Source organism: Acinetobacter sp. CY05 (assembly GCF_059515805.1).
Genome location: NZ_JCAKMW010000005.1, coordinates 1 through 56005, shown reverse-complemented (window position 1 = coordinate 56005; position 56005 = coordinate 1). Strand labels below are relative to the sequence as shown.

The 56005-nt window shown below is 41.4% G+C and carries 60 protein-coding genes and 1 rRNA gene (1 of these 61 cut by a window edge); 29 read left to right on the top strand and 32 right to left on the bottom strand.

What is annotated here, in order from left to right:
* On the top strand, positions 1-679 hold the 3' portion of the coding sequence (locus AC5YCD_RS06585; RefSeq protein ID WP_496129276.1) for a biotin--[acetyl-CoA-carboxylase] ligase. Its footprint begins 80 nt before the window's first position; the window shows 679 of its 759 coding nt (coding positions 81-759); its start codon lies off the left edge, out of view; its stop codon occupies positions 677-679.
* Positions 676-1419, top strand: coding sequence for a type III pantothenate kinase (locus AC5YCD_RS06580; RefSeq protein WP_496129275.1), 744 nt, complete (start codon positions 676-678; stop codon positions 1417-1419). Before AC5YCD_RS06585 ends, AC5YCD_RS06580 begins: the two co-directional genes overlap by 4 nt.
* A 46-nt stretch (positions 1420-1465) precedes the next feature.
* Here AC5YCD_RS06580 and ffh read toward each other — a convergent pair whose 3' ends face one another.
* Positions 1466-2869 carry a signal recognition particle protein gene (gene ffh, locus AC5YCD_RS06575; RefSeq protein ID WP_496129274.1) on the bottom strand — a complete coding sequence of 468 codons (1404 nt, stop codon included), beginning with the start codon at positions 2867-2869 and terminating at the stop codon, positions 1466-1468.
* Between the two features lie 138 nt (positions 2870-3007).
* Here ffh and AC5YCD_RS06570 point away from each other — a divergent pair, with 138 nt between their 5' ends.
* The 3 genes from AC5YCD_RS06570 to AC5YCD_RS06560 all read left to right on the top strand — a co-directional run bounded on the left by AC5YCD_RS06570 (position 3008) and on the right by AC5YCD_RS06560 (position 5661).
* Entirely contained in the window at positions 3008-3817 is an 810-nt protein-coding gene (locus tag AC5YCD_RS06570; RefSeq protein ID WP_496129273.1) for a cytochrome C assembly family protein, read from the top strand.
* A gap of 104 nt (positions 3818-3921) precedes the next feature.
* A complete protein-coding gene (locus tag AC5YCD_RS06565) occupies positions 3922-4398 on the top strand; it encodes a hypothetical protein (protein ID WP_496129272.1) in 477 nt (158 codons plus the stop codon).
* Between the two features lie 330 nt (positions 4399-4728).
* On the top strand, positions 4729-5661 hold the full coding sequence (locus tag AC5YCD_RS06560; RefSeq protein WP_496129271.1) for a tRNA dihydrouridine synthase: 933 nt from the start codon (positions 4729-4731) through the stop codon (positions 5659-5661).
* Between the two features lie 30 nt (positions 5662-5691).
* Here AC5YCD_RS06560 and AC5YCD_RS06555 read toward each other — a convergent pair whose 3' ends face one another.
* The 6 genes from AC5YCD_RS06555 to AC5YCD_RS06530 all read right to left on the bottom strand — a co-directional run bounded on the left by AC5YCD_RS06555 (position 5692) and on the right by AC5YCD_RS06530 (position 9735).
* Complete coding sequence (locus AC5YCD_RS06555; RefSeq protein ID WP_496129270.1) at positions 5692-6681, bottom strand: DUF1176 domain-containing protein; 990 nt, start codon at positions 6679-6681, stop codon at positions 5692-5694.
* A gap of 203 nt (positions 6682-6884) precedes the next feature.
* On the bottom strand, positions 6885-7298 hold the full coding sequence (locus tag AC5YCD_RS06550; RefSeq protein ID WP_496129269.1) for a YybH family protein: 414 nt from the start codon (positions 7296-7298) through the stop codon (positions 6885-6887).
* A gap of 378 nt (positions 7299-7676) precedes the next feature.
* Positions 7677-8039, bottom strand: a complete 363-nt coding sequence (locus AC5YCD_RS06545; RefSeq protein WP_496129268.1) for a 5-carboxymethyl-2-hydroxymuconate Delta-isomerase — start codon at positions 8037-8039, stop codon at positions 7677-7679.
* A 70-nt stretch (positions 8040-8109) separates the two neighbouring features.
* Positions 8110-8451: a zinc ribbon domain-containing protein YjdM gene (locus tag AC5YCD_RS06540; RefSeq protein WP_496129267.1), complete on the bottom strand. Its 342-nt coding sequence runs from the start codon at positions 8449-8451 to the stop codon at positions 8110-8112.
* Between the two features lie 118 nt (positions 8452-8569).
* Positions 8570-8941, bottom strand: coding sequence for a ribonuclease E inhibitor RraB (locus tag AC5YCD_RS06535; RefSeq protein ID WP_496129266.1), 372 nt, complete (start codon positions 8939-8941; stop codon positions 8570-8572).
* Between the two features lie 128 nt (positions 8942-9069).
* Entirely contained in the window at positions 9070-9735 is a 666-nt protein-coding gene (locus AC5YCD_RS06530; RefSeq protein WP_496129265.1) for an RluA family pseudouridine synthase, read from the bottom strand.
* 182 nt (positions 9736-9917) lie between these two features.
* Between AC5YCD_RS06530 and ygfZ the strand changes: the two genes are divergently transcribed.
* Positions 9918-10646 (top strand): CAF17-like 4Fe-4S cluster assembly/insertion protein YgfZ, encoded by a 729-nt coding sequence (ygfZ, locus tag AC5YCD_RS06525; RefSeq protein WP_496129264.1) that lies wholly within the window; start codon positions 9918-9920, stop codon positions 10644-10646.
* Between the two features lie 39 nt (positions 10647-10685).
* On the opposite strand, the gene AC5YCD_RS06520 is transcribed toward ygfZ, so the two are convergent.
* Together AC5YCD_RS06520 and AC5YCD_RS06515 are read right to left on the bottom strand one after the other, a co-directional pair.
* Positions 10686-10931 (bottom strand): hypothetical protein, encoded by a 246-nt coding sequence (locus AC5YCD_RS06520; protein WP_496129263.1) that lies wholly within the window; start codon positions 10929-10931, stop codon positions 10686-10688.
* A 38-nt stretch (positions 10932-10969) separates the two neighbouring features.
* Entirely contained in the window at positions 10970-11668 is a 699-nt protein-coding gene (locus AC5YCD_RS06515) for an aspartate/glutamate racemase family protein (RefSeq protein ID WP_496129262.1), read from the bottom strand.
* Between the two features lie 167 nt (positions 11669-11835).
* Between AC5YCD_RS06515 and AC5YCD_RS06510 the strand changes: the two genes are divergently transcribed.
* Both AC5YCD_RS06510 and AC5YCD_RS06505 read left to right on the top strand, forming a co-directional pair.
* Positions 11836-13278, top strand: coding sequence for an NCS1 family nucleobase:cation symporter-1 (locus AC5YCD_RS06510; protein WP_496129261.1), 1443 nt, complete (start codon positions 11836-11838; stop codon positions 13276-13278).
* A 99-nt stretch (positions 13279-13377) separates the two neighbouring features.
* Complete coding sequence (locus AC5YCD_RS06505) at positions 13378-14205, top strand: tetratricopeptide repeat protein (protein ID WP_496129260.1); 828 nt, start codon at positions 13378-13380, stop codon at positions 14203-14205.
* A gap of 28 nt (positions 14206-14233) precedes the next feature.
* Here the strand turns inward: AC5YCD_RS06505 and AC5YCD_RS06500 are convergent, their stop codons facing one another.
* The 3 genes from AC5YCD_RS06500 to AC5YCD_RS06490 all read right to left on the bottom strand — a co-directional run bounded on the left by AC5YCD_RS06500 (position 14234) and on the right by AC5YCD_RS06490 (position 17665).
* Positions 14234-15157, bottom strand: coding sequence for an AEC family transporter (locus tag AC5YCD_RS06500; RefSeq protein WP_496129259.1), 924 nt, complete (start codon positions 15155-15157; stop codon positions 14234-14236).
* Positions 15158-15173: 16 nt separating this feature from the next.
* Positions 15174-16277 (bottom strand): NADH:flavin oxidoreductase/NADH oxidase, encoded by a 1104-nt coding sequence (locus tag AC5YCD_RS06495; RefSeq protein WP_496129258.1) that lies wholly within the window; start codon positions 16275-16277, stop codon positions 15174-15176.
* 137 nt (positions 16278-16414) lie between these two features.
* Positions 16415-17665, bottom strand: coding sequence for a carbohydrate porin (locus AC5YCD_RS06490; protein ID WP_496129257.1), 1251 nt, complete (start codon positions 17663-17665; stop codon positions 16415-16417).
* A 354-nt stretch (positions 17666-18019) separates the two neighbouring features.
* On the opposite strand from AC5YCD_RS06490, the gene mutM reads away from it, so the two are divergent.
* Both mutM and AC5YCD_RS06480 read left to right on the top strand, forming a co-directional pair.
* Positions 18020-18847 carry a bifunctional DNA-formamidopyrimidine glycosylase/DNA-(apurinic or apyrimidinic site) lyase gene (gene mutM / locus AC5YCD_RS06485; RefSeq protein ID WP_496129256.1) on the top strand — a complete coding sequence of 276 codons (828 nt, stop codon included), beginning with the start codon at positions 18020-18022 and terminating at the stop codon, positions 18845-18847.
* The gene (locus AC5YCD_RS06480) at positions 18844-19128 is read left to right on the top strand and encodes a peptidylprolyl isomerase (RefSeq protein ID WP_496129255.1); all 285 of its coding nucleotides are present in this window, start codon (positions 18844-18846) and stop codon (positions 19126-19128) included. Before mutM ends, AC5YCD_RS06480 begins: the two co-directional genes overlap by 4 nt.
* A 106-nt stretch (positions 19129-19234) precedes the next feature.
* Here AC5YCD_RS06480 and AC5YCD_RS06475 read toward each other — a convergent pair whose 3' ends face one another.
* The 3 genes from AC5YCD_RS06475 to typA form a co-directional block, all read right to left on the bottom strand.
* A complete protein-coding gene (locus AC5YCD_RS06475; protein ID WP_496129254.1) occupies positions 19235-21163 on the bottom strand; it encodes an acid phosphatase in 1929 nt (642 codons plus the stop codon).
* A 210-nt stretch (positions 21164-21373) separates the two neighbouring features.
* Positions 21374-21805, bottom strand: coding sequence for a large conductance mechanosensitive channel protein MscL (mscL, locus tag AC5YCD_RS06470; protein ID WP_496129253.1), 432 nt, complete (start codon positions 21803-21805; stop codon positions 21374-21376).
* Positions 21806-21955: 150 nt separating this feature from the next.
* A complete protein-coding gene (gene typA / locus AC5YCD_RS06465) occupies positions 21956-23788 on the bottom strand; it encodes a translational GTPase TypA (protein WP_496129252.1) in 1833 nt (610 codons plus the stop codon).
* Between the two features lie 174 nt (positions 23789-23962).
* Between typA and AC5YCD_RS06460 the strand changes: the two genes are divergently transcribed.
* The 3 genes from AC5YCD_RS06460 (at position 23963) to AC5YCD_RS06450 (ending at position 27890) form a co-directional block, all read left to right on the top strand.
* Positions 23963-25333 (top strand): uracil-xanthine permease family protein, encoded by a 1371-nt coding sequence (locus AC5YCD_RS06460; RefSeq protein WP_496129251.1) that lies wholly within the window; start codon positions 23963-23965, stop codon positions 25331-25333.
* A gap of 61 nt (positions 25334-25394) precedes the next feature.
* Entirely contained in the window at positions 25395-26426 is a 1032-nt protein-coding gene (locus AC5YCD_RS06455; protein ID WP_496129250.1) for a methyltransferase, read from the top strand.
* Between the two features lie 3 nt (positions 26427-26429).
* Entirely contained in the window at positions 26430-27890 is a 1461-nt protein-coding gene (locus AC5YCD_RS06450) for an amino acid permease (protein WP_496129249.1), read from the top strand.
* A 42-nt stretch (positions 27891-27932) separates the two neighbouring features.
* On the opposite strand, the gene AC5YCD_RS06445 is transcribed toward AC5YCD_RS06450, so the two are convergent.
* The 3 genes from AC5YCD_RS06445 to omp38 all read right to left on the bottom strand — a co-directional run bounded on the left by AC5YCD_RS06445 (position 27933) and on the right by omp38 (position 30567).
* Entirely contained in the window at positions 27933-28757 is an 825-nt protein-coding gene (locus tag AC5YCD_RS06445) for an alpha/beta fold hydrolase (protein ID WP_496129248.1), read from the bottom strand.
* Positions 28758-28887: 130 nt separating this feature from the next.
* Positions 28888-29418, bottom strand: coding sequence for a peptidase C39 (locus tag AC5YCD_RS06440; protein WP_496129247.1), 531 nt, complete (start codon positions 29416-29418; stop codon positions 28888-28890).
* 105 nt (positions 29419-29523) lie between these two features.
* A complete protein-coding gene (gene omp38 / locus AC5YCD_RS06435) occupies positions 29524-30567 on the bottom strand; it encodes an outer membrane protein Omp38 (protein WP_496129246.1) in 1044 nt (347 codons plus the stop codon).
* A 354-nt stretch (positions 30568-30921) separates the two neighbouring features.
* On the opposite strand from omp38, the gene AC5YCD_RS06430 reads away from it, so the two are divergent.
* A complete protein-coding gene (locus tag AC5YCD_RS06430) occupies positions 30922-31446 on the top strand; it encodes a GspH/FimT family pseudopilin (RefSeq protein WP_496129245.1) in 525 nt (174 codons plus the stop codon).
* Here the strand turns inward: AC5YCD_RS06430 and AC5YCD_RS06425 are convergent.
* The 4 genes from AC5YCD_RS06425 to AC5YCD_RS06410 form a co-directional block, all read right to left on the bottom strand.
* On the bottom strand, positions 31443-31793 hold the full coding sequence (locus tag AC5YCD_RS06425; RefSeq protein ID WP_496129244.1) for a DMT family transporter: 351 nt from the start codon (positions 31791-31793) through the stop codon (positions 31443-31445). The two genes, AC5YCD_RS06430 and AC5YCD_RS06425, sit on opposite strands and share 4 nt — an antisense overlap.
* Positions 31794-31846: 53 nt before the next feature.
* Positions 31847-32332, bottom strand: a complete 486-nt coding sequence (locus AC5YCD_RS06420; RefSeq protein WP_496129243.1) for a DUF934 domain-containing protein — start codon at positions 32330-32332, stop codon at positions 31847-31849.
* Positions 32325-33968 (bottom strand): nitrite/sulfite reductase, encoded by a 1644-nt coding sequence (locus AC5YCD_RS06415; protein WP_496129242.1) that lies wholly within the window; start codon positions 33966-33968, stop codon positions 32325-32327. The genes AC5YCD_RS06420 and AC5YCD_RS06415 overlap by 8 nt, the downstream gene beginning before the upstream one ends.
* Positions 33969-34168: 200 nt before the next feature.
* Complete coding sequence (locus AC5YCD_RS06410) at positions 34169-35320, bottom strand: CaiB/BaiF CoA transferase family protein (protein WP_496129241.1); 1152 nt, start codon at positions 35318-35320, stop codon at positions 34169-34171.
* Between the two features lie 180 nt (positions 35321-35500).
* Between AC5YCD_RS06410 and AC5YCD_RS06405 the strand changes: the two genes are divergently transcribed.
* Positions 35501-36511 carry an AraC family transcriptional regulator gene (locus AC5YCD_RS06405; RefSeq protein ID WP_496129240.1) on the top strand — a complete coding sequence of 337 codons (1011 nt, stop codon included), beginning with the start codon at positions 35501-35503 and terminating at the stop codon, positions 36509-36511.
* A 119-nt stretch (positions 36512-36630) separates the two neighbouring features.
* Positions 36631-36945: a hypothetical protein gene (locus AC5YCD_RS06400; RefSeq protein WP_496129239.1), complete on the top strand. Its 315-nt coding sequence runs from the start codon at positions 36631-36633 to the stop codon at positions 36943-36945.
* Between the two features lie 49 nt (positions 36946-36994).
* Here AC5YCD_RS06400 and AC5YCD_RS06395 read toward each other — a convergent pair whose 3' ends face one another.
* Together AC5YCD_RS06395 and AC5YCD_RS06390 are read right to left on the bottom strand one after the other, a co-directional pair.
* Positions 36995-37417: a GNAT family N-acetyltransferase gene (locus AC5YCD_RS06395; protein WP_496129238.1), complete on the bottom strand. Its 423-nt coding sequence runs from the start codon at positions 37415-37417 to the stop codon at positions 36995-36997.
* Between the two features lie 9 nt (positions 37418-37426).
* The gene (locus AC5YCD_RS06390; protein WP_496129237.1) at positions 37427-38626 is read right to left on the bottom strand and encodes a class I SAM-dependent methyltransferase; all 1200 of its coding nucleotides are present in this window, start codon (positions 38624-38626) and stop codon (positions 37427-37429) included.
* 100 nt (positions 38627-38726) lie between these two features.
* Between AC5YCD_RS06390 and trhA the strand changes: the two genes are divergently transcribed.
* The 3 genes from trhA (at position 38727) to AC5YCD_RS06375 (ending at position 41289) form a co-directional block, all read left to right on the top strand.
* The gene (trhA, locus tag AC5YCD_RS06385) at positions 38727-39368 is read left to right on the top strand and encodes a PAQR family membrane homeostasis protein TrhA (protein ID WP_496129236.1); all 642 of its coding nucleotides are present in this window, start codon (positions 38727-38729) and stop codon (positions 39366-39368) included.
* Positions 39369-39510: 142 nt separating this feature from the next.
* Positions 39511-40824, top strand: a complete 1314-nt coding sequence (locus AC5YCD_RS06380) for an MFS transporter (RefSeq protein WP_496129235.1) — start codon at positions 39511-39513, stop codon at positions 40822-40824.
* Between the two features lie 111 nt (positions 40825-40935).
* Positions 40936-41289, top strand: coding sequence for a hypothetical protein (locus tag AC5YCD_RS06375; RefSeq protein ID WP_496129234.1), 354 nt, complete (start codon positions 40936-40938; stop codon positions 41287-41289).
* Here the strand turns inward: AC5YCD_RS06375 and AC5YCD_RS06370 are convergent.
* Complete coding sequence (locus AC5YCD_RS06370; RefSeq protein ID WP_496129233.1) at positions 41286-42293, bottom strand: metallophosphoesterase; 1008 nt, start codon at positions 42291-42293, stop codon at positions 41286-41288. The two genes, AC5YCD_RS06375 and AC5YCD_RS06370, sit on opposite strands and share 4 nt — an antisense overlap.
* 72 nt (positions 42294-42365) lie before the next feature.
* Here AC5YCD_RS06370 and AC5YCD_RS06365 point away from each other — a divergent pair, with 72 nt between their 5' ends.
* The gene (locus tag AC5YCD_RS06365; protein WP_496129232.1) at positions 42366-43970 is read left to right on the top strand and encodes a phospholipase D family protein; all 1605 of its coding nucleotides are present in this window, start codon (positions 42366-42368) and stop codon (positions 43968-43970) included.
* Here AC5YCD_RS06365 and AC5YCD_RS06360 read toward each other — a convergent pair.
* Entirely contained in the window at positions 43962-44759 is a 798-nt protein-coding gene (locus AC5YCD_RS06360) for a lysophospholipid acyltransferase family protein (RefSeq protein ID WP_496129231.1), read from the bottom strand. The genes AC5YCD_RS06365 and AC5YCD_RS06360 overlap by 9 nt on opposite strands.
* A gap of 147 nt (positions 44760-44906) precedes the next feature.
* Here AC5YCD_RS06360 and AC5YCD_RS06355 point away from each other — a divergent pair, with 147 nt between their 5' ends.
* From AC5YCD_RS06355 to AC5YCD_RS06340, 4 genes are all read left to right on the top strand, one after another.
* Positions 44907-45047, top strand: a complete 141-nt coding sequence (locus AC5YCD_RS06355; RefSeq protein ID WP_496129230.1) for a hypothetical protein — start codon at positions 44907-44909, stop codon at positions 45045-45047.
* A gap of 63 nt (positions 45048-45110) precedes the next feature.
* Positions 45111-46439 carry a ribosome rescue GTPase HflX gene (hflX, locus tag AC5YCD_RS06350; RefSeq protein ID WP_496129229.1) on the top strand — a complete coding sequence of 443 codons (1329 nt, stop codon included), beginning with the start codon at positions 45111-45113 and terminating at the stop codon, positions 46437-46439.
* A 49-nt stretch (positions 46440-46488) separates the two neighbouring features.
* Positions 46489-46860: a hypothetical protein gene (locus tag AC5YCD_RS06345; protein WP_496129228.1), complete on the top strand. Its 372-nt coding sequence runs from the start codon at positions 46489-46491 to the stop codon at positions 46858-46860.
* Between the two features lie 9 nt (positions 46861-46869).
* Complete coding sequence (locus AC5YCD_RS06340) at positions 46870-47538, top strand: LrgB family protein (protein WP_496129227.1); 669 nt, start codon at positions 46870-46872, stop codon at positions 47536-47538.
* Positions 47539-47568: 30 nt separating this feature from the next.
* Here the strand turns inward: AC5YCD_RS06340 and AC5YCD_RS06335 are convergent, their stop codons facing one another.
* Genes AC5YCD_RS06335 through pdxA form a run of 3 tightly spaced genes read right to left on the bottom strand, consistent with a single transcriptional unit; the run spans position 47569 to position 50206 of the window.
* Complete coding sequence (locus AC5YCD_RS06335; protein WP_496129226.1) at positions 47569-48405, bottom strand: symmetrical bis(5'-nucleosyl)-tetraphosphatase; 837 nt, start codon at positions 48403-48405, stop codon at positions 47569-47571.
* Positions 48406-49218, bottom strand: a complete 813-nt coding sequence (gene rsmA / locus AC5YCD_RS06330) for a 16S rRNA (adenine(1518)-N(6)/adenine(1519)-N(6))-dimethyltransferase RsmA (protein ID WP_496129225.1) — start codon at positions 49216-49218, stop codon at positions 48406-48408.
* Between the two features lie 19 nt (positions 49219-49237).
* A complete protein-coding gene (pdxA, locus tag AC5YCD_RS06325) occupies positions 49238-50206 on the bottom strand; it encodes a 4-hydroxythreonine-4-phosphate dehydrogenase PdxA (protein WP_496129224.1) in 969 nt (322 codons plus the stop codon).
* 255 nt (positions 50207-50461) lie between these two features.
* Here pdxA and rplM point away from each other — a divergent pair, with 255 nt between their 5' ends.
* The 5 genes from rplM (at position 50462) to AC5YCD_RS06300 (ending at position 53299) form a co-directional block, all read left to right on the top strand.
* Entirely contained in the window at positions 50462-50890 is a 429-nt protein-coding gene (gene rplM, locus AC5YCD_RS06320; protein ID WP_004695096.1) for a 50S ribosomal protein L13, read from the top strand.
* 12 nt (positions 50891-50902) lie between these two features.
* Positions 50903-51289, top strand: a complete 387-nt coding sequence (gene rpsI, locus AC5YCD_RS06315) for a 30S ribosomal protein S9 (RefSeq protein ID WP_067763381.1) — start codon at positions 50903-50905, stop codon at positions 51287-51289.
* Between the two features lie 253 nt (positions 51290-51542).
* Positions 51543-52190: a glutathione S-transferase N-terminal domain-containing protein gene (locus AC5YCD_RS06310; RefSeq protein ID WP_496129223.1), complete on the top strand. Its 648-nt coding sequence runs from the start codon at positions 51543-51545 to the stop codon at positions 52188-52190.
* A 15-nt stretch (positions 52191-52205) separates the two neighbouring features.
* Positions 52206-52631, top strand: coding sequence for a ClpXP protease specificity-enhancing factor (locus AC5YCD_RS06305; protein ID WP_496129222.1), 426 nt, complete (start codon positions 52206-52208; stop codon positions 52629-52631).
* Positions 52632-52645: 14 nt separating this feature from the next.
* Positions 52646-53299, top strand: coding sequence for a hypothetical protein (locus tag AC5YCD_RS06300; protein WP_496129221.1), 654 nt, complete (start codon positions 52646-52648; stop codon positions 53297-53299).
* A gap of 238 nt (positions 53300-53537) precedes the next feature.
* Here AC5YCD_RS06300 and AC5YCD_RS06295 read toward each other — a convergent pair whose 3' ends face one another.
* The 3 genes from AC5YCD_RS06295 to rrf form a co-directional block, all read right to left on the bottom strand.
* Positions 53538-53849, bottom strand: coding sequence for an ankyrin repeat domain-containing protein (locus tag AC5YCD_RS06295; protein WP_496129220.1), 312 nt, complete (start codon positions 53847-53849; stop codon positions 53538-53540).
* 24 nt (positions 53850-53873) lie between these two features.
* Complete coding sequence (locus tag AC5YCD_RS06290) at positions 53874-55640, bottom strand: GGDEF domain-containing protein (RefSeq protein WP_496129219.1); 1767 nt, start codon at positions 55638-55640, stop codon at positions 53874-53876.
* Positions 55641-55764: 124 nt separating this feature from the next.
* Positions 55765-55879, bottom strand: a 5S ribosomal RNA gene (gene rrf / locus AC5YCD_RS06285).
* Between the last annotated feature and the right edge of the window lie 126 nt (positions 55880-56005).

Sequence of the window (56005 nt, the reverse complement as noted above, 5' to 3'; positions counted from 1 at the left end):
TACTGAGTCAACCAACGATGATGTACGTGAAATTGCCAAAAAAGGCATTCATAGTGTCTTGGTGTGTAGTCACCAGCAGACTGCCGGACGCGGCCAGCGCCAACGCCAGTGGGTTTCACCTGTAGGTAATATTTATTTAAGCACGTTGCTCAATTTAAACACAGCCATTGATGGGCGTTTAGCCTTAGAAATTGCGTTAAATATCCTACAAATGCCAAGTCTAAAAGATTTAGCGTTACAAATTAAATGGCCCAACGACTTATATAGTTTACATGGCAAATGGGGTGGCATTTTAGTGGAGCCAATTTCTGCAAACCAAGTGGTGGTGGGTGTGGGGATCAATATTGATCCAGTACAATCAAACCATATTAACCAAGCAGCAACAGCCTTAAGCACCCTAGGTTTAGCCCCTACTTCGCGGGTGGACTTGGTTGCCGAGCTTTATCTAGCCATTCAACAAGCAGGACAATGGTTTGATCATCGCTGCCAAAATTTAGCTGCCCGTTTTAACCATCATGCTGCTTTTAAAGAACAACCCGTTACATTTGAACATGTAGGAGGCACTGTGCAAGGCACTTTCATCGGCATTGACAATGATGGTGCTGTCATGATTACAACTGAACACGGCACACAGCATTTTTATCAAGGCCGTTTGCGCTTAGATGAGGCCCAAGCATGAAAAAATTGTGGCTCGATATTGGCAATACACGGCTAAAATATTGGATTACTCAAGACGACAACGTGATCGAACACGGCGCCGAAATGCATTTACAATCGCCTGCGGATTTACTTCTAGGCTTAATGCAACACTTTAAAAAGCTCAATATTCAAAGTGTAGGCGTGTCTTCAGTATTGGATTTAGACTCCAATCAACGTATTCGCCAGCTACTCAATCGCTTAAAAGTTCCAGTAATTTGCGCCCAAGTGCAAGCTGAATATGCCGGCTTAAGCTGCGGCTACGATGTGCCGCAACAACTGGGCATTGACCGCTGGTTGCAAGTTTTAGCCGTAGCACAAGATCCAAGCAAAAAATATTGTGTGATCAGCTGTGGTACCGCACTAACCATTGATTTAGCCGATGGTTTACAGCATTTGGGTGGCTATATTTTACCAAATCTTTATTTGCAGCGAGATGCATTAATTCAAAATACCAAAGGCATTAAGATCCCTGAAGCTGCTTTTGATAATTTAAATCCAGGACGTAATACCATTGATGCCGTTCATCATGGCATTTTATTGGGTTTGGTCAGTAGCATTGAAAAAGTTTTAGACAGTTCACCACGCGAGTTAATTTTAACTGGGGGTGATGCACCACTGTTTGCAGAGTATTTAAAGCCCTATCAGCCTCGTGTTGAGCATGACTTATTACTCAAAGGTTTACAGTACTTTTTTAGCCAGCATCCTGACAGCACAGTTTAAAATGCTAAACATAAAGTATAAAAAAGGCGCATTTAGCGCCTTTTTCTTATTTTGGATCTTTACTGCCAAATAGTGGCCCCATGCCACCGCCGCCAAATTGCTTTTGCAGACCTGATAATGATTTCATCATTTTTGCCATACCCGTTGGATTGGCAAATTTCTTCATCATTTTTGCCATCTGTGCATGCTGTTTGATGAGTTTATTCACCTCAGCCACTTCCATACCACAACCTGCCGCAATACGTTTTTTACGGCTTGGATTCATGAGGTCTGGATTACGACGTTCTTTAATGGTCATCGAATGAATAATGGCTTGCATTTTTTTGACTTGCTTTTCAGGATTGGCTTGCGCGATTGCGTCTTGAATACCTGAATTGCTCATGCCTGGCAACTTATCTAAGAAGCCCATCATGCCGCCCATTTTATTCATTTGTTCAAATTGCATCAGCATATCTTCAAAGTTGAAGCTACCGCCTTTTTGCAATTTTTGCGCCATTTTCTCGGCTTTTTCTTTGTCGATTTTACGTTCAACTTCTTCGACTAAAGAAAGCACATCACCCATACCCAAAATACGCTGTGCCACACGCTCAGGATGGAATGGTTCTAAGGCATCGAGTTTTTCACCCATCCCTAAGAATTTAATTGGCTTACCAGTAATGGCACGTACAGACAGTGCCGCACCACCACGCGCATCACCATCGGTTTTGGTTAAAATCACACCCGTTAATGGTAACGCATCATTAAAGGCTTTGGCTGTATTGGCCGCATCTTGACCTGTCATGGCATCAACCACAAACAGCGTTTCAGTTGGGCTAATTGCTGCGTGTAAGTCTTTAATTTCGTCCATCATGTCGTCATCAATATGCAGACGACCTGCAGTATCGACGATTAACACATCAGCGAACTGAATTTTGGCTTGTTCAATGGCACGATTGGCAATGGTAATTGGATTTTCGTCTGCGCTTGATTCAAAGAAAATCGCGCCCACTTCGCCGGCTACGGTTTGTAGCTGTTTAATTGCCGCTGGACGGTAAACGTCGGCAGAGACCATCGCCACTTTTTTCTTTTGACGTTCTTGTAAGAAGCGTGCCAATTTTGCCGCCGTGGTGGTTTTACCCGCACCTTGTAAACCTGCAAGTAAAATCACCACTGGTGGTTTTGCTTGTAAGTCTAAAGTTTCGTTGGCAGCACCCATCATTTTAGTCAATTCGTCATAAACGATCTTGACGAAGGCTTGGCCCGGTGACAACTGAGTCATTACTTCTTGACCCAATGCTTCTTCCTTAACTTTCGCGATAAACTCACGAGTTACAGGTAACGCCACATCGGCTTCAAGAAGTGCCATACGCACTTCACGTAGCGTATCTTTAATATTGTCTTCGGTTAGCTGCCCTGAGCCAGTAACATTTCTTAAACTCTGCGTGAGTCGTTCTGTTAAGGTATCAAACATTGCAAAATCCGCTTAAAATGGTTGTTGCAGAAAAATCTTTCTTAAAAATAGAAAATTTATGCATAGAATGTTATAGGATACTGTAGTTCGCGTCGAATTTACATCTATGAATATTCATCATCCTGAAAAAGGTTTGACATGATTAGCCTACCCTTGGTTTATACGATTCTCGCCTTAATTGCTTATAGCACATCGTTTTGTTATGTGAGCGCGCATTTGTTGGCTAAATCAGAACCTAATCGTTGGTTGGTCACTTTAACCTTAAGTTTGGGACTGGCTTTGCATGGCTTCGTGTTGTATCACGATATGCTCACTCCGCTGGGTATTCATTATGATCTGTTTAATTTATTGTCATTTACCTCAGGCTTAATGTTGCTGTTAAGTACTTTATTTAGCACCTATCGTCCGGTATTGGCCTTAAATTTAATTGCTATTCCTGTAGCAGCAATGGGGTTGATTTTAGGCTTTGCCTTTAGCCCAGCTAAGCTTGAGGCTACACCCTCGTCATTGGGTTTAGACGTTCATATTATTTTATCGCTGTCTGCCTATGCCGTGTTATTTATGGCGGCTATTCATGCCGTACTGCTTTGGTTTCAAAACCGCGAATTAAAGAAGAAAAATAAAAAACGGGTCTGGGTCAATTTACTGCCGCCCTTACAGGCCATGGAATCTCTGTTATTTGATTTACTCATCACTGGTTTTATTATGTTAACGCTGGCGTTGGGTTTTGGTTTCTTTACCATTGATCATTTCTTTGCCCAACATTTAGCGCATAAAACCGTGTTTAGTTTAATGTCTTGGCTGGTGTACGCAGTACTACTGACAGGACATTATGCCTTTGGTTGGCGAGGTCAAAAAGCCATTCGTTTTACCTTAATAGGGTTTGCCTTATTGGCGCTGGGTTTTATTGGTTCTAAGTTTGTTTTAGAGCTGATTCTAGCGCGTTAACTGATCGCCTCGGCATCCTCTTCATACGCTCACACGTTGGTCATCTTTTCTTCATATTCTTGTCATATATTTTGAATGCAAAATAATAAATCTAGGACAAATCTATGCAAAAAATAATGATTACACTCGCCTTACTGAGCTGCTCTAGCATCGCGCTGGCCGATTTTTATTGTAATGGTAGCATCAGTCAACGTCATATTGATGACAACGTTGCCATCAGCAAAAATTGTCAGCTCGACCAAGTCACCATTAAAGGTAATGTCATGCTGTATAGTGGTGCACAAGCCCAAATCACCAACTCAAATATTGATGGCAATTTAGAATCTAAAGATCAATTTAGTCGTGTGATTGCCCAAAATAACCGTATTGATGGCAATATTCAATTAGAAAAAGGCCAAAAAATTCAGTTACTCAACAATGAAGTGAACGGTGATATTCAACTCAAAGAAAACCGTTCAAATATTGTGGTGCGTGAAAATACTGTCGATGGCAATCTACAGTGTGAAAAAAATAGCATTCAACCTATTGGTGGCGCCAACCGAGTTGAAGGCAATAAAGAAGGCCAATGTCGCCGTCTTTAAGTTGGTATCAACGTGTTTCTAAGGTTTAGAAACACGTTGCATCTGGATTGATTCGCCCTAGTATGCCAACGAGTACTAAAACTGGCTTTTCGTTGAATTTGCGCTAAAATGAATCAAATCCTGTATGCATGGAGTTTAACATGTTGAATTCTCTAAAAAAGAAAAACAAAGCTTGGTTTACCTTCTTTATTATTACGTTGTATTCCATCTTAGGCTTTGTTTTAGGTCATTTAATTACTGACTATATTCTTAAGTAATCTCGCTGTTGCTTGACTAGACAGCGTGCAGCAATTTGCGTATAACACCGTTTTTATTTAAAGGTAGTACGCTTTGAAACTTGTGCTTGCACCCATGGAAGGCTTAACTGATCCGATTATGCGTGATGTGCTGACATCCGTAGGTAGCTTTGACTGGTGTGTCACTGAGTTTATTCGTGTTACCAACTCTGTCCTTCCCGATCATGTGTATCATGCCTATTGCCCTGAATTATTAACTGACGGTAAAACGGCTGCAGGCACGCCCGTGCATGTGCAATTTTTAGGCAATGATCCTGATATGCTGGCTGCCAATGCAGTTCGTGCTGTAGAACTGGGCGCTCCTGCTATTGATATGAACTTTGGCTGTCCTGCCAAAACCGTAAACCGACACCGTGGTGGTTCAGTTTTACTCGATGAACCAGAAGTTGTGCATCAATTGGTGAAAGCGGTACGTGATGCTGTACCGAGCCATATTCCTGTTTCAGCTAAAATGCGCTTGGGTTATTTAGATCGTAATTTTACCTTAGAAAATGCACATGCCATTGAAGATGCAGGTGCAGCGTGGGTCACTGTACATGCCCGCACCAAAGCCGATGGTTATACTCCGCCAGCTTTTTGGGACTTATTACAGCCGATTCGTGAAGCACTCAACATTAATGTGATTGCCAATGGTGAAATTTGGAACAATCAGGATGCTAAACAGTGCCAACTTGAATCTGGCTGTGAAGATTTAATGATTGGTCGTGGTGCAGTCACAACCCCTGATTTAACCCAATGTATCCGCCAAAATAGCGATACGCCTTTACTCACTTGGCAAGATTTAGTCGGCTTACAAATTCGCTTTTTAAGTGGTGGCTATAAAAAAGAAATGAACATGGTGGGGCGTTATAAACAGTGGCTAGGCATGATGAGTAAGCATTATCCTGAAGCGAAATTGCTGTGGGATGAAGTCAAACGCATTAAAGCACTGGATGAAATCACTGCCAAATTGCAGCAACATCTTTAAAAAATAGCCTCGCTAACCCGGGGCTTGTTATTAATCTGAGACTTGAGTAATCAAAATAGGGAGTTGCCATGCACCGCCCTGAAAGCCTTTGCACTGCAAACTCACTGCACTATAGCTAGGGCGGAAACGGTATCCGACCAATGCCCATTCATCGATGCTTAAGCAATCACCTAGGCCACGTCCTTTTTGAGCAGAAAAAATCTGTCCTTCACTAAAGCTGGTTGCAGAGGTACTAACCAATTGCTGTACTTGGTTAAGTTGCTTATTCATCAACCACATTCCTGCACCAAAATTATACGCTGCTTGCCAACATGGGCGCTCGACTAGCACTTGCTTGGCATTTAGCGGATAGATGGTCAGCTTGCTGTGTAATTGTTCATGCTCTTGCCATAACTGAGGACAATCCTCTCTGGTTGTGGCTTTTTTGAGTAAAGGTACGAGTGCTTTAGCCAGTGTGGAGTCAAAGGCATAATGCTGGGCTTGGCCACGGGTATAGTGGGTCAAATGATAAATCGGTAGAGGCACGGCTTGGCGGACTTGATAGGAACTTTGCTGCCCTTTGGCCACTAAAGCTGAGCTGGTGCCTAGGCGTTTTTGATATTCATCGGCTTTGAGTAGAACTGCACTGAAGCCACGATCGGAAATCCGCCACGTGTTTTTGCCTTGACGCAGCTCAATCCGGCTATTTTGGCGTGCGGTAGCCAATACTGCTTGAATCTGTTCTTGGCTTAAACTTGCTTGATGATTTTTAAAATCAACTAGACCCTGATGTTGAGCATTGATCCATAAGCTGGCTTTAGCAGGTGCCGCTAAAATTTGCACTTTGGCTGTCAATTTAGCATGTGCACCAGCGGGATAAGTCAACAGTATTGAGGCTGGCGCGGCACCATCGGCTTGATAACCTGCCATACGACAGGTATGGGTATTATCGCAAGCAATTTCCCAATCTAAATGACTAAAGCTCATCGCATACAGCGGTGATGTGATGAGGCTAAAACCAAGTAACAGTGCTTTTTGCATGCTGCTCTCCTTGAGCAAACACGTGTAGCCAGTCAATTGCACACAGCACTTTTCCTCTATACAGATATAACCCTTTCACGCTCATTATATCCTACTTGTTTAGATGAAGTTATAGCGTTAAGCATCGTGTCTGAGGCTAGCTCAGCATGCAGCACAAAATACTCTTAGTTAAAAATACCGCTCACATGGCGGCGTGAATATGCTTAGATCATCGCACAGGGCATAGAAATATGTTGATGCACCATTTTCCATTTGCCTTGGGTCTTTTGAAAACACAACGTGGTGCGACACCACGGCAAATTTAAACTATTTTTTTGCTCACAACGATCGACCTTTGAATAACAATGCACAAAGGCCAAATCATTTTCAGCGTAGATCTTCACATCTTGCCGATATACACAAACATCCTCAGCAAAATAAGGGCTGTATTGCTCCCATAATTCCTTATAGGCCACCGCGCCTTCGAGTTGCGAACTCACATCAAATACACTGACATCTTTTTGACACAAGTCTGTTAACGCCTGAATATCCATTTTTGCGACAGCGTTGTCCCATTGCTTAATTTTAAACAAAATTTCTTGCGCAGTATGCACATCACCAACAAACTGAACGGACATTAATGTTTCTCCAATTGTTTAACTGAAACAAGCTCGGCATTAAAGAAAAATTGACCTGTAATCGGTCGGATATTGCTTACATCATGAGGAGAATCAAATCTGTGAAACAGAGCAAATCATTTACTCATCACACAAATCGATCATCGTTTATACACAAGTTAAAACCGATAAGACAGCCTTTTTAGCATAGCAATATATAAATGCTACAATCTACCAACATAGAATCTGTCTGTATAATTTAGGCGTTATTATTCAAGCAAAGCTTGCCTTTAGACAGAGGCTTGTTGATTTTTTTGTTATATTTCAGTAATTTATTTTTGTGACCTGTGTTAGATATACACCAAAGAATAGGTTTTACTTATCCTTTGGTGTTGAATGTTAGATGGATATCACATTTTTACTATAGGTGGTTTTGTTCATTTCTAAAATTTCTACACAAAGTTGGATATTGATTTTTTGTGTAGGTACATGTGCCTTTAAGACTGCTAACAATTTACGTGAAATTTCTGCTTGTAACTCAAGTGAGCGTCCGGTGAGTAATGAGACTTTGATATGTACATAACCTTGATCTTGAGCCTCCAAACCAATGACAAAATCATCCTGACACACGGCGCGACTCTTTACATCTAGTGCCGAAGATACATAAGCACCTTCAAGCATAGTTTGGTTTAAAGCAAGCAATAACGGTTTAACGGCTAAATCTTCAACATTAGCGGAATATTCAACATGAATGTGGGGCATAACTTAGGCTCATGGATTAACAGGTATTTAGCATAAAATAAAAATGGAGCCCGTGGCTCCATTTTTAGTCTTAAGCTTTTTTCACAAACTCAGATTTAAGCTTAATTTGCCCAATGCCATCAATTTTACAATCAATGTCATGTCCATCGCTCGCCTCAGGCACTAAACGAATACTTTTGACCTTAGTCCCCACTTTGACAACAGATGAAGAGCCTTTAATTTTTAGGTCTTTAATCACGGTTACGCTGTCACCGTCACTTAAGACATTGCCATTGGCATCTTTAATGATATTTAAGCTTTCCGTTTCAGCAGCAGCTTCTTGCCATTCATGGGCACACTCAGGGCATACCAATAATACACCATCTTCATAGGTATATGCCGATTGGCATTTTGGACAATTAGGCAACGACATATTGACCTCAAATTAACATAGAATTAACACTCAAGGCACATATTAACAGAGATCAGTGCTTTTGCCTTGTGTATTTAATGCCAAGCCAATTGATTCCAAGTGTCTTTGCTCATACAAATTAAGACGTTCCATCAATTTCGTCGTCAAATACATAGGCCATACACCCCCAGCCGTCATACTCGCCTTCGAAATCATGTGCGATTTGTGCCAACCATGTCTCTAGGTCAACGATCTCCTCATAATTAGGTGACATTTCGGTAAATAAGGTTAAACGCCATTCAGCAGGTTGCAATTGTTGGTCTAAAAATAAACTGATTTTTTGTTCTTCACGTAAGAGGTGTAAAGCCGCGCGCTCGGCTTTGGCTTGATCATTAAAAGTTAATGAAAATTCAATTTCATGTACTTCGCTTAAATCATCGCCATCTTCATACATCTGCCATAAAAGATTGCCGTTTTCATCATCGGGAAATTTTTGATAATCGCGATACATTTTTTATCCTTATTCTGTGCTGATTAAAATGTGATACACAAAAACAGCTTAGCTGATTTTTTAAGCAATTGTTAGTCAATTTGTTGCTGTGTAGCTGTATTAACTACACAGCACAGCAAAGCTGTTATTTAAAATGTTGGATGAGATTGAATCTCAAGTACTTGACCTGTTAAAGGCTGAGTAAAGCCTAAATAAGCGGCATGTAAAGCCATACGTTTTAAAGGGCTGTGTTTACCGTGCGGATGATAAATTTGGTCGCCAATAATAGGATGACCCAAATGCAACATATGCACACGCAACTGGTGCGAACGTCCGGTAATCGGGGTCAGTTTAACCCGAGTCATTTCTTGCTTGGCATCGTAATGCAGGGCTTCATATAAGGTTAAGGCTTTTTTACCCAACTCATAGTGCACCATCTGGCGTGGTCGATGATCCCAATCGGTAATTAAAGGCACATCCACCTGCCCTGTCCCTTGTAAATGTCCCTGTACCAAAGCGCTGTAATGCTTGGTGACAGTGCGTGCTTGAAACATTTTACTCACCGCCACTTCTGCATCACGGTGTTTAGCAAACATTAAAATGCCTGAGGTGGCCATATCTAAACGATGGGTGATTTTGGCTTCAGGATACTGCGCTAATACACGTAAATAGGCACTATCATGATGCTCAGGTAAACGCCCAGGTACAGACAGCAGTTCAGCAGGTTTGTCGATTATTACTAAATCTTGATCCTCATACAGCACTACTAAAGGATCTTGCGGCGGTTGATAGACAAAATCATCATCTAAAGGCATATCAATGTTCAAGCAAGAAGAAAGTCGGGCAAATTAACAAGCATCTTTTAGCCTGTCAAGCTAACCGAAGCTTAGGCCTATTGGGCATTGCATCACGCGCAATAGATACGTTTTAAGTTTGCCTGAAACAGCAGCTTGATGCACAATAACTTGATATTGAAATAATTTGATTCGAGGCAATTATGAGCACAGCGCCAGCATTTGTTGCACTGAGTTTAGTGGGTGTAGATGCACAAAAATTTCTACAAGGCCAAGTGACACTACATGTAGAGCGTTTAGCGGAAAATGTCACCCGTTATACGGGAATTTGTAACTTAAAGGGTCGTTTACAGTTTGGTTTGTGGCTCACTAAACTCAACCCAGAAAGTTTTGTCATTGTGACTACAGCAGACCAAGCCGAAGAATTAGCCAAGCACATTAAAAAGTTTGGTGCTTTTTCTAAAATGAAGCTTGAAGAACTGGGTCCAGTGTATCCAAGCTTAAGTGGAGATAGCACCACGTTTTCTACAGCAGAAACCGATATCACAGCATGGCAGTTGGCTGCCATTGAGGCCGGCCAAGCTTGGCTGGTTGCTGCAAGTTTAGGCGAATTCCAACCGCAAGAATTACGTTTACATCAACGTGATGGCGTGCATTACGACAAAGGCTGTTATTTGGGTCAAGAAATTGTGGCGCGTTTATGGTTTAAAGCCAAACCAAAACATTGGTTACACTTAGTGGCTGGTCAAGGTGAGGCACCAGCGCCAACAAGCAAATTGCATAATGATGTGGAAGTGGTCAATGCCATTGCTACAGCGCAAGGTTATAAAGCTTTGGTGGTGGCTAAACCTCAGGCTTTAACAGAATTAGGCTTAGAGGTGCTTGATTTACCTGAGTACTTAAATGGCGACGTGGCACGTCCACAAGCTTAAAACAGCGACAAAAAAACCTCCTATTCAGGAGGTTTTTTATTAAAAGCCATGAAAGAGTTTGTTCATGTCTTTCACAACATAATCTTTAAAATGATAAGCACGCGCATGTTTGGCATCAAACTGAACCGTTAAATCACCTTTTTGAAAAACATAGACACGGTTGTCTTGGCTGATTAAATAGTCTTTACCCAAAGCTAACAGCAAGGCATCAATTTTGTCTGTATCTGCAATACTGTCATCGGCATTAATTTTGTCATAATTGCGTTTAATACCTTTAATAAACATGGCAATATCCTCTAGATCACATGACGCCTGATTCTAGCTTATTTTTGCTGTGGATAGGCATAATCGCCCCATTTACTGGTTTTTATTCCTAAGCCATGCAAACTTTCAATGAGTTTAATCGCAGCACGTACTCCATCAATAATGGGAATATTCAGCTCTACACTAACCCGATCAGCCATTTCAGCCATACCACCACAGCCCAATACAATTGCCCCAATGCCATCCTGCTGTTTTGCTGCCAAACACTGTGCTAATAGGGCTTGATAGGCCTGTTCAGGGTGTTGTTCTAGTGCCATTACTGGCAAATCAATACACCGAATCTTGGCACAATGACCACTAAAACCATATTGCTGTAATAAATGTTCGGCAATGATTTTAGTGCGTGACAAGGTGGTCACAATGCTAAATTTAGTCGCCACTAAGGTCGCCATATGAAAAGCAGCTTCAGCAATGCCAATGACAGGTGCAGTGGCCACTTCACGCGCTGCATATAAAGCAGGATCACCAAAGCAGGCAATAATATGACCATCTACATCTGGAGCAGCTTGGATCAGCTCTAAAACGCCCAGTGCAGCAATCGCTTCATCATAGTGCCCTTCAATTGAGATAACGCCTTGTTTTGGGGATACCGCCATAATTGTGCTCTTCGTTGCAGCGACTTGCTCTGCTGCAAAGCGCATTTTTTCAGTCATTTCCACACAAGTATTGGGATTAATCAGTTGAATGGTACATGACATATTGTTACATCCTATTGTTTTTTAAAATAAAGTTAAAATCATCTGTTTACTATGCAAAGAATAAACCAAAAAATTAACATTATAATTTTCAACCATTTACAAATATTATTTTAACGCTTGGCATAAAAACTGCTCATCAGTGATAAAAATTGCAGTTGAGTTGCACAATGTCAGAACAACAATATAGTCCTAAGCTGAGCAATGTTGATTTGGTACCCGCCAAGCAAAATTGGTCGTGGTATAACATTTTTTCCTTTTGGATGTCTGATGTCCATAGTATGGGTGGCTACATTGTTGCAGCCAGTTTATTTGCTTTAGGGTTGGCCAGTTGGCAAGTGTTTATTGCCCTGATTGTCGGAATTTTAATTGTACAAGTCAGTGCCAATTTGGTGGCTAAGCCCAGTCAAATTGCAGGCGTTCCCTATGCGGTCATTGCACGCCAAGCCTTTGGCGTGTATGGCGCCAATATCCCCGCCTTAATTCGTGGTTTTATTGCAGTATCTTGGTACGGCATTCAGACATGGCTGGCATCTAATGCGTTAATGTTGGTGTTACTTAAATTTTATCCAAGTTTAGCGCCCCTCACTGAGATGAGTTTTGTGGGCTTATCCGCCTTAGGTTGGATCTGTTTTGCGATCATGTGGGTACTTCAAGCTTTAGTGTTTTGGAAAGGCATGCAAGCCATCCGTGTCTTTATTGATTGGGCTGGTCCTTTGGTCTACGTGGTGATGTTTGCTTTAGCCGCATGGTTAGTCAGCCAAGTGGGTTGGAGTAATATTTCCTTTAATTTAAGTAGCAAAAATCTAACCACCAGCGAACAAATCATGCAAACTTTGGTGGCAATTGCTTTGGTGGTGTCTTATTTTTCGGGCCCATTGCTGAATTTTGGTGACTTCTCTCGCTATGGACAATCCATGCAGCAAGTGCGTAAAGGTAATTTCTGGGGCTTACCGTTTAACTTTATCTTCTTCTCCTTGTTAACTGTGGTGACGGTCTCAGCCACCTATAGTTTATTTGGTAAGATGGTACATGATCCATTAGAAACTGTGGCCATGATTGACAACACCACAGCGGTGATTATTGGTTTATTAACCCTATTGACTGCCACAATTGGGATTAATATTGTGGCTAACTTTGTGTCAGCTGGTTTTGACTTTTCTAATGTCTGGCCACAAAAATTGAGCTTCCGTAGCGGGGGCATGATTGCCGCAATTGGCTCTGTACTCATTACGCCGTGGAATCTCTTTAACTCTCCTGAACTGATTCACTATACGCTTGATGTGCTGGCTGCCTTTATTGGTCCATTGTTTGGTATTTTAATTGCTGACTTCTACTGGATTAAAAAGCAACAAGTCAACGTCGCAGATTTATTTAATGATCAAGCTTCTGGGAGTTATTGGTATAAAAATGGCTTTAACCCTAAAGCGATTGGCGCTTTAGCCCCTGCGGTGGTGGTTGGTTTAGTCTTTACCTTAGTACCCCAACTGCAACATCTTGCCCCATTTAACTGGTTTATTGGAGCCATCTTAGGCGCAACGTTCTATTATTTTCTAGCGCGACCAAACAAAGCTTTTGTGGTAGAGCCTGTAAGTAAAACTTTAGGCAAATAAACCGCTTAGACTTTAATCATCCTCAGTAATTGTACTTTACTTTTAAAAGATTACTTTTATGATGAAGGCACATTTACTGGGGATAATAAGGTTTAAATAATGAAAAAACTGCTACTTGCAACCACACTTGCCTTCACAACAACATTGACATTTGCTAACACTGCCGATCCATTTGCAGAAGTTAAAACTTTCATACAAGCCCAAGATCAGGCAGGTGCATTTAAAGCCTTAGAAAAAGTAGCCAAGACAGGCCATGCGGATGCCTTTTATAACCTAGGTTATTTAACCGAAATGGGTCAAGGCACAGCCCAAAATAATAAAAAAGCGCTTAAATACTATGAAAAAGCGGCTAAACAAGGTTCAAGCTTAGCCAATTTTGTTTTAGCAAAAAGCTATGAAACAGGACGTCTAGGTTTGAAAGCCAATGCAAAAAAAGCACAAAGCTACCTAGAAACAGCTGATCGTTTGGGCTCAGCTGATGCAACATTGTTAATTGCCGAACAACTGTTTGCTCAACGCACAGAAGCGGCTAACCAAAAAGCCCAAGCCAAACTTGCTCCTTTGGCTCAAGCTGGCCATGTTGCAGCTGCCTATAGCCTTGCCACGCATGCCATAAATGAGGGTGTACGCACTCAAAAAACAGAAAAAATTAATCAAGGCTTAACTGAATTACATCGTTTAGGCCAGCAAGGTCATGTCTCGTCTTTAATGTTATTAGGCAACTTATATGCCAGTGGCTCTTTAGTGGCACAAGATTTAAATAAAGCCAAAACCATTTTTACGGCACTCGATCAAGCCAAGGTTGCACAAGCAAAACCTGCTTTGGAGATTGTCAATCAAGCCTTAGCCACGCAAGCCAAAAAAGCCGCTGATACCACCCAAACACCAAGCACTAAAAAAGTCGCCACTAAAGCCAAAAAGGTGTAAAAACTAAGCGCCCAAGTGGGCGCTTTTTTTACAATGACCAAAAGCTTAACAGCAAGGCTAGTAAGATAAAGCCCAATAGTGTACTTAACAGCAAAGGTGCTAAAGCACGTTGGCGCATATCATAATGCTCGGCAAAAATCGCAAATGCCACAGGCATCGGCAAAGCGGCCAGTAAAGTACCGGCATATAACATTTCTTGAGGTGCATTTAGCACATACAGTAAGCTAAAGATGCTAAGCGGCATTAGTACTAATTTAAACAGCACTAACATAAGACTGTCGCGATCTATACTGTGCAGCGAGACACCGACCAACCCTGCACCAATAATAAATAAAGCTAAAGGTGAAGCAGTTTGCCCTAAACGCTGTAAGGTATCGCTTAAAAATTGGGGCAATCTGATTTCAAACGCAGCCAAGAACATACCCAAAATAATGGCAATGATCACCGGATTTTTGATGAGCTTTAATACTGTGTCGCGGTAGAGCAACCACTTTGCCGTCTGTTGTTGCTGTGCACCTTCTGCTAAGAGTAACATCAGCGCCACAATACATAAATTTTCAATAATTAAGGTCAAAGATAAATACACTGCTGCATGCTGATCAAGCAACAACGTTAAAACTGCACTGCCAATAAAGCCGGTATTGGACATAGAAGCACCCATGGCCAAAACACTGGCTTGGGTTAAATGTTGGTTTAAATAATAATAAAAATAAGCAATTGCAACAGCAAAAACCAAGAGCGAGCCTAAAGCATAGGCCGCAATATAAATCGGTTGCCAAATCTCCGTTAGATTTTTACTGGCTAAGGCACTCACCAAAAATGCTGGCAATGCGATTTTAATAACAAACTGACTCAAATGTGGCAGTAAGCCACTCGACAGCACACCAAAACGTATACAGGCATACCCCAAAGCCACCAGCAATGTTAAGGGCAATAAAATATCAATCAGCATGCTGTCGTGTTATCACTTAAAAAGCCTGAAATAGGTCTTTTAAGCCATGCGGCTGACAACGTAGATATTGCGGTGCAATGGCAATTTTTGCACCTAATTCAGCTGCGGCGTGCCAAGGCCAGCGTGGATCGTAAAGCATGGCACGGGCTAAGCCAATTGCATCCGCTTGCTCTTGTTGCAAAATCTCTTCGGCTTGCTTAGCCTCCGTAATTAAACCCACCGCAATGACCGGAATATTGAGATGTGCTTTGATTTGTGCTGCAAAGCCAACTTGATAATTGGCTTTGACTTGAATATTTTGTTCACGATGTAAGCCTGCACTTGAGACATGAATATAAACTGCACCTAATTGCTCTAAAGCCTTGCTTAAACCAATGGAGGATTCCACATCCCAGCCTTGCTCGCCCATCCAATCACTGGCCGAAATACGTACCCCAATTGGATAGTTTTCTGGCACTGCAGCTTGAATGGCTTGAAAGACTTCCAAGGTTAAACGAATGCGATTTTCTAAACTACCGCCATATTCATCATCACGTTGGTTAGAGAGTGGCGACATAAACTGATGCAGCAAATAACCATGTGCAGCATGCAGCTCAATAAGATCAAAACCTGCATCAACCGCACGGCGTGCAGCAGCTGCAAAATCTTGAATGACCTGTTGAATTTCTGCTTTGCTTAACGCTTGTGGTGGATGATCATGTTCACCAAAAGCCAAGTCACTGGCTGACACTGTTTGCCAGCCCTGCTCTTGCTGAGGGCCAATTTGACCACCACCATCCCAAGGTTTATGGCTAGACGCTTTACGACCAGCATGGGCCAGCTGTACGCCAAATGGCATAGGGGACAAAGTTTTGACTTTTTCTAATAAGGCCTTAATTTTGGCGCGTTGAATATCATTCCATAAGCCCAAATCGGCATAACTAATGCGGCCAATGTCCTGTACAGCAGTGGCTTCGACAATACATAAGCCTGCACCTGACAGAGCATAATTGGCCCATTGTTGCTCATGCCAATAGCTAGGTTCACCGTCAACGGCCGAATACTGGCACATGGGTGCAATCACAATTTTATTGTTGAGCTTTAGGTGTCCAAAGTTAATTTTTTCAAAGAGTTTGGCCATGCGTACATTCCATTACAATCTTGTTTTACGGCATTTACCATAACCACTTGCAGGCAAATGTACAATCTGAAAACCATGTTATATACAAAATAAAAACAGGCCATTATAGCCTGTTTTTTATTCGGTGCTAAATACGCTTAGAACACCAGTTTAGTGGTTAAGCCCACAACAAAGGCATCATCAACGCGGTTGGTTGAACCGGGATTAATCACATAATGTAAGTTTGGACGTAAGGTTAACCACGGTGTTGGACTGTGGCTATAGTTGAGCTCGACGTTATACTCAGCCGTGGCATCAAACGTCGTTTCAGATAAACGTTCATTGACATGGACGCGATTGACCGCCAAACCAATAATGTCATTTGGCAAAGCATCTGCAAAACCAATATATTTAACTCCCAGTTGCTGTGAGTTATCAACTTTATTGGTCACACGGTCATGCCAAGTAAAATTGGCAAATGAATGTAAACCACGACGGCCTGAACCTATAGATGTCAGTTGCTGCTCAACTGCCAACCATCCTGCAAAGGTACGGTTTTTGCCATCTGTGGGATTGGCAATATCTTTTTGGTTTTTAGCATCATCTGCTGTGTTATACATCCCGCCAATGCGATAGCTGCCCGGCAAGTTATAAAGTTTTGGTGTCCACACCAATTCAACTGGAATGCTCACCCCATCTGCATGGTCGGTATCTAAACTCCAACCTTGCTCTTCTTTGCTGCCATTACCGTTGTCTGGATTAAACTCATAGACACCGATTTGTGCAGTCAGTTCTGGGCTAATTTTTTGCTTAACACGCGCACCCCATTGACCGACTGGGGTATTCATCCAGATATTGCCCTGCCATTTGCCCATTTGTGCTGCACAAAATGCCGTACTGGTAAAATCACAGCCCATGACGTTAAAGTCCATGCCTAGACCCAAACGACCGGCTTTAATACTTAAACCTTGTTCTTTAAAGTTTTTTTCAATTGAGAGTTCAGATAACCGGGTACTTTGGTTCCCACGCCCAAAAGCACCTTGCACATTGGCCATATGTGGCGCGCTCGGGTCTTGTAAGTCTTGAACTGAAGTACTTTCACCCTGACGTGCAGTCACCACAGCACGTAGCGTTACACCATCTAAATTGGCTAGCTTTTCCAAATCAAGCTGCGTGCCTAGCCAAAATTGGCTAGCAACTTTAGCATCTGCATCGTCTTCACGACCACCATCTGCTAAATAGGCAACGTCCACTAAAGCATTGGCTTCAAACTTAATACCTTGTTCAGCAAGGGCTGTGCGCTGCCCATCCCAATCTCCAAGTAAATATTGACCTTGAGGATCAAATGCATCTGCAGCATGCGCTGTTGCGAAAGTCAAAGGCAGTAAAGCCAAGGCGATTTTTTTCATGAGAATATCCTAATTCTAGGCATGATTTTTGGTGCAAGCCGACTGGCGACTTATGTTTGCGAAGAGAACTTACAGAAAATCAACATAAAAATCTTGGCTTTTTTTTTATTAAATTCATAAATATTTTTTATATCTTTAAAAGCTAAACCTAGAGAATAATTATAATTTTATTTATCTATCAATTATTTAATACGTTTTTTTGCGCGACTATTATTGCCTATTTTTTGTTTATTTTTCAAACAATTATTCTTGTATTTATATTCTAAAGTTTTAGATCCTACTATTTATAAATGAGCTTGTATTTTTTGTCTTTCGCCCCATATTTAGTCATATTTATTCAAGAATGAAATTGGCATGCCTGAATTACCCGAAGTCGAAACCACCAAAGTGAGTCTAGAACCTTTGCTTGAGCAATGTGTGCAGGAAGTAACGGTATATCAAAGCAGTCTACGTTGGCCAATTCCTCAAGATGTAGCGCGCTTAAAAGGCCAACGTTTAATGTCTTTAAAACGTCGCTCTAAATATATTGTGGCTGAGTTTGAACAACAGAGTATGCTGTGGCATTTAGGGATGTCGGGGAGCTTTAGAATTTGTGCTCCTGACGAGCCTTTACGTAAACATGACCACTTTGTCATGCGTTTTGAAGATTGTGAGTTGCGCTATCATGATCCACGCCGCTTTGGTTGCATTTTATGGTTAGATCAATACGCTCAGGATAAATTACTGGCACCGCTTGGTCCTGAACCTTTAAGTGAAGCTTTTGATGCCAACTATTTAGCGACTAAGCTTAAAAATAAAAATGTTGGCATTAAAGTTGCAATTATGGATAACCATGTGGTGGTGGGTGTAGGTAATATTTACGCCACTGAAAGCTTATTTAATTTAGGTATTCATCCTGCAGAACCCGCTAAATATTTAACCGGTGAGCAAATTCAAGCTTTAATCATTGAGATTAAAAGGATTTTAAAACAGGCCATTGATTTGGGTGGTTCTACTTTAAGAGACTATACCAATGCCATGGGTGAAAATGGCTATTTTCAGCAAACCTTATTGGCCTACGGCCGTGCTGGTGAAATGTGCGTAAACTGCGAAACCACCTTAGAAAATATTAAATTGGGTCAACGTGCTTCGGTATTTTGCCCGACATGTCAACCATTACAACCTAAGGGAAAATTGTCATGAAATCAGCAATCGTGCGGCATATTTTGGTCAAAGACAAAGATCAAGCAGAACAACTGAAAAAGAAAATCTTATCCGGCGCTGATTTTGCCAAAATAGCCAAACAATTTTCGACCTGCAACTCTGCCAAACGCGGCGGTGAACTCGGTGAAGTTAAAAAAGGGCAATTGGTGCCTGTAATTGATAAATTAGTATTTACTGCGGCAGAGCGTGTCTTACATGGCCCTGTAAAAAGCCAATTTGGTTTTCATTTGGTGGAAATTAAGTTCCGTATGGATTTTTAAGCACTATCCCACCCCCCTCTGTTACTAAATGGAAGAATCTCCCTTTGGCAAAGAGGAATTTAAAAACGGCGCATTGAGCGCCGTTTTTTTCTATTTTAGCTCGCTGTTATTGGACAATTAAAATCACTTGATGATTGTCATAACTTACAGTCGCCGCTTTGCCATTCACTTCGACAACACTCAATTTCCCTTGAATCTGTTTCGCTTCCATCAACACATAACGACCTGCTTGAAGTGTTGCATCGTTAATCATCAGTTTACCTTGTAAGGTCACGACATCATTGACTTGAAGTCCATGACGTACATGATTAAAGACCATTTCCCCTTTTTCAAGCAGTGTGAATTTACCATTCACCTGCGTTGTTGCCTTATGATCCAATATAAGTTGACCGTGTTGGACATATACATCCCCCTGCCCTAAAGCAGAAATAGATTGTGCGATTACTGCTCCACCTTTTACATACACGCCGCCTGTAAAGGTGTTTTCACCGTTAAGTGCAAGCTGACCACTCCCCGATTTGGTCAATTTACCATGACCAGTAAGATCATTATTCCAAAGATCTTTGGCCGAGAAACCGCCTAACTCTGCTTGCATATGAACATGCACATCACCAGCTAAATGCGCATAACCACCAGCAGCTTTAAACAAGTCCAAACGACCATAACCTTCAGGGTCATCCATAATTGGATAACCTGAATCGAATGCCGTGGATTTCAGTACCACCCGACGCTGTTCATCTGTCAAATATGGGAAGCGCGACTCTAACAGCACTTCCGCGCCTTTAGGAACATGTGCCACCTGACCTGCTGGCCCATATTGTTTAAATCCAAAAGTCATACGTCGATGTGCGGTTTCTTTCATGGCCTTAAAGTCCATAAAATTATCTTTGCCATTTAAAGGTTGCTTTGCAATGGTATAGAATTCATCCCATGTATTGACTTTAGCTCGCTGCATAAGAACCTGCTGCGCTTGCTGATATGCAGCTGTTCGTTGGGCTTTGGTCATCGCATTGAGGTTCGCCACTGCCGCTGCGACTGATTGTATTCTGCCGCCCATCACATCTAAAGGAGAATGCATACCTGCGTAAATTCTTGACTCACCCATCTCTAAACCACGTGCAATCAGCTCTTGATAACGTTGTGGTAATACATACGCCATGGCAATTGCATTGCGCATACCTTCTGCTGTGTGACCACTTGGGAATCCACCATCGGTTTGAGGTGTCTTGCTCTTCGCAGGTTCTAAGGTTGGTTCCACAATCACATCCGCCGACCAACGCCAAGGACGAGCATACTTGTAAAAACGCTTCGCTGGCTCAGTTGAAGCATGAGTACCAAACATGCCTAAGAAATCGACTACTTTACCAAACTCAGCATTCCCATTGGCTTCACCCACACCACGGTTATTGCCTTGATCATCATATTTAACCTGTGTCGCATCTGCTGCAACCTCGGTAATTGTGGTGAATTGTTTGGCCGCATCTCGCCAATGTTCAGTCAAAGCGCCAAGACCTGAGGTCATGCTATAGGCTTTCCCTCTGCGGTCATCCAGATAGGCTAATACAGATTGTTCAGCTGTTCTTTGACGTGTGATATCAATCACATATTGAATATTATGTTGATGCATATCCGAATGTAAGATTTGTCCATCTGTCGGATCTTGAGGAATACCCGTCCATTTCGATTTTTCAACGGCTGGAAAACCATGTGCCGCTTCAGCTGTCACACCAGCATCCACCACCATGGTACTTGGCTTCCACAGTTGTAAAAAACCAGACAATACACGTACACCTGCATTTGTTTCTAAGGTGGCATAACGTGCATCACCGCGTTGATTGGTATGCCAATCATCCACTACAGCAGATATATTGGCTACAACAGGCGCAGTATCGATGCGACCTACACCTGTCGGTGCTGTTGGTAGCTGAATAGCACCTTGATCAGGCGATTGATATGAGCTACCGTCAGAATCATCATTACACCCCACCAAATATATTGAACAACTTAAGATGCTCATTAAAAATACTTTTGGCATTTTTTTCATTCTATTAACTCATTTTTATATGGGGCATTTAATGAGTGCTATTGTTCATTTCAAAGGTGACGTTCGGGTGAAGAAATCATGACAATGACATGAATAAGCTTACATATTTTATTGTATGAGATGTTTAACTGTCCAAAATCAGAGAGAAATAGAAAAACAAAAAACGGCGCATTGAGCGCCGTTTTTTTACATCATTGATGATTAACGTTTTTTCAGCTCATCACGAATTTCACGTAATAGCTCAATATTTTCAGGCGTTGGCTCTGGTGCTGGTTCTTCTGCCTCTTGTTTACGGCGTAATTTATTCATAAATTTCACCAATAAGAAGACTACCCATGCTAGAAGTAAGAAATTAATTAATACTGTTAAGAAGTTACCATAAGCAAAGACATTTAAGCCGGCTTCTTGTGCAGCTGCTAAGTTACTTACATTATTTGGATTATCACCCAGGACTACAAACCAGTTTGAATAATCGACTTCACCACCTAAGATCCATGACACTAAAGGCATGATTAAATCTTTAACCGCAGAATCAATAATTTTACCAAATGCACCACCGATAATAACACCGACAGCTAAGTCCATCACATTGCCTTTTACAGCAAACTCACGAAACTCTTGAATAATACTCATACATAAACTCCAAACTTTTATATTTATTAAGCGCTCAACACTGCTCAATAATGTACGCTGTTGGTCTGATTTGCCAAGCGCTGTTAGAAAATCTTATACAAAAAAAACCGCTAAGCAGACTTAGCGGTTTTTTCACATCACGTGAACAAATTAAGATTTGTTACGCTTACGTTCGTTTTCAGTCAACCAACGCTTACGGATACGAATTGACTTCGGTGTTACTTCAACTAATTCATCATCTTCAATGAATTCAAGTGCTTGTTCAAGCGTGTACTCGATTGCTGGAACAAGTGTTAACGCATCGTCAGTACCTGAAGCACGTACGTTAGTTAGCTGTTTCGCTTTAGTTGGGTTAACCACCATGTCGTCTGAACGTGAGTTAATACCAACGATCATACCTTCGTAAACTTCTAACTGCGGTTTAGCAAATAGACGACCACGGTCTTGTAAGCTGAACAACGCATAGCCCAAGCAAGTTCCTTGAACCATAGAAATTAATACACCGTTTTGACGCTTCGCCACAGTACCTTGTTTCATTGGACCGTAATGCGAGAAGCTTGACGTCATGATCCCTGTACCAGAAGTCATGGTTAAGAATTCTGAACGGAAACCAATTAAGCCACGTGAAGGAACAGTTGCTTCAATACGGATACGACCTTTGCCGTCAACTTCCATATTGGTCATTTCGCCTTTACGGTGACCCATTTGTTCCATTACAGCGCCTTGGTGCTGTTCTTCAACGTCAAATGTTACGTTTTCGTACGGCTCTTGTTTTTCACCATCAATTTCTTTGATGATTACTTGTGGACGTGATACGCCCATCTCAAAGCCTTCACGACGCATGTTTTCAATTAAAACTGAAAGGTGAAGTTCACCACGACCAGACACTTTGAAACGGTCAGGACTGTCAGTATCTTCAACACGTAACGCTACGTTGTGGATCAATTCGCGGTCTAGACGTTCACGAATGTTACGTGAAGTCACGAATTTACCTTCTTTACCAGCAAACGGTGAGTTATTCACTTGGAATGTCATCGACACTGTAGGTTCATCTACAGACAATGGCGGTAATGCTTCAACGTTTTTAGGATCACAGATCGTGTCAGAGATATGAAGTTCTTCGATACCTGTTACACATACGATGTCACCTGCAGCAGCTGTTTCAACATCTACACGCTCTAAACCATGGTAACCCATGATTTTTAAGATACGGCCGTTACGTGTTTTACCGTCTTTGTCGATCACAGTCACAGGTGTGTTTAATTTCACAGAACCACGTTGGATACGACCAACACCGATTACACCTACGAAGCTGTTATAGTCAAGTGAAGACACTTGCATCTGGAATGGACCATCAACATCAACTGCTGGTGGTTCAACGATGTCTACAATCGTTTGGAATAATGGGGTCATGTCTTCTGCTAATTCTTCAGGAGAAGGACCTGCTACACCACGAAGACCAGAAGCGTAAACCACTGGGAAGTCTAACTGTTCGTCAGTACCACCTAAGTTATCGAATAAATCGAATACTTGGTCAATCACCCAGTCAGGACGCGCGTTTGGCTTGTCAACTTTGTTGATAATCACGATTGGTTTTAAACCACGTGCGAACGCTTTTTGCGTTACGAAACGTGTTTGTGGCATTGGACCTTCTTGTGAGTCGACAAGAAGCAATACACAGTCAACCATAGATAGAACACGTTCTACCTCACCACCAAAGTCGGCGTGTCCCGGGGTGTCCACGATGTTGATACGGTATTCTGTATTGGTACGTGCATCAGTCCATTTAATTGCAGTGTTTTTTGCAAGAATGGTAATACCACGCTCAGACTCAATCGCGCCCGAATCCATGACACGTTCGATCTCGCCCGCGCGATCGCCAAGAGCACCTGATTGCTGTAAAAGTTTGTCTACAAGAGTCGTTTTACCATGGTCGACGTGCGCGATGATGGCAATGTTACGGAGAGTTTTAATATCTGACATGTAAATTCGATATGTATTAAATTTGAGGGCAAATTATACAGAAAAATAGAGAACTTTTATAGTGACTGAGGCGTGACAATTGTATTTTTTTTGATAAGTGGTACGCTTTTGATTTTGTAAAGCTATGTAAACAGATTAGAATAGCGCCACCAAGCCACAATTTGCGTTTTACACATGTCTGATTTTAATCAATCTCCCTCCTCGAAAGATCAGCTCGACCTTGTCTATGGACTTGAAGATCGTCCCAAACCGTGGATCGCTTTCCTCGCTGCATTTCAACATTTGCTTGCAATTATTGTCCCGATTGTTACACCTGGTCTTTTGATCTGTCTGGCTTTAGGCGTTTCAAAAGAAGACACCAACATGATTTTATCCATGTCTTTGGTGATTTCAGGGATCGCAACTTTCTTGCAATGTAAAAAAGTTGGTCCTTTTGGTGCAGGTCTTTTGATCGTCCAAGGAACAAGCTTTAACTTTATTGGTCCTATTATTGGTATCGGTTCAGCCATGGTTGCTGCAGGTACACCTGTTGAATCTGTCATGGCAGCCATTTTTGGTGTTGTGATTGCAGGTTCATTTATTGAAATGGGCGTATCACAAATTTTACCATGGATTAAAAAGCTCATTACCCCGCTCGTCACTGGGATCGTGGTGCTGCTGATTGGTTTGACTTTGATTAAAGTCGGTTTAACCAGTATGGGTGGTGGTTATGGCGCAATGAAAGATGGAACATTTGCCAACGCAGATAACCTGATCATGTCATGTACCGTACTCGGTTTAATCATTATTTTAAACCGCATTAAAGTCGTGTGGATTAAAAGTTCTGCGATTTTAATTGCCTTGGTTGCAGGTTATATCCTTGCAGGCTTTATGGGGCATTTAGACTTCTCTGGTCTCAAAGATGCACCTTTGGTTCAAATTCCAAGCCCAATGCACTTTGGTTTAGACTTCTCTTGGAGTCTATTTATTCCAATGGCATTTATTTACCTTGTGACCTCTTTAGAAGCTATTGGTGACGTTACTGCAACATCTAAGCTGTCTAATCAGCCTGTTGATGGTCCAAAATGGATGCAGCGTATTAAAGGTGGTGTGTTGGTGAATGGTGCCAACTCATTCCTTGCAGGTATTTTTAACACCTTCCCAAGCTCAGTCTTTGCACAAAATAATGGTGTCATTCAGCTGACAGGTGTGGCAAGTCGTTATGTCGGTATTTGGATTGCTGCTTTACTGATTATCTTGGGGTTATTGCCAGCTGTTGCAGGAGTGATCCAAGCGGTCCCACAAGCGGTGCTTGGCGGTGCTGTGATGGTAATGTTTGGCGCAGTTGCTGCCTCTGGTATTAACATTTTATCGAGCGTCAACCTTGACCGTCGTGCCCTATTGATTATTGCGATTTCTTTAGGCTTAGGTCTAGGTGTGGCACAGGTGCCTGATATTCTTGCACATATGCCAGAACTGGTCCGCAATATCTTTAGCTCTGGTGTTGCGACCGGTGGTATTGCTGCACTTATTTTAAATATTGTTCTTCCTGAAACGAAGAAGTAATTTCATATCCAAAAAGCACCGTGAGCTTGTGCTCACGGTGCTTTTATAATGGAGAAATCCAATGGTTCCGCAAAGTGAAGTTCTCATTCGTCAATATGAGTATCTTTCCGGTCGTGTATTATTTGTTAATGCACCTACAGATGACTTGCTGCAACATTTAGAAGACAACGTCGATCCATTTGTTTGGACATGGAATTTTAACGATTTTGAGTATTTTCAGTCTAAACAAGCCGCTGTAAGTTTTGGTACCGATGTACCTGAAGGTGAGTTTGATCAGGCGGTTATTTTTGTACCTAAATCTAAAGAGTTACTTAACTATGTGCTCTATAGCTTAGCGACGCGTCTGAAAAAAGGCAGTTCAATTTTATTGGTTGGTGAGAAAAAAGCCGGCATCGAACGTGCAGCCAAACAATTACAGCCTTATGGTCAAGCAGTAAAACTCGATAGCGCTCGTCATTGTCAGTTATGGCAAATCAGTCTTGAACATACAGTTGATGCGAAAGCGCTACGCGATTGGGCACAAACTTATCGCATCAATACACCTAAAGGCGAATTAGAGATTTGCGCGCTGCCTGGTGTCTTTAGCCAAAACCGTCTTGATGTAGGTACTGCGGTGTTGTTGCCATATTTACAACAAGTCACTTCAGGTAAGATTGCCGACTTTGGTTGTGGTGCAGGTGTGATTAGTGCTTACTTGGCCAAACTTAATCCAAGTAATCGTATTTTTGCGATGGATGTAGATGCCTTTGCATTAGCCTCTACCCAAATGACATTTGCGCAAAATCAGCTTGAACCCGAACAACTTGAGATTAAAGCTGTACGCGGCATTGAAGACGCACCATTGTTTTTACATGCCATTGTCAGTAATCCGCCCTTTCACCAAGGCATTCAAACCGACTACAATGCCAGTGAAAATTTATGTAAAACTGCGCGCCGTCATCTTAAATCAGGTGGTGAACTTTGGATTGTGGCAAATCGCTTCTTAAACTATCCAATGTTGATTGAGCAACAGTTTAAAGCCTGTCAAATTAAAACTGATGAGCAAGGCTTTAAAGTCCTGTTTGCTAGCATGCAGAAAAACCCTAAGGAATAATCGATGAGCGAAACACAACAACCGCAATTAAAGCGTAATCTTGGTGCTCGCCATCTAAATATGATTGCGATTGGTGGCTCGATTGGTACTGGTTTATTCCTAGCCTCAGGCGCAACCATTGCCAATGCAGGCCCTGGTGGCGCACTGCTGGCTTATGCCTTAATTGGTGTCATGATCTACTTCTTGATGACCAGCTTAGGTGAGCTTGCCACCCATAATCCAACGTCAGGTGCCTTCTTTACCTATGGTACAAAATATGTTGAAGGCGGTTTTGGTTTTGCTTTAGGTTGGAACTATTGGTACAACTGGGCCATTACCGTTGCCTTTGAGTTGGTGGCTGTACAATTTATTATGAAATTCTGGTTCCCAGAGATTCCAGGATTTTATTGGAGTGCGGTGTTTTTAGCTGTGGTCTTTGGGATTAATGCACTGACCGTCAAAGGCTTTGGTGAATCTGAATTCTTCTTCTCTTTAATTAAAGTGCTGGCCATTATTGCCTTTATTATCATTGGTATTTTCATGATTGCCAAAATCATGTTAACCCCAGGGGCTGAAGTATTTGCCAATTGGAGTACAGGTGAAGCGCCATTTGTAGGTGGTTTATCAGCACTTGTTGGTGTGGCCATGATTGCTGGATTCTCTTTCCAAGGTACAGAAATGGTTGGGGTTGCAGCAGGTGAATCCAAAGATCCACAAAAGACCATTCCAATTGCGATTAAACAAATTTTCTGGCGAATTCTTTTGTTTTATATCGTGTGTATTTTCATTATTGGGACACTAATTGCCTACAATGATCCACGTTTATTACAAGCAGCTGCAACTGATAACGTTGCACTATCGCCATTTACGTTACTGTATGAACAAGCTGGCTTTGCCTTTGCAGCTTCAGTCATGAACGCAGTGATTTTAACTGCGATTTTATCAGCAGGTAACTCAGGCATGTATTCATCAACGCGCATGCTGTTTGATATGGCACGTAAAGGCAGTGCACCTAAAGCATTTGCTAAACTAGATGCACGCGGTGTGCCTATGAATGCCTTGTATGCCACGACTGCCATTGCAGCACTGTGTTTCTTAACCACTTTTATTGGTGAAGAAGAAGTATTTAACTGGCTACTGAATATGTCAGGTATGTGTGGCTTTATTGTGTGGTTAGGGATTGCGGTGTCACATTATCGTTTCCGTAAAGGCTTTTTAGCCCAAGGCAATAAGCTTGAAGATTTAGCCTATCGTGCTAAGTTCTTCCCTTTTGCACCGTGGTTTGCTTTTATCCTATGTGCCATTGTGGTGCTGGGTCAAAACTATCAGGCTGTACTTGAGGGTGAATGGTTAGCGGTACTGTCAACCTATATTGGTATTTTCTTATTCTTAGCGATTTGGCTGGGTTATAAATGGAAATACAAAACCAAATTGGTGTCCTATCAAGAGATGGATGTACAACCCATTAAAGTTGAACGCGAATAAAACTTAAAAAGCAGTCCTCGGACTGCTTTTTTAATTTTTGATCTATTGATTTAAAAAGCTTTGCAGCGCAAAACTCACTTCGTTTTTATGCGTGGTACATAAGCCATGTGCCGCACCTTTAATCACCTGCTCTTGCCCATGAGATAAAAGTTTTAAAGTAGCTTGGCTACAAATAGCAGGCGGTACGATTTGATCTTGGTCGCCATAAAGCACCAAGGTAGGTATTTGAATTTGCCTTAAATCGGCACTTAGATCCGTTTCTGAAAAGGCAGCAATACAATCATAATGCGCTTTAATTGAACCTTGCATGGCAATTTGATAAAAGTTCTGTATCACTCCCTCTGAGCTTTTGCTGGGGGTCTGATCATAACCATAAAACTTGTTGGCAAAATCTAAATAAAAGTCGGCTCGATTGGTTAGTAAATTAGCGCGCATTTCATCAAAAACCTCTATCGGCACGCCTTGAGGATGATCATCAGTTTGGCGCATCAGCGGTGTAACCGCAGCAATTAAGGCCAACTTTTCTACCTGTTCTTGACCATATTTTGCACTATAGCGTGCCACCACTGCCCCACCTGTAGAATGTCCTACCAGCGTAAATTGCTTCAACTTTAAGTGCTCAATTAAGGCACGCAAATCTTCTACATATTGATCGATATTATGCGCATGCCAAGGCTGACTCGAACGTCCATGTCCGCGTCGATCCATCGATATGACCCGAAAGCCATGCTCAGCTAAAAATAGCATTTGATCTTCAAAGGCATCACTCGATAATGGCCAGCCATGTTCTAACACCACCACAGGCCCTGAGCCCCAATCTTTATAATATAGTGCTGTGCCATCTTGCAGTCGTAGATATTGAGCCATACTGATTCTCCTTATACGAGTTTTAAGCTTTATTAAATCAAGTACAAGCGAGTGCTCTGTATAAATGCCGTTGCCCTTATGTTAAATCAAAAAAAAGCAGCCCTCAGGCTGCTGAATGGTGGCTAACTGCTTAGCTATAGCGCATCACAAAATTACGATCATCAACAATAATAGCCTGCTGGCAAATCCCTTCTTGCTGACGCTGCTGTATAAATATGTCTTTGGACATTGGTTCGAAACTATCAAAGAAACAGATTTCCTGATCATCAATCGAATACACCAAAGAATGATTACCAATGCCCTCTAAGGTATCATAATAGACAATCACAAAACGGCCCTGTTCAACCGCCTGTTGAAGCTGTTCATAACTGACTGCTGCTTTGATTGGAATATTGAGTTGCTTTGCCTCAGCATAGAAAAACTTTTCTGTTGGCTGCGGATCAGGATCATCATCGGTACTAAATTCAACATCTAAACCTAAACGCTTTAAGCCTACGGCTAAAGCAATACCATAAGTGCCCTCATCGGCATTATGACGGCACAATTGCACCAAATCTTGGGTTTCTAAATCGACACCATAATGATGAAATAACATCCAAATGGCATACAGGCCACCATTGGCAGGTAAGTCGGCTAAATCTTGAGGAATTTCTACGCTCATAATGTGTCACAGCAATTGATCATCTTGGCTTATTGTAATAAAAAAAGCGACTCAAAAGAGTCGCTTTTTTAAGATTGATTCAATCAACTAGGATTGAGTCTGACCTTATGGCTGTACTTGAACAGTACGGCTGCCAGAAATTGTCGCGAATACGCGACGGTTCATAGCACGGCCTTCTTTAGTGTTGTTGTCAGCGATCGGTTGATCCCACGCGAAACCTTGAGTCGATAAACGAGTTGGGTTTACGTTGTATTCGTTAACAAGTGAAGATTTCACAGAGTTAGCACGCGCTAAAGATAAACGTTCGTTAAGTGCACGTGGACCAGTGTTGTCTGTGTGACCTTCGATACGTGCAGTTGCGTTCGGGTATTCAACTAACTTTTCAGCAACTTTCGCGATTTCTGGTTTGTATTGATCTTTGATGTTTGATTTGTTTGTATCAAAGAACACACGAAGTTCCATGTTCAAGTCTTCAACAAGCTCTTGTGGAGCTGGTTCAACTGGAACAACTGGTGCAACTGGCTCAACCACGATTGGCGCAGCAACAGCTGGCTTCAAGTGACCGCCAAGAACTACGTTAAGACCAGCTAAAGCTGTGTAGTTCCAGAACTGTTCGTCAAAGTTGTATGTACCACGAGCTTCTGTACGAAGAGATAAAGCATCGTTTAAGCGCCAGAAAGCACCCACACCTGCGTTACCTAAAGTACCTTCGTCTTCCCAACCAGCAGCAGCGCCTTCGCCTTCATATTTGTAGTGACCCGCACCTAAAAGTACGTACGGCTTGATTTTGCTGTCGTAGTTTTTAGTGATTAAATCAGAAGTTGCGTAGAAGTTACCAGCAAGTTGTTGTTGTTTGTATTCAGCAACTTTAGGGCCACCGTTAGCATCGATGTCGCCTTTAACTTGTGAGTATTCAGCTTCAAAACCTAACCAAGGCGTTAATTCAACACCAAGTGCAGCACCAACGAATAAATCGTCTTGTAATTCAACACCAGCTTCAGACAAACCTTTTAGGTTATCGTTGTCATTGTTGTGTTGAGTGTCTTGGAAAGTGTAACCAACTAATAGTGGAGTTACAGTAACACCAGCGTTAGCTGCTGCGAAAGGCGCAGCAACAAGCATTGCAAGAGCAATACGACTCATTTTCATGGATTTATCCTCCAGAGATATAAATTGTTGTTCAAGCTTGAGCTTTTCAGCTCCGCTGGGATAGGCTTTTAATACCCCAGTGTTATTTTTAAGCTAGTCACATGGCATCATACAAACACTTTTTTTCTTTTCCAAGTGCTTGATAATTTTAATCAAGAAAATTATTGACAAAATTACTTACAAATTCCGTTGTAATTCGGTAATTTTTCGCTCAACTCACCATTCTGAAAAGCTTATTTTTGGCTTGAGGGAAATTTTAACAGCTTTAAAAGTCAGAAGTCACCCATATTCAATCTAATTCCCCCTTAATCATGTGACTTTTAATAATTATTGGCGCAATTGATGGAGATCATCATGTTATGCATCAACCGTTGCCGTGCTTTTACTTGGATTGAACTACTGATCACGATTGTCATACTGGCGATTCTTGTCAGCTTAGCCATTCCAAGCTTTCAACAAGACTTAATGAAAAAGGAGGTACAAAGCTCACAACTCAAGTTAAGTCGCGCCATCCAGATGGCTCGACAACAGGCCATGAGTCAGTCCAATCACGTGGTGCTATGTGGCTCAAACAATCAAAAAACTTGTAGCAGCAACAGTTGGCATCAGGGTTTCGTTGTGTTTATTGATATTAATAATAATCGCAAAGTAGATGACAACGAAAAAATTATTTTGTCAGAAGCGTTGATCCTTAAATATGGCAGCCTGACTTGGGGCAGTTTAAATAGCAATAATTTAAGTTTTATCCCACGTACAGGTTTGCCTCTGGGCTCTAATGGCACCTTTAGTTACTGTGCACAAGACAAAAGCTTGAGTTATAGCTTAGTGGTGAGTCAAATGGGACATAGTCGCATTGATCATACGCAAAAATGTAGTTAAACATCAATATTAGAAAACTGGGCAATAATCACCAAACCAATACTAATAAATCCAATCCCTAACCAACCGGCAAGATCAATATTTTGACCTAAATAGGCTTTGGCCAATAATGCTGTCGCAATGACGCCAATGCCAGACCACAAGACATATAAAATCCCAGCTTGCATGTATTTGAGTGCAATTGCGGCACAGCTAAACGACAGCAGATAAAGCAGTAGCGCAATCATTTGATCAGATTTATGCACTAAACCATTGGCTTTTGCAGAATAAAATGTAGACATCACATCCGTTAAAATAGCAACCAATAACCAATAGATACCGGGATTAACTTGAATCAGCCATTGCATTTATTTTTCCTCATAAAAAAAGCCGCGAAGTCGCGGCTTTTTTAGCATTATATTTAGGCGCCAGTTTGGTAATTGGCTTTTTCAACTGCTGTAGATGCTTGGTAAGGCTGCGTAAAATCAGCTAAACCTGCCGCAGCTTCTTGAACATCTTTGCCTTCTTTAATCACAAACGTATCAAAGCCTGAACGTTTCATATAGTTTAAAACGTCTTTAAAGACATCACCTGTGGCACGTAATTCGCCTTGGAAACCCTGACGACGTAACAATGCTGCAAATGAATAACCACGACCATCGTTAAAGCCTGCAAATTCAATAAAAATTGCATCTAATTGATCAAGTGGAAACTGATGATCTTCAGGTGAAGCATCTACCGTTAAGTAAAGTGCTTTTTTACCTGATACATGCGCGATTTGATCTAACTGTTCAACGGTTAACACTACATCACCTTGCGGTACTACGCCATCTTCGCCAATCACTTGATAAGTATTGTCTGCAACAGTGCCATCTTTTGCGAGCACTGGTAGTGCGGTATTAAGCATATGCACGCTCCTTAAATGGTTTGATGCCAACACGGCGATAAGTATCAATGAAATCTTCACCTTCTTGACGTAAATCAAGATAAGTATTTAAGATTTCTTCAATCACGTCAGGTACAGCATCTGCTGCAAACGATGGCCCTAAGATATCGCCAATAGACGCATCATGATCTGCATTACCACCTAAAGTAATTTGGTAGAATTCGGCGCCTTTTTTATCTACGCCTAAAATACCAATATTACCCACATGGTGATGACCACAAGCATTCATACAGCCTGAAATATTCAGATCCAATTTACCTAAGTTGTAAATGGTGTCTAAATCATCAAAACGGCGTGAAATTGCTTCTGAAATTGGAATAGATTTGGCATTGGCAAGTGAACAGAAGTCACCGCCTGGGCAGCAGATAATGTCAGTTAAGAAACCAATATGCGCACGGGCTAAATCTGCTTGATCTAGTACTTGCCATAAAGCAAATAAATCTTTTTGTGGTACGTCGACAAGGGCAATGTTTTGCTCATGTGTGGTACGTAATTCACCAAAAGTATATTTGTCTGCAAGATCAGCAATCAGATTCATTTCTTCGCTGCTGACATCACCTGGAGCAATACCAGCACGTTTTAAAGAAATCGTAACAATACGATAGCCTTTGACTTTGTGAGCATTGGTGTTGATGTTAAACCATTGTTTGAATTTTGGATGCTGATTGAAGAGTTCAGTGAAGTCTTCGTCAGCATAATCTTGGTAAGCAAATGGCGTGAAGTTCTGATCCATTTTTGCCAAGGTTTCAGCATCAATTTTTAAAGTTTGAATCGTATGTGCAAATTCAGCTTCAACTTTTTGAGCAAACACTTCAGGCGTTAAAGCCTTCACTAAAATTTTAATACGTGCTTTATATTTGTTATCACGGCGACCGTGTAAGTTATAGACACGTAAAATCGCTTCTAGGTAAGCAATTAAATCTTCGCGTGGCAAGAAGTCACGAATAAAGCTACCCATAATTGGAGTACGCCCTAAACCACCACCGACTTTAATTTTATAGCCAATTTCGCCTTGCTCGTTTTTCACGATATACACGCCAACATCATGGAAAGACGTTGCAGCACGGTCGATTTCTTCCAAAGCAGATACGGCAATCTTAAACTTACGTGGTAAGAAGGCAAATTCTGGATGAAAGGTTGACCATTGACGAATCAATTCACAGGTTGGACGCGGGTCGGCAATTTCACCAGCAACCACACCAGCATATTGATCGGTTGTGGTATTACGAATACAGTTACCAGAAGTCTGAATAGCATGCATTTGTACAGTAGCAAGTTCAGCAAGCATATCTGGCACGTTTTCGAGTGCAGGCCAGTTAAACTGAATGTTTTGACGCGTTGAAATATGCGCATAACCACGGTCATATTCAGTCGCTAACTCAGCTACTTTACGCAGCTGTTTTGAGTTCATCAGACCGTAAGGTACCGCCACACGCAACATTGGCGCATAACGTTGTACATAAAGACCATTTTGTAGACGTAATGGACGATATTCGTCTTCGGTTAATTTTCCGGCTAAGTAACGTTCCGTTTGGTCACGGAACTGTGCAACACGTTCATTAATCAGTTGCTGATCAAAATCAGTATATAAATACATGGCGTACAGCTAGTAGTTTCTATTATAACGCTGCACAGAATAACGAGTTTTGATCTATCAAGAAAATGCGTTTTTTACATATTTCATAGCGATTTTATTGATAAGCCTGCCTAGTGTTCACTGATAACAGCGGCTTAGCAGGCTTTATCCTACTTTTTAATATTATTTAGATATTTATGCTGTGTTTAGCAGAAAAAAGACTAAGCGCTATCAGAAAGCTTAGGCTTTTGAAGCAGCCATGTACCGGCATTTAAGGCTTGCCCGACAAATTCATAACGTTTGTGTGAGCGCGAAAACTGAATAGGACAACCCAATTGTGGTTCAGTTTGACCAGAACCTTGCGTTAAGGGCACCTCGACCACCCAACCACGTTCACGCGCCAACTCAGAATGCAGTGCTTCATCTAAGCTTAATACAGCTTCTGCACATACATCATGTTGGCTAAAAATCGCTTGCCATTCAGCCAAGGTTTTGCTGGCAATTTTGGCTTGAATGAGCGGTTTGATCATTTGGACATCGAGTTCCGCAAAGCTTTTATTGTCCTCGATTAATTCAGGTAATTGTAAAATTTCGGCTAAACCACGCACAAATTGCGGTTCAATTCCGCCAAGTGCCATATATCTACCATCTTGCGTTTGGTAGTAGTCATAAAATGAACCACCATTCAAGGGGCCTATTTCTGGGCTAACTTTGGTATTTCCTGCCAATACCGCAGCAGCTGCCATGGTATTTAAACTGGCCACGCAATCGGTCATAGAAATGTCAATGTATTGGCCGAGCCCGCTGCTATGACGTTCAATCACTGCGGCTAAAATTCCCATCACCGCATGAAAAGAACCACCTGCCACATCAGCCATTTGCACCCCTAAAGCAGGAGGTGCACTGTTTTGGCGCCCTGAATGGCCCATAATACCAGCCAGTGCCACGTAATTGAGGTCATGCCCTGCTTTATCTTTATAGGGTCCGCTTTGTCCATAACCGGTAATTGAGCAATAAATCAAACGTGGGTTAATGGCAGCTAAGCTCGCGTAATCTAAGCCTAAACGCTGCATCACCCCAGGGCGAAATTGTTCAATTACAATATCGTATTGGCTAATTTTTTCTTTAATAAGTGCAATATTGGCAGGGTCTTTAAGGTCTAGAGCAATCGATTGCTTATTGCGGTTTAAGTAACTATGCGCTGTGGCTTGACCGTTGGCAAAAGGCTCCAGTACACGCATCAGATCAATTCGGGTTGATGATTCGATATGCACCACTTCAGCACCTAAATCAGCTAAATATAAACTGGCAAATGGACCAGGCAGCAAGGTGGAAAAATCTAAAACTTTGAGGCTATGTAATAAAGTTGACATGGTGTGATTTTACTCTTGTTTTGCTTATTTTTTATGCATACTATGCAAAAAAACAAGCCTGCACAATGTCATGTTCAGCCATTTACCTTGATCGTTTCGGCAATTTACCATGTAAGTTATTGAGATTAAGCATCATTAGGTCAACAGTAAGTGAATACAAGAGAGACTGAAGAATTTAACATGAGTCGAGATACCATTAGTATCCACTTTGTCAATGCCGCACTCACTGGGGTAAAACGTCTTGGGATGGACGTAGAAACTTTGTTATCGCATGTGGGAATTGAAGCTGAACTACTACGCCAACCCAAAGCCCGTATTTCACCTGAACAGTACACCCGCTTTGTGAAAATGCTGTGGATGGTGACCCAAGATGAACATATTGGTTTTAGCCAAGATATTCGTCGTTTGGGTAGCTTTGCCATTATGTGTCAGTTGATTGTGCATGCTAAAACCTTAGGTGATGCTTTAGAGCTCTCAACACAATTTTATAAATTGTTTGGTGATGAATGGTGTGTCACTTTAGAACGCGATAAACACGAAGCACGTTTGGTGCCTTTAGTGCCTAAAGATGCCGATCCTGATCACTATATTACCGAAAGTATGCTGATGATTTGGCATGGCTTAGCAGCATGGTTGATTGATCGTCGGCTTCCTTTGGAGCGTGTGCATTTTAACTATCCACGCCCAAGTCATGCCGATGAATACGATGCGCTGTTCTTTGCCCCTGTGATGAAATTTGACGCTGCACGTACCGAGATTACCTTTGCCGCAGATTATTTAGAATTGCCGATTCGTCAAACTGGTGAAACTTTAGAAGATTTCTTAAAAACTGCGCCTGCCGACTTATTGGTGAAGTTTAAAAATACCCATTCTTTAACTTCACGTATTCGTGATGTGTTAAAGAGCCAAATTGGCGAAGAGATGCCAACCTTAAATGACGTGGCGTCCATGTTGTATTTATCACCACAGACTCTACGTCGTCGTTTGGCTGCCGAAGGTAAGAGCTACCAAGGGGTCAAAGATGCGCTACGCCGCGATGCTGCGATTCATTTGTTGCTCAATCCAAGACTGACCCTAGAAGATGTGGCGCAGCAAGTCGGCTTTAGTGAAACCAGTACCTTCCACCGTGCCTTTAAAAAGTGGACAGGTGTTACCCCTGGTTTATACCGTCAATTACACGGTTATCATTAATCCCAAAATCATCAAAAGCCCAAGCCTTGTCTTGGGCTTTTTTTATACTTTTTCTACTGATTTCATGTTATAAAGTAACATCTATTCTCTGTTTAATCTCCTCGTTGGGTAGTGCCGTTATGCATGAAACTCCTCCAGAAAAAACCTTTTGGGGCTGGAAAGCGCTGATTGTTGCTTTTATTCTTAGTATTATCTTTTTAGGTATCTTCTATCTAGCAATGGAAAATGATCCTGAGTATATGCCAAGTCAGCAAAATAAAGACCAAAGCCATCAGCAACATGCATTTAAAAATGCACCAACTATGAAACAAGATGCTAGCCAAGCTGCGTCAACGGCCACTGAACAGGGCATGACGGCTGAAGAGCATGGCATGAGTGCCGAGCAACATGCCAACATGAATATGTCGCATGCAGAAGGCAATCACGGTCACTAATACATTGTTAAACATCAAAAAAGGCAAACTTAAGGTTTGCCTTTTTTATTTAGAACACTAAACGCATCCTCATGTGTGGAATATTACAGTCGAGGTATTCTGTACCTTCTGCAATAAAGCCCAAGCGCTGATAAAACGCCATGGCATGGACTTGTGACGATAAATGTACGCTCAAACGACCTTGTTGCTTGGCATAGTCCATCACATAGCGCATCAATGTCTCACCGAGACCCTGCCCACGCGCAGATTTGAGCACTGCTACACGTCCAATACTGTTATCGGCTAACAAACGCGCAGTGGCAAGCGCTTGTTGGTCTTGATACAGCACAAAATGCGTTGAGACGGCATCTAATTCATCCCATTCATCATCAGGCGCAATGTGTTGCTCAACAATAAATACCTGCTCACGAATGCTTTTGGCATCTTGCTGCAATTCAAGCCAAGTGCCTGCCATAATCTGTATATTATCCATGCCACACTCCTAGCATTTACAGCCAATGTCTTGTTGATCCCATTGATCATTTAGCAATAACTCTAAGGAATGCTTTTGAATACCATACATGTCTTTTAAGGCTTGAATTTGTGCTAATACCGCTTGATCGGGTGCAGTAAAGTCTTTGGCTTTGGTGGCTAAAATCATTTTGTTTTTACTGGTGTGCTCAAGCGCAACAAATTCAAACACTTTGGTTTCGTAGCCATAGGCTTTAAGTAATAAAGCACGAATAGTGTCTGTAAGCATTTCTGCTTGTTGACCCGCATGAATGCCAAATTGCAGCATCGGTTGTAACACTGTTGGACTGTGTAATTGTGGGCGTAATTCTTTGTGACAACACGGCGCACACATAATAATTTTTGCGTTTAAACGAATCCCGCTATGAATGGCAAAATCAGTCGCCACATCACAGGCATGTAGTGCAATCATCACGTCTAATTTCTCAGGTGCATAAGTGCGCACATCCCCTTGAAAAAAGCCAAGTTGATGAAAGCCCGATTGCGTTGCCACATTTTGACAAAACTCGACCATTTTGGGATTAAGCTCCACCCCTGTCACAAAAGGTGTTTGCAAGGTCTTGGCGGTGTAATCATATAAGGCCGTGGTTAGATAACCTTTGCCTGAGCCAAAATCTACGACATGCAAAGGTTGTGTGGTATCAATTTGTGCGAGTGCACCTGCAAAAATCTCTACAAATTTATTAATTTGTTTCCATTTACGCGCCATGCTAGGAATCACTTGTGCCTTGGCATCGGTAATCCCTAAATGTTGTAAGAATTGGCTATCTTGATCAACAAAGCGTTGTTTGGCACGATCATGCCCTTGTGGCTGGGCTTTCAGTACAGGCTTAATCTTGCTTTGCGTCAGCATGGCTTTTTTCTTATTTTTTTTCAGTTGTGTCTCGCCTGTTAAGCTAAATAAATTGGCTTGCTTACAATCTGCCAACAATTCTGCTAGCAAGCCCTCTGCCTCATCTAGAGGATAATTTTTGGTGACGTCTTGGGTTTTGTAACGATACAAACAGCTTAAAGTGGGCACATTTTGCAGCTCAATGACGCGCAGGGTCATTTTTTCTAAGTTTTCAATTGGACCCTTATATTGGCTAAAGATAATGCGTTCAAGCTGCTGCTGTTGAATGGCATCTAAACATGCGACAAGAAACTGCTGCTCTGGATTGACAGGAGACATGGGCAAAACCTAAAAAAATGACTGTTAAATTTTAAGGTTGTCTTACGCGAAAAGCAAAATTGAATTATTATACAAGTGTACTTTTATTATCGAGGCTGCAATGCACGCCGATTTTTTAAAAAATTATGATGCAAAAGAAGAAAATTTAAACGTCTGGAGCCATGGCCTTGGCGCTGCATTTTCCTTAATTGCTACAATCTTGATGTTAATCAAAGGCTCATATTTACCAACTGGTCAATGGTTAGCTTTACTGGTTTACGGTTGCAGTATGATTTTACTGTTTTCTGCGTCAACCTTATATCATATGGCCAAAACTGAAACACGACGTTTTTGGTATAAAAAGCTTGATCACACCGCAATTTATTATTTAATTGCAGGAACTTATACTCCATTTCTTGCTATTGCTTTGCCTACCCTAAAAGCCAAAATGTTACTCATTGCACTATGGGTGATCGCACTAATTGGCACTGCATTTAAACTGATTTTTATCCACCGTTTTCAAAAGATTTCTTTGTTTTCTTACTTAACCATGGGCTGGTTGGCACTGTTGGTGATGGATGATATGCAGCAGTTTTTATCTGCTCAATGTTTAACCTTACTCATCGCAGGTGGCTTAGCTTATACGGTGGGTGCATTGTTTTATGCTCTAAAACGGGTAAGATACACCCATGCTATCTGGCATTTTTTTGTATTGTTAGGCGCAGGATCACAATTCCTTGCGATCTATCTTTACGTGATTTAACCTCTTCATTCTTCATTTCAGTGACCCTGAGCGAGACGAATTGAAGTGGTCCCCGTTGTTTTTTTAAAAAATTACGCCTTTTTTAAAAAGATTACGCTTTTAAAACTAAGTTTATTTATTTTTAGTAAGTGTAAGGTCCAACATGGCGTCATCATCAGCTGCATCTCAAGAACAAGTAGCACCAAATTCAAAATTCCGCGTATTGACTGCGAGTCTCGTGGGTACCACAATCGAATTCTTCGATTTTTATATCTATGCCACTGCGGCCGTGATTATCTTTCCGTATCTGTTCTTCCCAACCAGTACAGATCCAATGACAGCAACGATTCAATCGCTTGCTACCTTTGCCATTGCCTTTATTGCCCGCCCGATTGGTGCAGCACTCTTTGGTCACTTAGGCGATCGAATAGGCCGAAAAGCCACCTTGGTCGCTGCACTGTTGACCATGGGTATCTCTACAGTATGTATTGGTTTATTACCGACCTATGCACAAATTGGTATTGCTGCTCCACTATTACTGGCACTTTGCCGTTTAGGTCAAGGTTTAGGTTTAGGCGGTGAATGGTCAGGTGCGGTCTTATTGGCCACTGAAAACGCCCCTGAAGGTAAACGTGCTTGGTATGGTATGTTCCCACAATTAGGTGCACCCATTGGCTTTATTTTGGCTACAGGCTCATTCTTAACTTTAGGCGCATTTATGTCTGAAGAAGCCTTTATGGCTTGGGGCTGGCGTATTCCATTTATCTCTAGTGCTTTATTGGTCATTGTAGGTTTATGGATTCGTTTAAAATTGCATGAAACCCCTGCCTTCCAAAAAGTATTGAATAAACAAAAAGAAGTAAACGTTCCTTTTGTAGAAGTCTTTAAAAAGCATACTCCAATGTTAATTTTGGGGACGATTGCTGCCATTTGTACCTTCGTAGTGTTCTACCTAACCACAGTATTTGCATTGCAATGGGGTACCAAGGAATTAGGTTATACACGTGAAGAATTCTTACAATTACAATTAGTCGCTACGCTTTGTTTTGCTGCATTTATTCCATTATCTGCGATATTTGCTGAGAAATTTGGTCGTAAAGCCACCTCTATTGCGGTGTGTTTAATCTCTGCCATCTTTGGTATTTTCTTTGCCGATATGCTTGAGTCTGGTAGCACCTTGATTGTGTTTATCTTCTTATGTATTGGTTTGGCGATTATGGGGTTAACCTACGGTCCAATTGGTACCGTATTGTCAGAAATTTTCCCAACTTCAGTACGTTATACCGGTTCTGCGCTTACCTTTAACCTTGCGGGTATTTTTGGTGCTTCTTTTGCGCCGTTAATTGCCACCAAGCTTGCGACTGAATATGGTTTACAAGCAGTGGGATATTACTTAACTGCAGCATCAATTTTATCTTTACTGGCGTTCTTATTAATTCGTGAAACCAAACACGATGACGTCAACAACCAAGTTTAAATTTGATTCATTCATCTGAAGAACCAGTGCTTAGGCACTGGTTTTTTATTTGCAATATAAAACAACTGTATTACTCTTAAATAAGAGAAAGCCCCAAGAAGAGTGTGCAGCATGAACCCTATAATTGATCAATTGACTGAACAACAAATTACAGAACTTATTCTCCTGCTTGACGATCATCAGATTGCGACAGCCAAACAACTGCTACAACAACAGCTTAATCTTTCTGAAGCCCAAGCAGAAACCGTTTTAATTGAGTTTGCCCACCTCAATGATCTGACTCTACCAAGCAGCTTGCCCCCATCTAGCACCAGTCATGTGAATCTCAATCAAACCGCTTTTACACATTCAACTACACAGCCTAGTTTAGCCTTAGCCAAAGAAAATCCCATCAAGAAAAAACGGATCTTGGTCGCCATTGTCATTTTAGTATTGGTGATCATCCTAGGTTTTATCTTTGGTTAAGAAATTTCAATAATATCAATGGTTGGGGGTACACGAAAACGAAATGGTACCCCTACCATGCCAGTACCCACGGTCACAAAAACATCTGCATGCGCATGCTGATACAGACCACGCTTATGGCCTAAAATAGAGACCTTTTTCATCACGTAGTCTGTAACCCACGGCAACTCCACTTGACCACCGTGGGTATGTCCTGACAGCATTAAAGGACGTATACCCAGCTCAGGCACCATCTCTACAGTATCTGGATTATGCGACAGTAGAATAAACGGTTTATCTTGCGGCAAGTCAGGCAAGTTACGCATATCCGCTTTACCAGCCCAAAGATCGCCTACTCCAATTAAACGAAACTCATCAAACTCTACAATTTTTTTCTCAATATCAATCACATTGTTATTGCTTAAGGCATCACTTAACAACTGCTGAATCGGTGGGCCTGGGTATTGCTCATCATGATTGCCCGTGACTGAATAAATGGGCGCTTGAATCTGTTGTAAAATTTTTAGTTCATCGCTGAGTTTGTTTTCGGGCTCATAGGTCCAATCACCTGCTACCACTACTAAATCTGGGTTTTGCTGATTAATTTTATCAACAATAATTTTGAGTTGACGTTCATGCCCAGAAAACAAACCAATGTGTAAGTCAGCAATTAAGGCTATGCGTACGGGACGTGCAAATGGCTTTTGCGGATTAAATTGATAATGTAAGGTTTTGACCAACACCATATGCGGTTCGATAAAACGCGCATAAATTAAAACACTGCTCAAAAGAAACACAAAAATACTTTGATGCAGCGAGAAAATATCGTAAAAGCCTGCATAGATGCTAAAGATCCACAACGGCCACAGTAAATAAGATAAATAAAAGGCCAATAAATGAATAAAGGCTTTCACCGGATGAATGGTTTCTGTGCGCGTTTGACTCAGCCATGCTTGGGCAATCCCCCAGAGCGCGAGCAAGGTAAATAGCACATAAAATACATTCAAAGCGTTCATAAACCACATCACCATAAATTTTATTTATCTTTTCACAGCTGGCAATTATACTCAAACGCTATTTTTTGCTTTGATCTTACTATGCCCACTCCTGCCCATTCTCGCTTTGGCTTTAAACACACGACGCTCAGTGTGCTACTTTGCGCGCTAATTGGCTTACCTGCATGTTCGACTTTGCCTAAAAATACCCAACAGCCAATTGAATATGCCTTTGATACCCCAACCGATCAAACCAGTTTGGCGCAGATTGTTTTACCTTTACGTGAAAAATATCCGCAGCTAACCGGCTATCATCTGTTGCCTGATCCATTGGAAGCATTGGCAGCCCGTCTACGTTTAATTGAAAAGGCCGAAAAAACCTTAGATCTGCAATATTATATTTGGGATAACGATAAAATTGGCGCCTTGGCTTTAGATGCCATTATTCGTGCTGCAGAGCGTGGCGTAAAAGTGCGTTTATTGATTGATGATAATAACTCTAAAAAGATGCAGGGCATTTATTTGGCCCTCGATCAACATGCCAATATTGAGGTGCGTTTATTTAACCCGTATCGCTTCCGTTATCTGCGCACTTTAGACATTGCCCTTGATTTAAAACGAATTAACCGCCGTATGCACAACAAAAGTTTTATTGTGGATAACCAATTGGCGTTAATTGGCGGGCGTAATATGAGTAACCAATATTATAACGTCAGCGACAACTATCAATTCTCTGATGTCGATGTGCTGTTGGTCGGTTCAGCGTCAGATGAAATCATTCATTCCTTTGATGAATACTGGAATGATGATTATGCCTATCCTGTAGTAAATTTAGTTGATCCTCAAAAATACCAATTGGATTTTTATAACTTAAAACAGCAAGTGGCAGAGCATTCGCAACTTGCGACGGTTCAAAATTATCTGGATTTGGCTGCACGCTCGGGTGCATTTGAGCAATGGCTGGAAAATGATATTCAACTCAATTGGGTCGAAGCGACCGTCGTTAAAGATCCACCCAATAAAATTAAAGCTTTGGCTGCTGAGGATGAATATTTATATGCGCAATTGGGCCAACATTTAGAACAGCCCACCAGCAGTGTCGATATTATTTCAGCCTATTTTGTCCCGCAAAAAAGCGGGGCGACTTTGCTAAAAGATTTCAGTCAAGATGGGGTCAAAGTTCGCGTACTAACCAACTCTTATCAAGCCAATGATGTGGCTTTGGTACATGCTTTTTATGCCAAATATCGTCATGATTTGCTTAAAAATAATGTTGAGTTGTATGAGTTTTTATCTGCACCTGAATTTGAAAACTTAAATAAAAATACCAACGAAATTTCCAAAAAATCAGAGGTGAGTTTAAAGGGGCTAAGCCGTTCTAGTTTGCATGCCAAACTGATGGCTTTAGATGAAAAACAGGTTTTTGTTGGCTCATTTAATTTTGATCCACGTTCAGTCAAATATAACAGTGAAATTGGCGTGATTTTAAATAGTCCAAGCTTAGCGCGTGCTGTGCATCACACCATGGATCAAAATTTATCTAAATATGCCTATAAGCTGGTTTTAGACGCCAATAATCAAATCAATTGGAAAGTCAAACATAGCAATGGCAACATTAAAACTTTCCATAAAGAACCCAAAATTAAATGGTGGCAAAAGGCTGGCTTGAAAATGATTTCTTGGTTGCCCATTGAAAATTTAATGTAAAGCCTTGTTTTGCAATTCGATTAGACCCTGCTGCATGGCTTGGCTCACCACTTGAGTCAAGCTGTCCACGCTATGTCCTGTCACTTCAATGCTTGGCAGCGCCATTAAATGCGCAGTGACTTTTGGCATTTCTAGTACACGTTTAACATGTTCAGCAAAGCTAATTTCACCCACATACGGTGCAATTTGGTCGAGCTGACCGTCTTGATTGACATAGCAAATTAAACAAATTTGTACCGGCTGACCTGCTTCAATGGCTGCACCCAGCAAACGACCATGAATTTTTTTAATTTTGCTGCCGTCAGTGGTGGTGGCTTCTGGAAAAAATAACACTGGAATATCTTGGGTTAAAAAGGTCGCGATTTGCTGACGAATTTTAATTGAGTCACCCGAACCACGTTGAATAAATAAGGTACCGCCGCCTTTGGCCAATTTACCAATCAAAGGCCATCGCTCAATTTCGGCTTTGGCCAAAAAAAATACCCGTGCTGCAGAACCTAGCACTGCAACATCTAACCAGGAAATATGATTACTCACCCAAAGAGCAGGCGTACGCGGAATATCACCATGCACCCTTACTTCAATATTAAACACACGGCATAATTGACGGCAAAAATGCTGCACGTAACGGGTATTTTGCGGATTATTCGGCTGCTTGTACAAACCATGACGATAGACCAAATAGTAACCTTCACTAATACTGGCTACACCTGAGACTAATTTTTTGCTGTATAAAAAAAATTTATCTAACACAGTTTTTGGCTTTAACGCCACAGGGCTTGTCTTCATCCAATGCTTGCTCATGCTAACCTCGCTTGGCATTCTATACCCTTCAATCATAAAAACCGAAGAACAAGATTAAAAAATCCCATTTTCATCTTGAAATTGAATTGCCTACACTGCGCTTATCGTTTGTTCAGATTGAGTACACGAATTATGCAAAAGCAGCCTATCGAATCTCGGGTGCATACCTTTAAGCCGCTGGCCTTATTCAAGCTCATTGTCGGTTTTTCTATTTTGTATTTAGGCGCTATTTTATTATTTGCTAAATGTTTGCATACGCTTTTGCTGCCTTAAGCAATTGTCCTTTTTTGCTGCTTTGCCCTAGAATAGAAGTTTATATGCTCATAAGAGAATCGAGTGGAAGAATTCGCGCCTGCGCAGAGTGAACGTATTATTTTAGTCAGTGTTGCTGTACAGATGTTGGATGATCTAGACAGTGCTGAATTTGCATTGCTGGCCAAATCTGCAGGAGCTGAAGTTGTCGAACATATTCAGGTACAGCGCCTGCGTCCGGATGCCAAATTATTTGTCGGCTCTGGTAAAGCCGAAGAAATTGCCGAACGTGTCCAAGCATTAGAAGCCGAATTGGTGATTTTTGACCATGCCTTAACCCCCGCCCAAGCACGTAACTTAGAACGTGTGGTGCAATGCCGTGTGGTTGACCGTACCGAACTTATTTTAGATATTTTCGCGCAGCGTGCGCGTACCTTTGAAGGTAAATTACAAGTTGAATTGGCGCAGCTGGCGCATCTTTCCTCACGTTTGGTGGGTGGTCGTTTAGGCTTAGATGGTCAAAAAGGCGGGATTGGTTTACGTGGTCCGGGTGAAACCCAGCTCGAAACCGATCGCCGTTTACTTAAAGTGCGTATGACCCAGCTTAAAACCAAACTGGATAAAGTCCGTCAAACCCGGATTCAAGGTCGTGCCGCACGGCAAAAGGCGGCTGTACCTACTGTGTCTTTAGTCGGTTATACCAATGCGGGGAAATCGACCTTATTTAACCGCTTAGCACATAGCGACGTGTATGCAGCCGATCAACTGTTTGCCACACTCGATCCGACTTTGCGTCGCCTTGATTGGGATGGTATTGGCACTTTAGTCTTGGCCGATACCGTAGGTTTTGTGCGTAATTTGGCGCACTCACTGGTTGAATCTTTTAAAGCCACTTTAGAAGAAACTTTAGAAGCCAACTTAATTTTGCATGTCATTGATTCAAGCAGTCACGACATGCATGAGCAAATTGAAGCGGTAGAAAAAGTGCTCAAAGAAATTGGCGTGGATACCCCCATTTTACGCGTGTATAACAAAATTGACCAAAGTGGTGAAGAGGCGAAAATTATTTATGCCAAACCACATCAACCTGAACGGGTTTATGTGTCAGCGCATAGTGCTGCGGGACTCGATTTACTCAAGCAAGCCGTGCAAGAATGCTTAATGGGTCAATTACAAAGTTTTGAGCTGGTGTTAAAACCTGCTTACGGTAAATTACGCACCCAGTTGTATAATTTAAATGTCATCCATCAAGAACATTATGATGATGAAGGTAATTTACATCTACATGTTGCCATGGCGCCAGCCAAACTGGAACAACTGATTAAGCAAGCACATTTACCAATTGATGAAATTTTAGGCGAAAAAGCCCAACAATTTCAAAGAACGTTAGAAGAGTTTGAAATCAAACCTTAAATCGGTTAAAAGATGAAACTTATCGTATAAAACTTAGGCACAAGCGACGATGCAAGGATTGAACAAGATCGACTGGCCTGCTTGGATTGGCACCATTTCCCTGATTATTATTTTCCGTGAAAGCGCAGTATGGTTATGTGGGCAATGGGGTCATCCAGAACTGGGCAATCTTAGCGGTTTATTAAGCCTACTGCTGGTTTTGGCCATTTGGCGCACAACTAAAGGCTTACCACAACGCCTTGTCGATACCAATAATAAAATCATGAAAGAAAGTGGTTTTGCTTTTTTACCGATTTGTGCAGGTTCGCTGATTGCCTTAGTGCATATGGGCGCAGAGATTCCAGTATTTTTATTGGTGTTGGTGCTCAGCACTTTAATCCCGCTTTGGGTATATGCCAAAATGGCCAAAAAGTGGCTTTAGGAGAATAACATGTTGAGTGTATTAACTGGTTTTATTCTCACCTTAGTGGCGTATTTAGTAGCTAAACCGATTAATAAACGCCTGCCGCAAGTGCCACTTTTAGTGATTGGCATGTTTCTTGTGATTGCTTTATTGCTCATTTTAGACATTCCTTATGAACGCTATAACAGCGATATGAACAGTATTTTTAGCCATTTACTCGGTTATGTTACCGTGGCTTTAGCAATTCCTTTAGCTGCAATGCGCTATGATGACTTACCTTTAAAAGCCATGTTGGGTATTTTAGTGTTTGCCAGTTTAAGTGCGGTGGCACTACCCATGGGCTTGGCGTATTTGTTGCATATGGCTGAGCCGACCATCATGGCCTTTGCCACGCGTGCAGTGACTACACCGATTGCTATTAATATTGCTGAGCTATTGCATTCACCTGTGACCTTGGTAATTTTAATTGTGATTTTATCTGGCACGATTGGCGCGGCATTTTCTTCTATTATTTTACGCAATATTAAAGATGAACGTGCTTCAGGACTGGCCTTAGGTTTGGCTGCGCATGCCATTGGCACGGCGCAAGCATGGCAACGTGGCCCTGTGGCAGGTCGTTACGCTGCGTTTGGCATGGCGGTCAATGCAGTATTTACCGCAGTTTGGCTACCCAGTTTTATTTTATTACTCAAATAAAAAAAGCCTGCATCAAGCAGGCTGTTTTATTTAGGTGCAAGGATTATCCACACTAAAGATCTGCTGATCTTCTAAGCGATAAGCAAGCAATTGATTGCCCCATACACAACCACCATCGACATTTTGAATTTTGTCGGAGATAGTTTTGCCTTGTAAAGCAGCCCAGTGTCCAAAAATGATCTGATGCGTTTGTGTCGCTTGTGACTCAAACTCAAACCACGGTTGAAAGCCCTCAGGCATTGGGTCGTCTAAACTATCTTTAAAGCTAAACTCTAAACGCCCTTCTGCATCGGTTAAACGCATACGGGTTAAATAGTTGGTAATGCAGCGTAAACGCGCATGACCTTGTAAATCTTCTGACCAAAGATCAGGAGTTTTACCATACATCTCGCTTAAGAAAGCATCTACCACGGCAAAGTCATCATGAGCAATGACCGCTTCAACTTCTTTGGCATATTGTACTGCTTGCTCGGCGGTCCAATTGCATGGAATACCCGCATGAGTAAGCACCGTATGTTCATTTGGAAATAAACATAAGGGCTGACGACGCAACCAATCAATCAAATCATCACTTTCTAAGGCATGAATCACATCATCAATATGATCTTTCGGATTGATGGCTTTAATGCCACGCGCCACAGCCAATAAATTCAGATCATGATTGCCAAGCACGGTTGCAGCTGCACCGCGCTCGACCAGTTTTTTAATAAAACGGATTGCACCGACTGAGTTTTCACCACGTGCCACTAAATCGCCTGCAAACCAAATAAAATCTTGGTCCACATCAAATTTAATTTCTTTAAGGAGTGCTTTGAGTGCTTCAAAGCAACCTTGCACATCCCCAATCACATAGTTATAACCTGCCATTTAGCCCACCATTTGATCCGACAATGCCACAAATTGTGCCAAAGTTAAGGTTTCTGGACGTGCCATAGGATCAACGCCCGCTTGTTCAAAACCATCTTCTGCCAACATGCCTTTTAAACTGTTACGCAGGGTTTTACGACGTTGGGTAAACACATGTGATACCAAACGTGCCAGCGCTTTTTCATTTTTTGCCACAATCGGTTTCGCATCGTAGGGTTCTAAACGGAATACCGCAGAAGTCACTTTTGGCGGTGGATTAAATGAACCCGGTGGCACTTCAAATAAGAAGGTCGGTTTGCAGTAATATTGAATCATCACCGACAAACGCCCATATTCTTTGGTATTTGGCGATGCCGTAATACGATCCACCACTTCTTTTTGCAACATAAAGTGCATGTCTTTAACTTTGTTACCAAATTCTAAGAGATGGAATAACAAAGGTGTCGAGATGTTATAAGGTAAGTTACCTACCACACGTAATGGACGATCTTCTTCAAATAATTCGGTAAAGTCGTATTTTAATGCATCAGTTTCAATAATGGTTAAACGCTCAGGATACGGTACACGACCCGGTAAACCTGCCGCTAAGTCACGATCCAGCTCAACCACCGTTAAAGCATCACATTCACCAATCAACGGTGAAGTTAACGCTGCAAGACCAGGGCCAATTTCCACAATATTGTCACCCGTACGCGGATTGACTGAGCGCACGATTTTGGCAATTACACGTTGGTCATGTAAAAAGTTTTGACCAAAACGCTTTCGCGTGTGATGCCCTTCATCTTTTGGGTTTAAGGCATTAATTTGATACATATAAGAATTCCAACGTGAATTAGTGACGAGCAAGATCTAAGGCTAAATCAACAGCAACATGCAAACTGGAACTTTTTGCCAGTCCCGTGCCTGCGAGGGAGAGTGCTGTGCCATGATCAACAGAAGTACGAATAAACGGTAAGCCGAGGGTAATATTAATGGCTTCACCAAAGCCTTGTGATTTTAACACAGGTAAGCCCTGATCGTGATACATCGCTAAAACTGCATCGGCATCTTTTAGGTTTTCTGGGGTAAATAAGGTATCAGCAGGCAAACTTAAACTCATATTAATACCCTCTTGACGATAGCTTTCAAGCACAGGATTAATCACTTGAATTTCTTCCATGCCTAAATAGCCATCTTCCCCTGCATGTGGGTTTAAGCCGCAGACTAAAATTTTTGGCGCATCAATTTTAAATTTTGATTTTAAATCGTGAATTAAAATATCAATCACTTGCTGCAAACGCTCTGGCGTAATGGCATCAGGCACAGCACGTAAGGGTAAATGCGTGGTCGCGAGTGCGACACGTAAAGTTTTAGTGGCAAGCATCATCACGACACGCGGCACACCTGCAAATTCTTGGTAATATTCGGTGTGTCCACTAAAAGCAATACCTGCATCGTTAATCACTGATTTTTGCACTGGTGCTGTCGCCACACCCACACTTTTACCCTGCATAGCATAGTCCGCCGAGCGGCGTAATTGTTCTAATACATAGGCTGAATTTTTTGGATTTAATTGCCCTAAAACCACCTCTTCTGCCAGCGCAACATGCTCAACATAAAGTTCACCTCGTTGTGATGACTCAGTTTGTCCTTGATATTCAATGAGTTTGACATCAAGTTTTAAGCTCTGCGCACGGCTGTTTAGCATATTAAGATCTGCCAATACCACAATCGGTCGCTCATCCACACGATTGGCTAAACTTAAACAAATATCAGGACCAATCCCCGCAGCTTCACCACTGGTGACATATAAAGGCAGCATGTTTATTCTCGCGACTTAGTTTGGCTTTATTATATCGAGATTTTCTAGTTAGCATTTTGTTCAATTGTTTAAAATTGCTGAAAAAAACCGCAGCATTTATTGTTTAATATTTGCACTCCTTCAAGTTTCGCTATAGAATATGCCGCTTGAAATTTTAATTTTCATTGTGGTTCCGTACAGATTGGTATAGAATCGCGTCTCCTTTAGTTTGGACAGATTCCATAGTCCAAACCAACTATAATAGGTAGTGGTTTAATGAAAACTCTCAGCGCTAAGCCAGCTGAAGTTCAACACGACTGGTACGTTGTTGATGCTTCTGGCAAAACTTTAGGTCGCCTTGCGACTGAAATCGCTCGTCGTTTACGCGGTAAGCATAAAACTTCTTATACTCCTCACGTTGACACTGGCGATTATATCGTTGTAATCAATGCTGAAGAAATCCAAGTGACTGGTAAAAAAGCACTTGACAAGAAATACTATCGCCATACTGGTTTCCCTGGTGGTATCCGCGAAACTAACTTTGAAAAGTTAATCGCGCACAAACCTGAAGCAGTTTTAGAAAAAGCTGTTAAAGGTATGTTACCAAAAGGTCCTCTTGGTTACGCAATGATCAAAAAAATGAAAGTGTACGCTGGTACTGAGCATCCACACGCTGCTCAACAGCCACAAGTTTTGGACATCTAAGGGATACAGCACATGGCTACTAACTATGGTACAGGTCGCCGTAAGACCGCAACTGCACGTGTTTTCCTATCAGCTGGTACTGGTAAACTCGTAATTAACAACCGTTCTTTAGAACAATACTTCGGTCGTGAGACTGCTCGTATGGTTGTTAACCAACCGCTTGAGCTTTTAGAAGCGACAACTAAGTATGACCTTTACATCACTGTTTCAGGTGGTGGTATTGGTGGTCAAGCAGGCGCGATCCGTCACGGTATTACTCGTGCACTAATCGCTTCTGACGAAACTTTAAAACCTGCTCTTCGTCAAGCTGGTTTCGTTACTCGTGATGCTCGTGAAGTTGAACGTAAGAAACTTGGTTTACGTAAAGCACGTAAACGTCCTCAATTCTCTAAACGTTAATTCGTTTACCGAATCGGACAAAAAAGCCTTGGGATTCCCAAGGCTTTTTTTATGTTTATTGATAAGCATTACTGCACCAAAATTCTCGTAATAAATAATAATTGACTAAACCAATCATCAACATGCTTAAAATAAAAATGATATTGAGCATTTTGCTTCTCCTTGGGTATTTTTTGTTGTGCTTTGCCTGAGTCACGTGCTTTTTGGCACAGGTTTTAGTATCCTAATTTCTTCAATTTTAGCTTAGTAGTTTATGTCCTTGGAAAACCCAGCCATACAGGGAATTACCTTATACAGCCATAGTGATGATTTCCGCTGCCATTGGATTCGTTATGTTTTGGCTGAAAAACAAATTAAATATCATTTAATTATGGTCGATGATAGCGATGAAGATGTTGCCACCTTAAATCCTTATAATCGCTTGCCCATGCTAATTGAAAATGAGCTGAAATTATTTAATACCACGATTATTGCCGAATATCTAGATGATCGTTATCGTCAAAATAAACTTTATGCCGATGCTCCCGGGCCACGTGCTGAGCAACGTCAATACGTATGGCGCTTTGAAAATGATTGGTTACGCTTAGCTGACATCATGCTGTGTCATCCGGATACCTTAGATGCCAAAGCCAAACTAACTGCTCAAAAAAAGTTAAGTGATATGCTGATTTCATTGACGCCCTTATTCCAGCATTTTCCTTATTTTATGTCGGAAAGCTTGAGCATCTTAGATTGTATGCTAGCACCCATTTTTCTGCGCCTAAAAGCCATGGGGATTGAACTGCCAAAGCAGCATTGCCGCCCGATTCACTTATATTGCCAACGTATATTTAGCCGACCTGCATTTATTCAATCCCTCACTTTGCAGGAAAAAAATCGCTATCGTGAATTCTTAACCTAACTGATTGAGTCTATTATGTCTGATGTAGAACTAAACGTGACACCAACTCGTCCTTATCTAACTCGCGCTATTTACGAGTGGATTTGTGACAACAACTTAACACCTTACTTATTGGTTGATGCCACCGCTGCCCATACCCTAGTCCCAACTGAATATGTGCAAGATGGACAAATTGTTTTAAATATTGTGCCTCATGCGGTACATGCGTTACATATGAGTAACGATGCAATTACCTTCTCTGCACGTTTTGGCGGTGTATCTCGTGATATTTATGTACCATTTGCAGCCTTACTTGGCATCTACGCACGCGAAAATGGTCAAGGTTTATTCTTTGACCCAAGTGAATATGCCGATATTCAAACTCCAGCAGTTCAAGTAGAATCAGAAACAAAAGAGCAACAACAACCCAAGAAAAAACCAAGCCTACGTATCTTGGATTAAATAAGGAGAATCTAATGGCTTTTGATTTAGTACAATATTTTGCTGAGCAGATTAGTATTCAAAAGCCTCAGCTTCTACAGCAATATGACCCAACCACGAAAGAAAACTTATTACATGACTTAAATGTTTTAAGCTTAGGTAAGTTAATTACACTGTGGCGAGAAGATCACAACAAACTCTATCAAGAGATCCAATCACAAGAACAACTCTATATTCAAGAAGTTGCACGACGCCTTACCACCTCTGTACACAATCAATCCCCTCTACCTAAAGACCAATTAGAACCCGTATTAACCGATATTGTCAGTTTACAGCTACAAGAGTTAAAACAACTCGAAGATACCGCGCGCTTTGGAGTTGATGGCTTTCGCGAACTGTTTCGCGGACAGATTGAACATTTGTCAGGCCAAGCCGATGATTGGGTTTGGTTAACAAATAGACTAACAGAACTACAAGGTTCTAAACCAATGGTGCAAGAACAGCTATCATTGCAAACTACACTAAAGGAGTTTAATCAAATGGTTAGCCAAAACGATCATCACGACCACCACCCTGTTGCCGAAGTTGCTATGCCTGCTGTACCTGCATGGTCTAAAGTTTTGGAACCGATTGTTGCCATTGCGATTTTATGGATTTTGTATGGTGCAGTAACACAGGTGTTCGCTTAAACACTAAAGCCCGCAGTTGCGGTTTTTTTTGTAAGCTTAGACGCACAGAGTTTGCAGTTTTAAGTCACTATGCACGCTATATAAATTTATTTACGATCAATGTATCAGGAGACAGGAAGTTTCCCAAACCTAAAACAACAATAATAAGTTTGTGCACCAGGAATGTGAGGTACGACAGGAGTTATACCTAAATCATACCCTAATACAAAAAGCCCCATCAGGATGATGGGGCTTTTAATTATAATTTACTGAGATAGTTTACGATCTCACTATGACCTGCCATCTTAGCCAATTCTAAGGCCGTATAGGGTGCCTTATAATTTGTATCTGCACCTTGATTCACCAAAAATTGTACCACCGCTAAATGGCCATTTTCAGCTGCTGCATGTAAGGCACTATACCCTTCAGCATCTGTCGTGTTGACATCTACATCATGCTGCACTGCCTGCTGAACTTCACTGAGCTCACCTAAAGATGCCCAATACACCAATTCAGGTAAATGTAACTCTTGATCATCTTCAGGGATAGGTGTAAAAGCATTTAATTTCATGCATACCTCAATCTTAGATTTGGTTTAGCTCACAATAGCATAGTCACGCTGCTGTTTGGCTTGATAAAGACGTAAATCAGCACAGCGAATCAAACTATCGGCATCTTGATAATCTTGTTGGCATTGCATGAAGGCACCCCCAATACTGATACTGACATGCTGCTTATCATCTAAACGATGTTGATGTGGGATATTTAACTGACGTACTGCAACTAAACACTGTTCAACAAATTGTTGTGCGTAAAAAAAGGACATATTAGGCACGATGATCGCAAACTCCTCACCACCATAACGGGCTAAAAATCCTCCTTCCGGTAGTTGTTGAGCAATTGCTTGAACCAGTTTTTTGAGTACTTCATCACCTTTAAGATGCCCATAAGCATCATTGTAGTTTTTAAAGAAATCCACATCTAACATAAAAAAGCCAATGGGATAATGGCTGTTTTTTTGACCAGAAAAATAATCCTGCAACATTTCATTTAAAGCATAGCGGTTATAAGCACCGGTTAAACTATCCAGCTTTAATTGGAATTTTAATTGTTCATTCAATTGTATGACTGTATGCGTCCGCTCTGCCACTTGTTGATCTAAGGTACGATTCAGAAGTACCAACTCTTGGTTATAAGCAATCGCCTGTTCGCTCTGTAAAGCATAATCGCGACTCAACTGTAAAGTCACGACAATAAAATAAATACATGAGGTATAAAATGCGATTTCAACCGAATCTATTAATTTTAATCCTAGTAAATAGTCATGAATAAAAGTTAAACAGACCACACTAATCGCTAACGCATTAGATTTTGAGAACTTATTTTTAGATTTAAAGGAATAATAAACGCCATAAAGCATATTAATAAAAAGTAAAATTGAGGCTATAAAAGTTTTGAAAAAGAAATCTTGAAAAACCAATGGGGATTGAGTCAAAACCACCAAGAAATTGGCAAAGATAATAAAACTTAGAAAAACATAAATCGCTTTATGCAATAAATGAGGTAAAGCTAAACGAATATAGGTGAGGAAAAAGAAACTAATTAATCCTGTCAATATATATTCAATCCGCGTCCCCCAAAGCCAATTAATTGAAGTAAATAAAGTATAGCTAAAAGGTACCGCGAAGAAACTACGCAAACTAAAGCACAAAATAAATAAAGATAAATATAGTAAAGCGATAATATTTTTTTGATGACGTAAACGACATACTGCAAAGAGCGCCATAAACAGTGAAATCATCACCAACATACCACTTACCCAAGTCGCCGGAATAATATGTTGATAAAAATGGCGTCGCACTGGCTCTTCATAGCCAAGCACGATCGAGTTTTCAAGACCTCCGCGAATATGATGATAGCTAGAAAAATCTAAGCGTAAGGTCACAACAGCTTGATCTACAGAGAATATAAGTAGTCTTGGCGCCATTTCTGTAACATGATGCTGTGCATCACCTACTGTGCCGACTTTTAGCATTAAACGATCATCAATATAAAGTTCATATGCGCCATATTGATAAAGTAAAAATAAAGCAATAGGCTGCCCAACTGCAGCTTGGGGCAAACGAAAAGTCTGTGTAAAGCTGCCATGATGACTAGTTTGACCCACGAGTTTTTGAAAAGAATTAGGTAAGTGAATCTTTATATTAGGAGCATTTTTAGAGTTCTTTAAAAAATGATGCGGGAAATAATGCCAAGTCCCATCGAGAGATGTGTTTTCTTTATGATCAAATTCAAGTTGACGCACATCTGCTATACATACAGCACTGTAAGCTAAGACCATTACACTTAGTAAGAGCTGCATAATAGAGACATACATATAGAGCAAGCCTAATCTATTGAAAAATTATAAGATACTTAATGAGCACTTTTAATATTGATATAAAAAATCCCCCCGATCAATGATCGGGGGGATTTTTAGAATAATGAGCTGGCGATGACTTACTCTCACATGGGTAACCCCACACTACCATCAGCGCTAAGAGGTTTCACTTCTGAGTTCGGGAAGGGATCAGGTGGTTCACTCTTGCTATTGTCGCCAGCACAACTTGGATGCTTACTCATTAGGTCTTATAAATGCCTAACTTTCGTCAAATGAGTTATTAACAGGATATATCTGAGTCGTCTATTTTGTTCGTTAGCGTTAACTAAATCAAGTTGTTTGTAGTG

Excerpts from the sequence above, each read along its gene's own strand:
- AC5YCD_RS06580 (WP_496129275.1), top strand. The coding sequence starts at position 676 with ATGAAAAAATTGTGGCTCGATATTGGCAATACACGGCTAAAATATTGG.
- ffh (WP_496129274.1), bottom strand. The coding sequence starts at position 2,869 with ATGTTTGATACCTTAACAGAACGACTCACGCAGAGTTTAAGAAATGTT.
- AC5YCD_RS06570 (WP_496129273.1), top strand. The coding sequence starts at position 3,008 with ATGATTAGCCTACCCTTGGTTTATACGATTCTCGCCTTAATTGCTTAT.
- AC5YCD_RS06565 (WP_496129272.1), top strand. The coding sequence starts at position 3,922 with ATGCAAAAAATAATGATTACACTCGCCTTACTGAGCTGCTCTAGCATC.
- AC5YCD_RS06555 (WP_496129270.1), bottom strand. The coding sequence starts at position 6,681 with ATGCAAAAAGCACTGTTACTTGGTTTTAGCCTCATCACATCACCGCTG.
- AC5YCD_RS06550 (WP_496129269.1), bottom strand. The coding sequence starts at position 7,298 with ATGTCCGTTCAGTTTGTTGGTGATGTGCATACTGCGCAAGAAATTTTG.
- AC5YCD_RS06545 (WP_496129268.1), bottom strand. The coding sequence starts at position 8,039 with ATGCCCCACATTCATGTTGAATATTCCGCTAATGTTGAAGATTTAGCC.
- AC5YCD_RS06540 (WP_496129267.1), bottom strand. The coding sequence starts at position 8,451 with ATGTCGTTGCCTAATTGTCCAAAATGCCAATCGGCATATACCTATGAA.
- AC5YCD_RS06535 (WP_496129266.1), bottom strand. The coding sequence starts at position 8,941 with ATGTATCGCGATTATCAAAAATTTCCCGATGATGAAAACGGCAATCTT.
- AC5YCD_RS06530 (WP_496129265.1), bottom strand. The coding sequence starts at position 9,735 with ATGCCTTTAGATGATGATTTTGTCTATCAACCGCCGCAAGATCCTTTA.
- ygfZ (WP_496129264.1), top strand. The coding sequence starts at position 9,918 with ATGAGCACAGCGCCAGCATTTGTTGCACTGAGTTTAGTGGGTGTAGAT.
- AC5YCD_RS06520 (WP_496129263.1), bottom strand. The coding sequence starts at position 10,931 with ATGTTTATTAAAGGTATTAAACGCAATTATGACAAAATTAATGCCGAT.
- AC5YCD_RS06515 (WP_496129262.1), bottom strand. The coding sequence starts at position 11,668 with ATGTCATGTACCATTCAACTGATTAATCCCAATACTTGTGTGGAAATG.
- AC5YCD_RS06510 (WP_496129261.1), top strand. The coding sequence starts at position 11,836 with ATGTCAGAACAACAATATAGTCCTAAGCTGAGCAATGTTGATTTGGTA.
- AC5YCD_RS06505 (WP_496129260.1), top strand. The coding sequence starts at position 13,378 with ATGAAAAAACTGCTACTTGCAACCACACTTGCCTTCACAACAACATTG.
- AC5YCD_RS06500 (WP_496129259.1), bottom strand. The coding sequence starts at position 15,157 with ATGCTGATTGATATTTTATTGCCCTTAACATTGCTGGTGGCTTTGGGG.
- AC5YCD_RS06495 (WP_496129258.1), bottom strand. The coding sequence starts at position 16,277 with ATGGCCAAACTCTTTGAAAAAATTAACTTTGGACACCTAAAGCTCAAC.
- AC5YCD_RS06490 (WP_496129257.1), bottom strand. The coding sequence starts at position 17,665 with ATGAAAAAAATCGCCTTGGCTTTACTGCCTTTGACTTTCGCAACAGCG.
- mutM (WP_496129256.1), top strand. The coding sequence starts at position 18,020 with ATGCCTGAATTACCCGAAGTCGAAACCACCAAAGTGAGTCTAGAACCT.
- AC5YCD_RS06480 (WP_496129255.1), top strand. The coding sequence starts at position 18,844 with ATGAAATCAGCAATCGTGCGGCATATTTTGGTCAAAGACAAAGATCAA.
- AC5YCD_RS06475 (WP_496129254.1), bottom strand. The coding sequence starts at position 21,163 with ATGCCAAAAGTATTTTTAATGAGCATCTTAAGTTGTTCAATATATTTG.
- mscL (WP_496129253.1), bottom strand. The coding sequence starts at position 21,805 with ATGAGTATTATTCAAGAGTTTCGTGAGTTTGCTGTAAAAGGCAATGTG.
- typA (WP_496129252.1), bottom strand. The coding sequence starts at position 23,788 with ATGTCAGATATTAAAACTCTCCGTAACATTGCCATCATCGCGCACGTC.
- AC5YCD_RS06460 (WP_496129251.1), top strand. The coding sequence starts at position 23,963 with ATGTCTGATTTTAATCAATCTCCCTCCTCGAAAGATCAGCTCGACCTT.
- AC5YCD_RS06455 (WP_496129250.1), top strand. The coding sequence starts at position 25,395 with ATGGTTCCGCAAAGTGAAGTTCTCATTCGTCAATATGAGTATCTTTCC.
- AC5YCD_RS06450 (WP_496129249.1), top strand. The coding sequence starts at position 26,430 with ATGAGCGAAACACAACAACCGCAATTAAAGCGTAATCTTGGTGCTCGC.
- AC5YCD_RS06445 (WP_496129248.1), bottom strand. The coding sequence starts at position 28,757 with ATGGCTCAATATCTACGACTGCAAGATGGCACAGCACTATATTATAAA.
- AC5YCD_RS06440 (WP_496129247.1), bottom strand. The coding sequence starts at position 29,418 with ATGAGCGTAGAAATTCCTCAAGATTTAGCCGACTTACCTGCCAATGGT.
- omp38 (WP_496129246.1), bottom strand. The coding sequence starts at position 30,567 with ATGAAAATGAGTCGTATTGCTCTTGCAATGCTTGTTGCTGCGCCTTTC.
- AC5YCD_RS06430 (WP_496129245.1), top strand. The coding sequence starts at position 30,922 with ATGTTATGCATCAACCGTTGCCGTGCTTTTACTTGGATTGAACTACTG.
- AC5YCD_RS06425 (WP_496129244.1), bottom strand. The coding sequence starts at position 31,793 with ATGCAATGGCTGATTCAAGTTAATCCCGGTATCTATTGGTTATTGGTT.
- AC5YCD_RS06420 (WP_496129243.1), bottom strand. The coding sequence starts at position 32,332 with ATGCTTAATACCGCACTACCAGTGCTCGCAAAAGATGGCACTGTTGCA.
- AC5YCD_RS06415 (WP_496129242.1), bottom strand. The coding sequence starts at position 33,968 with ATGTATTTATATACTGATTTTGATCAGCAACTGATTAATGAACGTGTT.
- AC5YCD_RS06410 (WP_496129241.1), bottom strand. The coding sequence starts at position 35,320 with ATGTCAACTTTATTACATAGCCTCAAAGTTTTAGATTTTTCCACCTTG.
- AC5YCD_RS06405 (WP_496129240.1), top strand. The coding sequence starts at position 35,501 with ATGAGTCGAGATACCATTAGTATCCACTTTGTCAATGCCGCACTCACT.
- AC5YCD_RS06400 (WP_496129239.1), top strand. The coding sequence starts at position 36,631 with ATGCATGAAACTCCTCCAGAAAAAACCTTTTGGGGCTGGAAAGCGCTG.
- AC5YCD_RS06395 (WP_496129238.1), bottom strand. The coding sequence starts at position 37,417 with ATGGATAATATACAGATTATGGCAGGCACTTGGCTTGAATTGCAGCAA.
- AC5YCD_RS06390 (WP_496129237.1), bottom strand. The coding sequence starts at position 38,626 with ATGTCTCCTGTCAATCCAGAGCAGCAGTTTCTTGTCGCATGTTTAGAT.
- trhA (WP_496129236.1), top strand. The coding sequence starts at position 38,727 with ATGCACGCCGATTTTTTAAAAAATTATGATGCAAAAGAAGAAAATTTA.
- AC5YCD_RS06380 (WP_496129235.1), top strand. The coding sequence starts at position 39,511 with ATGGCGTCATCATCAGCTGCATCTCAAGAACAAGTAGCACCAAATTCA.
- AC5YCD_RS06375 (WP_496129234.1), top strand. The coding sequence starts at position 40,936 with ATGAACCCTATAATTGATCAATTGACTGAACAACAAATTACAGAACTT.
- AC5YCD_RS06370 (WP_496129233.1), bottom strand. The coding sequence starts at position 42,293 with ATGTGGTTTATGAACGCTTTGAATGTATTTTATGTGCTATTTACCTTG.
- AC5YCD_RS06365 (WP_496129232.1), top strand. The coding sequence starts at position 42,366 with ATGCCCACTCCTGCCCATTCTCGCTTTGGCTTTAAACACACGACGCTC.
- AC5YCD_RS06360 (WP_496129231.1), bottom strand. The coding sequence starts at position 44,759 with ATGAAGACAAGCCCTGTGGCGTTAAAGCCAAAAACTGTGTTAGATAAA.
- AC5YCD_RS06355 (WP_496129230.1), top strand. The coding sequence starts at position 44,907 with ATGCAAAAGCAGCCTATCGAATCTCGGGTGCATACCTTTAAGCCGCTG.
- AC5YCD_RS06345 (WP_496129228.1), top strand. The coding sequence starts at position 46,489 with ATGCAAGGATTGAACAAGATCGACTGGCCTGCTTGGATTGGCACCATT.
- AC5YCD_RS06340 (WP_496129227.1), top strand. The coding sequence starts at position 46,870 with ATGTTGAGTGTATTAACTGGTTTTATTCTCACCTTAGTGGCGTATTTA.
- AC5YCD_RS06335 (WP_496129226.1), bottom strand. The coding sequence starts at position 48,405 with ATGGCAGGTTATAACTATGTGATTGGGGATGTGCAAGGTTGCTTTGAA.
- rsmA (WP_496129225.1), bottom strand. The coding sequence starts at position 49,218 with ATGTATCAAATTAATGCCTTAAACCCAAAAGATGAAGGGCATCACACG.
- pdxA (WP_496129224.1), bottom strand. The coding sequence starts at position 50,206 with ATGCTGCCTTTATATGTCACCAGTGGTGAAGCTGCGGGGATTGGTCCT.
- rplM (WP_004695096.1), top strand. The coding sequence starts at position 50,462 with ATGAAAACTCTCAGCGCTAAGCCAGCTGAAGTTCAACACGACTGGTAC.
- rpsI (WP_067763381.1), top strand. The coding sequence starts at position 50,903 with ATGGCTACTAACTATGGTACAGGTCGCCGTAAGACCGCAACTGCACGT.
- AC5YCD_RS06310 (WP_496129223.1), top strand. The coding sequence starts at position 51,543 with ATGTCCTTGGAAAACCCAGCCATACAGGGAATTACCTTATACAGCCAT.
- AC5YCD_RS06305 (WP_496129222.1), top strand. The coding sequence starts at position 52,206 with ATGTCTGATGTAGAACTAAACGTGACACCAACTCGTCCTTATCTAACT.
- AC5YCD_RS06300 (WP_496129221.1), top strand. The coding sequence starts at position 52,646 with ATGGCTTTTGATTTAGTACAATATTTTGCTGAGCAGATTAGTATTCAA.
- AC5YCD_RS06295 (WP_496129220.1), bottom strand. The coding sequence starts at position 53,849 with ATGAAATTAAATGCTTTTACACCTATCCCTGAAGATGATCAAGAGTTA.
- AC5YCD_RS06290 (WP_496129219.1), bottom strand. The coding sequence starts at position 55,640 with ATGCAGCTCTTACTAAGTGTAATGGTCTTAGCTTACAGTGCTGTATGT.